This is a genomic window from Fusobacterium perfoetens (assembly GCF_021531595.1).
Taxonomy (GTDB): Bacteria; Fusobacteriota; Fusobacteriia; order Fusobacteriales; family Fusobacteriaceae; genus Fusobacterium_B.
On record NZ_JADYUD010000007.1, the window covers coordinates 1 to 57,671 of the forward strand.

At 29.7% G+C, this 57,671-nt stretch carries 54 protein-coding genes and 1 pseudogene (1 of these 55 running past the window's edge); 10 read left to right on the forward strand and 45 right to left on the reverse strand.

Features of this window, described 5'->3' with window-relative positions:
- Positions 1-112 precede the first annotated feature (112 nt).
- The 6 genes from spoVG to I6E17_RS05265 form a co-directional block, all read right to left on the reverse strand.
- Positions 113-415: a septation regulator SpoVG gene (spoVG, locus tag I6E17_RS05240; RefSeq protein ID WP_176829325.1), complete on the reverse strand. Its 303-nt coding sequence runs from the start codon at positions 413-415 to the stop codon at positions 113-115.
- Between the two features lie 40 nt (positions 416-455).
- Entirely contained in the window at positions 456-1,316 is an 861-nt protein-coding gene (gene ispE, locus I6E17_RS05245; protein WP_235236014.1) for a 4-(cytidine 5'-diphospho)-2-C-methyl-D-erythritol kinase, read from the reverse strand.
- A 2-nt stretch (positions 1,317-1,318) separates the two neighbouring features.
- Positions 1,319-1,612, reverse strand: a complete 294-nt coding sequence (locus tag I6E17_RS05250) for an RNA-binding S4 domain-containing protein (RefSeq protein WP_176829327.1) — start codon at positions 1,610-1,612, stop codon at positions 1,319-1,321.
- 71 nt (positions 1,613-1,683) lie between these two features.
- A complete protein-coding gene (gene mazG / locus I6E17_RS05255; RefSeq protein WP_235236016.1) occupies positions 1,684-2,457 on the reverse strand; it encodes a nucleoside triphosphate pyrophosphohydrolase in 774 nt (257 codons plus the stop codon).
- Positions 2,441-5,437 (reverse strand): transcription-repair coupling factor, encoded by a 2,997-nt coding sequence (gene mfd, locus I6E17_RS05260; protein WP_235236017.1) that lies wholly within the window; start codon positions 5,435-5,437, stop codon positions 2,441-2,443. The genes mazG and mfd overlap by 17 nt, the downstream gene beginning before the upstream one ends.
- A gap of 41 nt (positions 5,438-5,478) precedes the next feature.
- Positions 5,479-5,802 carry a winged helix-turn-helix transcriptional regulator gene (locus I6E17_RS05265; RefSeq protein ID WP_235236018.1) on the reverse strand — a complete coding sequence of 108 codons (324 nt, stop codon included), beginning with the start codon at positions 5,800-5,802 and terminating at the stop codon, positions 5,479-5,481.
- A 140-nt stretch (positions 5,803-5,942) separates the two neighbouring features.
- Here I6E17_RS05265 and I6E17_RS05270 point away from each other — a divergent pair, with 140 nt between their 5' ends.
- The 6 genes and pseudogenes from I6E17_RS05270 (at position 5,943) to folP (ending at position 10,173) form a co-directional block, all read left to right on the forward strand.
- Positions 5,943-6,347, forward strand: coding sequence for a pyridoxamine 5'-phosphate oxidase family protein (locus I6E17_RS05270; protein WP_235236019.1), 405 nt, complete (start codon positions 5,943-5,945; stop codon positions 6,345-6,347).
- A gap of 147 nt (positions 6,348-6,494) precedes the next feature.
- Positions 6,495-7,026, forward strand: a pseudogene (locus I6E17_RS05280) (AAA family ATPase).
- A 59-nt stretch (positions 7,027-7,085) separates the two neighbouring features.
- The gene (locus I6E17_RS05285) at positions 7,086-7,787 is read left to right on the forward strand and encodes an alpha/beta hydrolase (protein ID WP_235236022.1); all 702 of its coding nucleotides are present in this window, start codon (positions 7,086-7,088) and stop codon (positions 7,785-7,787) included.
- Between the two features lie 123 nt (positions 7,788-7,910).
- Positions 7,911-8,486: a GTP cyclohydrolase I FolE gene (gene folE / locus I6E17_RS05290; protein ID WP_235236024.1), complete on the forward strand. Its 576-nt coding sequence runs from the start codon at positions 7,911-7,913 to the stop codon at positions 8,484-8,486.
- Complete coding sequence (gene folK / locus I6E17_RS05295; RefSeq protein WP_176829331.1) at positions 8,479-9,306, forward strand: 2-amino-4-hydroxy-6-hydroxymethyldihydropteridine diphosphokinase; 828 nt, start codon at positions 8,479-8,481, stop codon at positions 9,304-9,306. Before folE ends, folK begins: the two co-directional genes overlap by 8 nt.
- A 48-nt stretch (positions 9,307-9,354) precedes the next feature.
- Entirely contained in the window at positions 9,355-10,173 is an 819-nt protein-coding gene (folP, locus tag I6E17_RS05300; protein ID WP_235236026.1) for a dihydropteroate synthase, read from the forward strand.
- 50 nt (positions 10,174-10,223) lie between these two features.
- Here folP and I6E17_RS05305 read toward each other — a convergent pair whose 3' ends face one another.
- The 5 genes from I6E17_RS05305 to I6E17_RS05325 form a co-directional block, all read right to left on the reverse strand.
- Complete coding sequence (locus I6E17_RS05305; protein ID WP_235236028.1) at positions 10,224-10,898, reverse strand: N-acetylmannosamine-6-phosphate 2-epimerase; 675 nt, start codon at positions 10,896-10,898, stop codon at positions 10,224-10,226.
- Positions 10,899-10,949: 51 nt separating this feature from the next.
- Positions 10,950-11,405: a YhcH/YjgK/YiaL family protein gene (locus tag I6E17_RS05310; protein WP_235236029.1), complete on the reverse strand. Its 456-nt coding sequence runs from the start codon at positions 11,403-11,405 to the stop codon at positions 10,950-10,952.
- Between the two features lie 94 nt (positions 11,406-11,499).
- Positions 11,500-12,408 (reverse strand): ROK family protein, encoded by a 909-nt coding sequence (locus I6E17_RS05315; RefSeq protein ID WP_235236031.1) that lies wholly within the window; start codon positions 12,406-12,408, stop codon positions 11,500-11,502.
- 18 nt (positions 12,409-12,426) lie between these two features.
- On the reverse strand, positions 12,427-13,431 hold the full coding sequence (locus I6E17_RS05320; RefSeq protein WP_235236033.1) for a LacI family DNA-binding transcriptional regulator: 1,005 nt from the start codon (positions 13,429-13,431) through the stop codon (positions 12,427-12,429).
- Between the two features lie 235 nt (positions 13,432-13,666).
- A complete protein-coding gene (locus tag I6E17_RS05325) occupies positions 13,667-14,800 on the reverse strand; it encodes a cyclically-permuted mutarotase family protein (RefSeq protein ID WP_235236035.1) in 1,134 nt (377 codons plus the stop codon).
- 561 nt (positions 14,801-15,361) lie between these two features.
- On the opposite strand from I6E17_RS05325, the gene I6E17_RS05330 reads away from it, so the two are divergent.
- Entirely contained in the window at positions 15,362-16,897 is a 1,536-nt protein-coding gene (locus tag I6E17_RS05330; RefSeq protein ID WP_235236037.1) for a sodium:solute symporter, read from the forward strand.
- Between the two features lie 286 nt (positions 16,898-17,183).
- Here the strand turns inward: I6E17_RS05330 and I6E17_RS05335 are convergent, their stop codons facing one another.
- The 13 genes from I6E17_RS05335 to garR all read right to left on the reverse strand — a co-directional run bounded on the left by I6E17_RS05335 (position 17,184) and on the right by garR (position 31,395).
- Positions 17,184-18,023, reverse strand: coding sequence for a 3-hydroxyacyl-CoA dehydrogenase NAD-binding domain-containing protein (locus tag I6E17_RS05335; RefSeq protein ID WP_235236040.1), 840 nt, complete (start codon positions 18,021-18,023; stop codon positions 17,184-17,186).
- Between the two features lie 82 nt (positions 18,024-18,105).
- Positions 18,106-18,882, reverse strand: coding sequence for an enoyl-CoA hydratase-related protein (locus I6E17_RS05340; RefSeq protein WP_235236043.1), 777 nt, complete (start codon positions 18,880-18,882; stop codon positions 18,106-18,108).
- A gap of 526 nt (positions 18,883-19,408) precedes the next feature.
- Positions 19,409-19,804 carry a DUF6672 family protein gene (locus I6E17_RS05345; protein ID WP_235236045.1) on the reverse strand — a complete coding sequence of 132 codons (396 nt, stop codon included), beginning with the start codon at positions 19,802-19,804 and terminating at the stop codon, positions 19,409-19,411.
- Complete coding sequence (locus tag I6E17_RS05350) at positions 19,804-20,916, reverse strand: ABC transporter permease (RefSeq protein ID WP_235236047.1); 1,113 nt, start codon at positions 20,914-20,916, stop codon at positions 19,804-19,806. Before I6E17_RS05350 ends, I6E17_RS05345 begins: the two co-directional genes overlap by 1 nt.
- A gap of 1 nt (position 20,917) precedes the next feature.
- A complete protein-coding gene (locus I6E17_RS05355; protein WP_235236049.1) occupies positions 20,918-21,934 on the reverse strand; it encodes an ABC transporter permease subunit in 1,017 nt (338 codons plus the stop codon).
- Positions 21,927-23,522: a sugar ABC transporter ATP-binding protein gene (locus I6E17_RS05360; protein WP_235236051.1), complete on the reverse strand. Its 1,596-nt coding sequence runs from the start codon at positions 23,520-23,522 to the stop codon at positions 21,927-21,929. Before I6E17_RS05360 ends, I6E17_RS05355 begins: the two co-directional genes overlap by 8 nt.
- Positions 23,523-23,582: 60 nt before the next feature.
- The gene (locus tag I6E17_RS05365; protein ID WP_235236053.1) at positions 23,583-24,758 is read right to left on the reverse strand and encodes a DUF3798 domain-containing protein; all 1,176 of its coding nucleotides are present in this window, start codon (positions 24,756-24,758) and stop codon (positions 23,583-23,585) included.
- Positions 24,759-25,079: 321 nt separating this feature from the next.
- On the reverse strand, positions 25,080-26,249 hold the full coding sequence (locus I6E17_RS05370) for a DUF3798 domain-containing protein (protein ID WP_235236055.1): 1,170 nt from the start codon (positions 26,247-26,249) through the stop codon (positions 25,080-25,082).
- 223 nt (positions 26,250-26,472) lie between these two features.
- Positions 26,473-27,327 carry an aldo/keto reductase gene (locus tag I6E17_RS05375; RefSeq protein WP_235236057.1) on the reverse strand — a complete coding sequence of 285 codons (855 nt, stop codon included), beginning with the start codon at positions 27,325-27,327 and terminating at the stop codon, positions 26,473-26,475.
- Between the two features lie 28 nt (positions 27,328-27,355).
- Positions 27,356-28,321: a D-2-hydroxyacid dehydrogenase gene (locus tag I6E17_RS05380; protein WP_235236059.1), complete on the reverse strand. Its 966-nt coding sequence runs from the start codon at positions 28,319-28,321 to the stop codon at positions 27,356-27,358.
- A 96-nt stretch (positions 28,322-28,417) separates the two neighbouring features.
- The gene (locus tag I6E17_RS05385; RefSeq protein ID WP_235236060.1) at positions 28,418-29,557 is read right to left on the reverse strand and encodes a glycerate kinase; all 1,140 of its coding nucleotides are present in this window, start codon (positions 29,555-29,557) and stop codon (positions 28,418-28,420) included.
- A gap of 4 nt (positions 29,558-29,561) precedes the next feature.
- Positions 29,562-30,461 (reverse strand): dihydrodipicolinate synthase family protein, encoded by a 900-nt coding sequence (locus tag I6E17_RS05390; protein ID WP_235236062.1) that lies wholly within the window; start codon positions 30,459-30,461, stop codon positions 29,562-29,564.
- A 43-nt stretch (positions 30,462-30,504) separates the two neighbouring features.
- Positions 30,505-31,395, reverse strand: a complete 891-nt coding sequence (gene garR, locus I6E17_RS05395) for a 2-hydroxy-3-oxopropionate reductase (RefSeq protein WP_328225725.1) — start codon at positions 31,393-31,395, stop codon at positions 30,505-30,507.
- A 224-nt stretch (positions 31,396-31,619) separates the two neighbouring features.
- On the opposite strand from garR, the gene I6E17_RS05400 reads away from it, so the two are divergent.
- Positions 31,620-32,729: a CdaR family transcriptional regulator gene (locus I6E17_RS05400; RefSeq protein ID WP_235236066.1), complete on the forward strand. Its 1,110-nt coding sequence runs from the start codon at positions 31,620-31,622 to the stop codon at positions 32,727-32,729.
- Positions 32,730-32,795: 66 nt separating this feature from the next.
- On the opposite strand, the gene I6E17_RS05405 is transcribed toward I6E17_RS05400, so the two are convergent.
- The 3 genes from I6E17_RS05405 to garD form a co-directional block, all read right to left on the reverse strand.
- On the reverse strand, positions 32,796-34,121 hold the full coding sequence (locus I6E17_RS05405; RefSeq protein WP_235236068.1) for an enolase C-terminal domain-like protein: 1,326 nt from the start codon (positions 34,119-34,121) through the stop codon (positions 32,796-32,798).
- Positions 34,122-34,316: 195 nt separating this feature from the next.
- Positions 34,317-35,228: an AEC family transporter gene (locus I6E17_RS05410; protein WP_235236069.1), complete on the reverse strand. Its 912-nt coding sequence runs from the start codon at positions 35,226-35,228 to the stop codon at positions 34,317-34,319.
- Between the two features lie 18 nt (positions 35,229-35,246).
- Positions 35,247-36,764, reverse strand: a complete 1,518-nt coding sequence (gene garD, locus I6E17_RS05415; protein ID WP_235236071.1) for a galactarate dehydratase — start codon at positions 36,762-36,764, stop codon at positions 35,247-35,249.
- Between the two features lie 303 nt (positions 36,765-37,067).
- Between garD and I6E17_RS05420 the strand changes: the two genes are divergently transcribed.
- Positions 37,068-37,970 (forward strand): LysR family transcriptional regulator, encoded by a 903-nt coding sequence (locus tag I6E17_RS05420; RefSeq protein ID WP_235236073.1) that lies wholly within the window; start codon positions 37,068-37,070, stop codon positions 37,968-37,970.
- A 114-nt stretch (positions 37,971-38,084) separates the two neighbouring features.
- Positions 38,085-38,510, forward strand: coding sequence for a PPC domain-containing DNA-binding protein (locus I6E17_RS05425; protein ID WP_235236075.1), 426 nt, complete (start codon positions 38,085-38,087; stop codon positions 38,508-38,510).
- 248 nt (positions 38,511-38,758) lie between these two features.
- Here I6E17_RS05425 and I6E17_RS05430 read toward each other — a convergent pair whose 3' ends face one another.
- The 18 genes from I6E17_RS05430 to I6E17_RS10000 all read right to left on the reverse strand — a co-directional run.
- On the reverse strand, positions 38,759-39,754 hold the full coding sequence (locus tag I6E17_RS05430; RefSeq protein WP_235236077.1) for a tripartite tricarboxylate transporter substrate binding protein: 996 nt from the start codon (positions 39,752-39,754) through the stop codon (positions 38,759-38,761).
- A gap of 43 nt (positions 39,755-39,797) precedes the next feature.
- Positions 39,798-41,303: a tripartite tricarboxylate transporter permease gene (locus I6E17_RS05435; RefSeq protein ID WP_235236079.1), complete on the reverse strand. Its 1,506-nt coding sequence runs from the start codon at positions 41,301-41,303 to the stop codon at positions 39,798-39,800.
- A gap of 12 nt (positions 41,304-41,315) precedes the next feature.
- The gene (locus I6E17_RS05440; RefSeq protein ID WP_235236081.1) at positions 41,316-41,801 is read right to left on the reverse strand and encodes a tripartite tricarboxylate transporter TctB family protein; all 486 of its coding nucleotides are present in this window, start codon (positions 41,799-41,801) and stop codon (positions 41,316-41,318) included.
- Positions 41,802-41,815: 14 nt separating this feature from the next.
- Entirely contained in the window at positions 41,816-43,168 is a 1,353-nt protein-coding gene (locus I6E17_RS05445) for a glucarate dehydratase family protein (RefSeq protein ID WP_235236083.1), read from the reverse strand.
- A 369-nt stretch (positions 43,169-43,537) separates the two neighbouring features.
- On the reverse strand, positions 43,538-44,740 hold the full coding sequence (locus tag I6E17_RS05450) for an FprA family A-type flavoprotein (protein ID WP_176828819.1): 1,203 nt from the start codon (positions 44,738-44,740) through the stop codon (positions 43,538-43,540).
- A 28-nt stretch (positions 44,741-44,768) separates the two neighbouring features.
- The gene (locus I6E17_RS05455) at positions 44,769-46,670 is read right to left on the reverse strand and encodes an acyl-CoA dehydrogenase family protein (protein WP_235236085.1); all 1,902 of its coding nucleotides are present in this window, start codon (positions 46,668-46,670) and stop codon (positions 44,769-44,771) included.
- Positions 46,671-46,965: 295 nt separating this feature from the next.
- Positions 46,966-48,588, reverse strand: coding sequence for a sensor histidine kinase (locus I6E17_RS05460; protein ID WP_235236087.1), 1,623 nt, complete (start codon positions 48,586-48,588; stop codon positions 46,966-46,968).
- Positions 48,589-48,638: 50 nt separating this feature from the next.
- Positions 48,639-49,316 carry a response regulator transcription factor gene (locus tag I6E17_RS05465; RefSeq protein WP_176828822.1) on the reverse strand — a complete coding sequence of 226 codons (678 nt, stop codon included), beginning with the start codon at positions 49,314-49,316 and terminating at the stop codon, positions 48,639-48,641.
- Positions 49,317-49,334: 18 nt separating this feature from the next.
- On the reverse strand, positions 49,335-50,048 hold the full coding sequence (locus I6E17_RS05470; protein ID WP_176828823.1) for a PhoU domain-containing protein: 714 nt from the start codon (positions 50,046-50,048) through the stop codon (positions 49,335-49,337).
- A 52-nt stretch (positions 50,049-50,100) separates the two neighbouring features.
- Positions 50,101-50,862: a phosphate ABC transporter ATP-binding protein PstB gene (gene pstB / locus I6E17_RS05475; RefSeq protein ID WP_176828824.1), complete on the reverse strand. Its 762-nt coding sequence runs from the start codon at positions 50,860-50,862 to the stop codon at positions 50,101-50,103.
- A 39-nt stretch (positions 50,863-50,901) separates the two neighbouring features.
- Entirely contained in the window at positions 50,902-51,744 is an 843-nt protein-coding gene (gene pstA / locus I6E17_RS05480) for a phosphate ABC transporter permease PstA (RefSeq protein ID WP_235236089.1), read from the reverse strand.
- Between the two features lie 11 nt (positions 51,745-51,755).
- Positions 51,756-52,634: a phosphate ABC transporter permease subunit PstC gene (gene pstC / locus I6E17_RS05485; RefSeq protein ID WP_235236090.1), complete on the reverse strand. Its 879-nt coding sequence runs from the start codon at positions 52,632-52,634 to the stop codon at positions 51,756-51,758.
- Between the two features lie 195 nt (positions 52,635-52,829).
- On the reverse strand, positions 52,830-53,198 hold the full coding sequence (locus I6E17_RS05490) for a hypothetical protein (RefSeq protein WP_235236091.1): 369 nt from the start codon (positions 53,196-53,198) through the stop codon (positions 52,830-52,832).
- Between the two features lie 54 nt (positions 53,199-53,252).
- On the reverse strand, positions 53,253-54,566 hold the full coding sequence (locus I6E17_RS05495; RefSeq protein WP_176828827.1) for a sensor histidine kinase: 1,314 nt from the start codon (positions 54,564-54,566) through the stop codon (positions 53,253-53,255).
- A complete protein-coding gene (locus tag I6E17_RS05500; protein WP_176828828.1) occupies positions 54,550-55,212 on the reverse strand; it encodes a response regulator transcription factor in 663 nt (220 codons plus the stop codon). Before I6E17_RS05500 ends, I6E17_RS05495 begins: the two co-directional genes overlap by 17 nt.
- 77 nt (positions 55,213-55,289) lie before the next feature.
- Positions 55,290-55,766, reverse strand: a complete 477-nt coding sequence (gene ispF / locus I6E17_RS05505; protein WP_235236130.1) for a 2-C-methyl-D-erythritol 2,4-cyclodiphosphate synthase — start codon at positions 55,764-55,766, stop codon at positions 55,290-55,292.
- A gap of 1 nt (position 55,767) precedes the next feature.
- A complete protein-coding gene (rfaE1, locus tag I6E17_RS05510) occupies positions 55,768-56,754 on the reverse strand; it encodes a D-glycero-beta-D-manno-heptose-7-phosphate kinase (protein ID WP_176828829.1) in 987 nt (328 codons plus the stop codon).
- Between the two features lie 84 nt (positions 56,755-56,838).
- A protein-coding gene (locus I6E17_RS10000) for a general secretion pathway protein GspD (protein WP_235236092.1) crosses the window boundary here: on the reverse strand, positions 56,839-57,671 show its 3' portion. Its footprint extends 784 nt past the window's final position; 833 of the gene's 1,617 nt are visible here — the last part of the coding sequence; its start codon lies beyond the right edge, outside the window; it ends in the stop codon at positions 56,839-56,841.

The window sequence follows — 57,671 nt, forward strand, 5'->3', positions numbered from 1 at the left end:
TTATTTTTGTCTATTTTCATATAAAAAATTAAAAAATTTTTATATAAAATCAATTTATAATTTCCTTAGAAATAAAAAAAGACTGCTTAAAATTAAGCAGCCTCATATTTTTTTATTCTTCAACAGCTTCCTCTTCAGGAAGTGCTCCTTCACTTTCCATAACTTCAGTATATCTTGCAATAACTGTATCTGTTATTTCTTTTCTAAGCTCAGGAGTAATTGGGTGGGCAATGTCCTTATATTCTCCGTCAGGCATTTTTCTTGACGGCATAGCTACAAACATTCCCTTTTGTCCGTCAATAATTTTAAGTCCGTGAACTACAAAACTTCCGTCAAAAGTAACATCAGCATATGCTTTTAGTTTAACCTCGTTTTCGCTTTTTACCGCTCTCAATCTTATGTCTGTAATTTTCATGTCTCAATGCACCGTCCTTTAATTTAGTAATTGATGTTCCTTATAAAAAACTGCAGCTGTAAATCTGACAGTTACTTATCTTGGTTTTCAATAAGCTGGCATACTTCTCTCCCTCTCCCTTTGGACAGAAAGTATAGTAACAGCTCCCGCTTCCTGACATAAAAAATCTGGTACTGCATTTTTCTTCTAACTCTTTTCTGAATAATTTTATATTTTCATTTAAAGAAAGAAGCCCCTGTTCAAGAATATTTTCTGAAAATTTTTCAACTTTTTCCTGATTGTTCTCTTTAAGCCCTTCTTTTATTTTATCTATATCTGCATCTTTTTTATTTTTTAAAATACTATAATATGAATAAGCCTCTTTTGTTGATACGCCAAAAGATGGTTTTACAAGAACTATATCTAAATTAAGATTATTTTCTATTTTTTCAAGCTGTTCTCCTATACCTTTTACTCTGCATGGATAATTTTTTATAAAAAAGGGAATATCTGCTCCTACACTTTTTCCTATTTTTATAAGTTCCTCATCACTTAAAATATTTCCACTATATTTATTAAGTTCCCTCAGAAAAAAAGCTCCATTTGAACTTCCTCCCCCAAGACCTGCTTCATGAGGGATAATTTTATGAAGATATACTTCTACTTCATCTGTATCTTTTTTTATAAAATCATAAAAAGCATTATAAACCTTCCAAAGAATATTTCTTTCATCTGTCGGAATGTCTTTTATATTAGAAGTAATACAAAGTTTTCCTTTTTTTCCTGTAAAATTAATATTAAGAGTATCACTTAAAGATATAGGAACCATTACCATATCAAGACTATGATAACCATTAGGAAGTTTTTCAACTATATTAAGACCTATATTTATTTTTGCATTGCTTTTTACAGACACTTTCATAATTATTCCAAAATCTCCTTATCTGAGCTTAAATCCACTTCTATTCCACGGCTATCCAAAACTTTAACAAGATCATTACTTTTTTCTTTTGGAACATTTCCTTCTGGAACTTCAAGAATTTCAAATTTAAAGTATTTGTCATAATATTCAAGTTCTAAAATATCTCCTGTTTTTAAAGCTGTACTGGCTTTTGCAGTTTTACCGTTTATTTTAGCTTTTCCTCCATCAACTACAATTTTTGCCACAGGTCTTCTTTTTATAATTCTGCTTACCTTCAAAAATTTATCTAATCTCATATGTTCTCCTTTATATTATATATACCTCATTTTTTCTATAAGTCAATAACCTTTTTGATTTTTTAATGAATTTATTTTTCTTTTTTCTCTTTTTCATATTTTTTAGCTTCTTCCCAAAAATAATCCATTTCCGTAAGATCTGAATTTTTCATATCACATCTCTCTTCAACATATCTGAATCTTCTTTCAAATTTTTCATTGCATTTTCTTAGTGCTTCTGAAGGGCTTATTCCAAGATGTCTTGCATAATTTGTTACAGCAAAAAGAAGATCTCCTATTTCTTCTTCAATATGTTCATGATTATTTTCTTTTACAGCATCTTTTACTTCTCTTATTTCTTCTTCAACTTTTTTAAATACATCTTCAGGATTATCCCAGTCAAATCCACATGAAGCAGCTTTTTTTTGTATTTTTTCAGCTTTTAAAAGAGGCGGAAGAATTTTTGGAATTCCATCAAGAACAGATTTTCTGTTCTTATGAAGTTTTTCTTCTCTTTTTATTTTTTCCCAGTTTTCTGCAACTTCTTCACTTGTCTCTGCCTGAACATCTGAGAAAATATGAGGATGTCTTCTTATAAGTTTTTCACATATTTCATGTGCTACATCTTCTATATCAAATTCTCCTTTTTCCTTACATATTTTTGCCTGAAAAACTACATGAAGAAGAACATCTCCAAGTTCTCCTTTAAGTTCCTCTCCACCTATATCCATAGCTTCTATCGTTTCATAAACTTCCTCTAAAAAAGAAGGTTTAAGGCTTTCAAGAGTTTGCTTTTTATCCCATGGACATCCATTTTCTCCTCTTAAAATATCCATTATTTCTACTAATCTATAAAATTCCTTCAATTTTTTCCTCCTCGTACTCTTTAAAAAACTCTGTAATATCTTTAGAATACTCTATCCCATCTTTTCCTCTTAATCTGCATTTTCCTGTTGTTATCATACTAATAATTTTTTCAGGAATTATTCTATCTTTGTTGAATTTCATATAATAAGATCCATTTGTTTCTTTTTTTATTTCTGACACTCCACAATTAAAAGCCTGTGCTTTTATTTCTAAAAATCTAAAAAGATTTTTTACTTCCTGAGGAGCTTTTCCGAATCTATCCTCTATTTCATCAAAAAGATTTCTTATATCTTGAAGTTCTGTCATTTCAACTGCTCTTTTATATATAGTAATTTTTTCAAATTCTTCAATATATTCTTTTGGAATATATGCAGGTTCATTTAAATCAATTTTTATATCATATTTAGGTCTATACTCACCTTTTATTCTTTCTACCTCCTCTTGAAGAAGTTTCATATAAAGATTATACCCAAAAGTCTCCAATGCTCCATGCTGTTTTTCTCCTAATATTTCTCCTGCACCTCTTATATTCATATCCTCAAGAGAAAGGTTAAATCCTCCTCCAAGACCTTCAAGATTTTCTATACTTTCTTTTCTTAAAATAGTTTTCTTATTATATTTTCTGTCATTCTCTGTCACAAGATAGCAATAAGCTTTTTTCTTTCCTCTTCCTACTCTGCCTCTTAACTGATAAATTTGCGAAAGACCTAATTTTTCAATTCCTTCTATTATTATAGTGTTTGCATTTTCTATATCAATTCCATTTTCTATAATAGTTGTTGTAACTAAAACATCTGTATCTCCATTTTCAAACTGATGAAGTACCTCTTTTATTTGTTTTGCAGGCATTCTTCCATGAGCATACCCTATTTTTATATATGGAGGAAGAATTTTAGAAAGTTCTTTTACCTTATACTCCATTCCATAAACAGAATTATAAATATAAAATACCTGCCCCTCTCTTCCTATCTCTTTCATTATCACATCTCTTATTGTATCTTTATTATTGTCTATAAGTACATTTTCAACAGGAAGTCTATTTGGTGGTGCTGTTTTTATTACTGAGATATCTCTTATACCTAAAAGAGCTAGATTTAAAGTTCTTGGAATAGGAGTAGCTGTAAGAGTTAAAAGATCAACATTATCTTTCATTTTCTTTAATTTTTCTTTAGCTTTTACACCAAATTTTTGCTCTTCATCTACTATTATTAAACCTAGATTTAAAAAATTTATATCATTTGAAAGAAGTCTGTGTGTTCCTATTACAATATCAATTCCTCCACCAGAAAGTCTCTTTATTATTTCTTCTTGTTCCTTTCCAGAATTCATTCTGCTTAAAAGAGCTATATTTATTCCATAATTTTTAAATCTCTCTTCAAATCTTTCATAATGCTGATCAGCAAGAACAGTTGTAGGGGTTATTATAAGAACCTGTTTCCCATCCATAACTGCTTTGAAAGCTGCTCTCATTGCAACCTCTGTTTTTCCAAATCCAACATCTCCACAGATAATTCTATCCATAACCATATCAGATTCCATATCTTTCTTTACCATTCTTATTGCTTCAAGCTGATCTTTGGTTTCTGTATAAGGAAATCCTTCTTCAAATTCTTCCTGCCATACAGTATCCTTTGAAAAAGCATAGCCTACAGCTGATTTTCTCCTTGCTTGAACAGCAATAAGCTCTTTTGCAAACTCTCTCATTTCATTTTCAAGTTTTTCTCTTTTTCGCTTAAATCCTCTTCTTCCAAGATTGTATATTTCAGGAACATTTCCAGGATCACAAATATATTTTTCTATTCTATTAAGATTTTCTGTAGGAACATACAATTTATCTTCCCCTGCATATTGAATCTTAAGATAATCGCTTCCATCTATAATCTCTATTCCTAAATATTTTCCTACACCAAAATTTTCATGAATAATATAATCTCCTTCTCTTATTTGAGATACATTTTCATATTTAATTCCACCTCTTGTTTTTACTTCTTTTTTTACTCTTATCCCTTTTATCTCTCTGTCAGTAAGAACAAGAACATCTCCAGCATAAAATCCTTCATAATGAGGATATTTTTTTACTTCTATATTTTTATATTCTCCAAAAATTTCATCATATCTTTTTTTCTCTTCTGAAAGAATTAAAATTTTTCGTTTCTTACTTTCTTTTTTTATAACCTCAAGATCTTCAAATTTTCTTATTTCATCAAAATCAAGCCTTTTAGTTTCAATAGGAGTAAAAAGAGAGACTGCTTTATTAAAAATATTTCTATACTCTTCTTCTTCCTCTCTATTTTTTAAAATTTGTTCTTCCAGCTTATATCTTAAAATTTCTGTATTTTCTATATATAACTTATCTATTGACCTTTCAAAATCCTTTATAATTTCAAAAAAAGAAAATTTTTCATTTTTATTTTTGTTTATATACATATAAATATTTTCTTTTTCTTCAATGCTTTTTTGAGTATAAAAATCAAACTCTGTTATTCTTTCTACCTCTGTATCAAAAAATTCTATTCTATAAGGGAATTCGCTGCTTATTGGAAAAATATCTAAAATATCTCCTCTTAGAGAATACTCCATTCTTTCTTCTACAAGATAATTTTTTCTATATCCACTATTTAAAAGTTTTTCTTCCAATTCTTTTCTACTTATCTCTTTTCCTTTTTCAAAAAAAAGTTTCTCTCCATCTTTTACATATTTTTTCATTATTCCTTGAAGAGACACAAGAATTATAAATTTCTTTTTATTTTTAAGACAATCTAAAAGAGCATAATTTTTTTTATATTCATCATTTTCATCTTCAAAATCATCTATTTTTATAATTTCTCCATTATAAAAATCTTTAAGAGTATAATAATAATCCTCTATATTTTTATTTGAAGATGCTAACAGGATAACTCCTTTTTTTTCATCAGAGAGAAAGAAAGGCAGAGACCCTCTGTATAAATTATCTGATGAAAAGGTATTCTGCTTAAACATAACCCCTCCTGTATTTTTTATGTATATCATCAATAATAATTTTATTTTTCCAATTTTTCTTTATACTCTGTTCCCCATTTTATCATGGCATCTGTTACAATTTTTAAACTGTATCCTACTTCTGTCAAAGTATATTCAACTCTTGGCGGAACTTCTGCATAAACAGTTCTTGTTAAAAGCCCACTTTCTTCCATAGAACGAAGATTTGCTGTAAGAACTTTTTGTGTAATATTTCCTATTGATTTTTTTAATTCTCCAAACCGTTTTGTCCCTTCCATCAAATCTCTTAAAATTAAAACTTTCCATTTATCACTTATAAGCATAAGAGTAACTTCAACAGGACACATAGGCAAATCTTTTTTCATCTTTTCCTCCATATTTTTACAATAGTATCTTTTTAGTACCTACAGCACAAAATAGTGCCTACTTTACTTTTTTTCCTTATAGATATATTATATTCTTAATAAGAGAGCATTGCAAATAAAATATTTTGGAGGTAATTTTTATGATTGAAAAAGCTGTAAAATTTTTAAGAGAAAATCCTGTTCAATATCTTGCAACAGTAGGAACTGAAGGAAAAGCAAAATGCCGTCCATTTATGTTCCTTTTAGAAAAAGAAGGAAAATTATTTTTCTGTACAAATAATAAAAAAGAAGTTTATAAAGAAATGAAAAAAAATCCATATATTGAAATCTCTACATCTGCAAAAGATTTTACATGGATAAGAATAAGCGGAAAAGCTGTTTTTACACAAGATAGAAAAATGAGAGAAGAATGTGTAAACATTCCTATGATTAAAAATATTTATCACAGTGCTGACAATCCTATATTTGAAGTTTTCTATATTGATGATGCAAAAATAAAACTTCTTGATGTAACAGGAACTGTTAAAGAAGAACTTTCTCTATAATAAAAAAAGCAGAGTGTTTATTTGATTAACATTCTGCTTTTTTTATTATAGATTACAAATTATGTGTCAGAAAAAACTTTTTTAAAAGAGATTAAATTTACTATAAATTTTCTATATGATAGAATAAATAAAAAAGGGAGAATAAATATGAAAGAAGGAAGAATAGTCATAATTACAGGAACTTCAGGAACAGGAAAAACAACGACAGCACAAATTATATCTCAAAAGTCAGATTTAGAAAAATCTATACATCTTCATACAGATGATTTTTATCATTATTTGGTAAACTCCATATTTGCCAGAAGCAGCAGAACAAAATCTTATTGTTATTGAGGCTTTTTTAGAAAGTGCAAAAAGATTTGTCTGTGGAGGCTATGATGTGATTGTAGATGGAATTATAGGACCTTGGTTTTTAGAGCCGTGGATAAAAACTGCAAAAGAAAATTACGAAGTTCATTATATAATATTAAGAGCGGATAAAAAAGAAACTCTTAAACGGGCTGTTGAAAGAAAAAAATTAAATCGTAAAATAAATATTCAATTAGTAGAAATCATGTGGGAGCAGTTTAACAATTTAGGAATTTACGAAACCCATATTATAGACATAACAAATCTTTCTGTTGAAGAAACTGTTTCTGCAATAAAGGAAAAAATTAATAAAAAATTATGTCTGCTTTGATTTAAAATAATAAAATACATATTATCAATAATAAATTTACTGATATAAAAGAGGTAAAAATGAAAAAAGAATTTTTTAAAATAAATAATATACCTGCTGTTTTATGGGGAGAAGATTCAGAAAAAATAATAATAGCTATTCATGGAAATATGTCACACAAAGAAGATGTACCAATAGAAATCTTAGCTGAAACAGGAAATCAAAAAAATTATCAGATTTTAAGTTTTGACCTTCCTGAACATGGAGAAAGAAAAAATGAAAAAACTCTCTGTAAAGTTCAAGAATGTGTAAAAGAACTTTCTTTAATTATAGAATATGCTAAACTTCACTGGAAAAATATTTCTATTTTTGGGAACAGTATTGGAGCATATTTCTCTCTTCTTGCTTTTAAAAATGAAAATATTTCAAATGCTTTCTTTTTGTCTCCTGTTGTTGATATGGAAAAAATTATAAAAAATATGATGTTGTGGTTTGATGTTTCAGAAGAAAGACTTGAAAAAGAAAAAATTATATCAACACCAATAGGACAGAATTTATATTGGGACTATTACTGCTATGTAAAAGAAAATCCAATTACAATTTGGAATATTTCTACTCATATTTTATATGGCGAAAAAGATAATCTCTGTGAAAAAAATATTATTATGAATTTTGCTGAAAAATTTAACTGTAACATTTTAATCTCAAATGAAAGTGAACATTGGTTTCATACAGAAAGTGATTTAAAAATTTTAAAAAATTGGTTTGAGAAAGTATTATAATATTATTTTTATCTATAAGTACATTGAGTTTATTGAAAAAATTTTTTCTTTTCAGTAAACTCTTTTTATATTCCGTTTCTTATTGTATAATAAATTATTGAATAATTTTTTAAGGAGATATGTATGAGTATAAAAAAATCTTTTCAGGATATTTTAGAAAATCTTGATAAAGAAAAAAAATATATAAATAAAGAAGTTTTTGAAAACACACCTCAAAGAATAGAGGATTTTTATAAAGAATTCTTTTCAGGAATGTATGTAAATCCCTATGAGTTTTTACAGAATACTTTTGATGTTCCAAACAACGATTTAATAATAGAAAAAAATATCAACTTTTATTCTATGTGTGAACATCATTTTCTTCCTTTCTTTGGAAAAGTAACCATTGCATATATACCTAATGGAAAAATTGTAGGTTTTGGAGATATTGTAAAAGTTATTGAAACATATGCAAAAAGACCTCAGCTTCAAGAAAGAATGACAGAACAGATAGCTTTGACAATTTATAAAGGACTTAAATGTAAAGGTGTCTATGTTCTTATTGAAGCAGAGCATACATGTATGACTATGAGAGGAGTTAAAAAGCCAGGAGCAAAAATTATCACTACTGGAACAAAAGGAATTTTTGCAGAAGATTCTCTTAAAAGAATGGAAGTTTTAACTCTTATTAAAAATAACTCAGGAGATATTAATGGATAAAATTATTATAGAAAATCTGGAAATAATAGCAGAACATGGAGTTTTTAAAGAAGAAAAATTTCTAGGACAAAAATTTATAATCTCTGTTGAAATGATAACAGATACAAGAGAAGCTGGAAAAACAGGGAATCTTAATGCCTCAACACACTATGGATTTGTTGCTGATGATATTGAAAAGGTTTTTACAAGTCGGTCTTTTGATTTAATTGAAACTTGTGCAGAAAAAATTGCTGAAATGATACTTACAAAATATCCTCTTATTTCACAAGTAAAAATTACAGTAAAAAAACCATGGGCACCAATAAGAAAGCATTTTGATTTTGTAGCTGTTGAAATCACTAGAAAATGGCATACAGCTTATCTTTCTTTAGGAACAAATATGGGAGACAAGAAAAAAAATCTTCTTGAAGCTATTGAAAAAATAGGAAATCTTGAAAATACAAAAGTAACTGCACAAAGTACAATAGTTGAAACAGAACCTTTCGGGTATACTGATCAAGATATGTTTTTAAATGCCTGCCTTGAAGTAAAAACTCTTTTTACTCCTCAGGAACTTTTAGAAAAACTTTTAGACATTGAACTTCAAATGGGAAGAAAAAGAATTATAAAATGGGGACCAAGAATAATTGACCTTGATATCCTTTTCTTTGATGATGAAATTATTCAAGATAAAAATCTTGCTGTTCCTCATCCATGGATTTGTGAAAGGATGTTTGTTCTTGAGCCTCTTTGTGAAATAGCTCCCAATCTTGTGCACCCTCTTGAAAGAAAAACTGTGGGAACACTTAAAAGACTTCTTGAAAAAGAAATTAATAAATAATTCTTATGTATATGAACAATAATATTTTTAAAGGGGAACTGATTACTTATGATACTTCACTCACAAAATAAAACAATAGAAATAGGAAAAAGAACTCTTATTATGGGAATTTTAAATGTTACAACAGATTCATTTTCAGATGGAGGAGATTATACTGACATTGATACTGCTGTTGCAAGAGCTAAAGAAATGATTGAGCAAGGAGCTGATATCATTGATATAGGAGGAATGTCAACAAGACCTGGACATGAAGAAATCTCAATTGAACTTGAAATGGAAAGAGTTATTCCTGTAATAAAAAGAATTTCTTCTGAACTTGATGCTATTATCTCCATTGATACATACAGATATGAAGTTGCTGAAGAAGCTATGAAAAATGGTGCTCATATAATAAATGATGTGTGGGGACTTCAATGGGACAATGGTGAAATGGCAGCTGTTGCTGCAAAATATGATGCTGTTGTTGTTGCAATGCATAACCAAAATGGAACTCATTATGAAAAAGATATTATGATTTCTATGAGGGAATTTTTTGAAAAAACTTTTAATATAGCTGAAGAAAATGGTCTTTCAAGAAATAAAATCATAATTGATCCTGGAATAGGATTTGGAAAAGATATAAACCTAAATCTTGAGGTTCTTCATAGAATGAGTGAAATAAGAGATATCGCTCCTATTCTCCTTGGAACATCTAGAAAAAGATTTATAGGAACTCTTCTTAATGGTCTTCCTCCAAAAGAAAGAGCTGAAGGAACAGTTGCTACTACTGTTGCTGGTATTGAAAGAGGAGCTGATATTGTAAGAGTTCATGATGTTCTTCAAAATAAAAGAGCTGCTCTTGTAGCTGATGCTATTATAAGAAGATAATATTTTATAAAAAACGGACTGCTTAAAATTTAACAGTCCGTTTTTTTATTTTATTTTTCCATTTCAGTTACAAATTTTCTTGTAATTTGCTGAGGTCTTGTTATAGCTCCTCCTACAACAACAGCATAAGCACCTATTTCTAAAGCTTTTTTAGCTTTTACAGGAGTATCTATATTTCCTTCTCCTATCACAGGAATTTTTACTGCTTTCACAACTTTTGCAAGTTCAGTTAAAGGATCATTTCCTTTTGTATATTCTGTATACCCTACAAGAGTTGTTCCAACAATATCAAATCCTAATCTTTCACATTCAACAGCTTCTTCTGCACAAGAAATATCTGCCATAAATAATTGGTTAGGATATTTAGTTCTTATTTCTTTCATAAGTTCTTCAAGAGTTTTTCCATCAGGTCTTTCTCTCTTAGTTCCGTCTATTGCTATAATATCTACACCTTCTGCCATAAGAGCATCAACCTCTTTCATTGTAGGTGTAATATATACATTATTATCTCCATATTGTTCTTTTATAATTCCTATTATTGGAAGATTAACAGTTGTCTTTATCTCCTTTATATCTGCAACTGTATTTGCTCTTATACCTGATGCTCCTCCTGTATAAGCTGCATAAGCCATTCTTCCCATTATATATGAACTATGTAAAGGTTCATCAGGAAGTGCCTGACAAGAAACTATTAATTTACCTTTAACTTTTTCTAATCTGTTCATTAAATATCCCCTCTTTTTTAAAAATAATTAATAATAATTTTTTTCTCTTAACTACACTAAAACTTTAAAAATTACTTTTGTAATTTGCTTTACTTCTCCTACTTTTAAAAGAGCTGCATGAGGCTCTTCAGGGAAAAACATTATAAATCTTTCAGGTGTTAAGTGAAAAATATTTTTTATTTCTCCTTCATAAAGTTCATAATCTCCTGCTTCATCATATTCCTGTTTTATAACTACTTCAGGACGAGGAACAAATCCTAAGTTTTCTTCTCCATCTATAACAACATGTATATCTATATATTGTTTATGTCCTTCTAAAAATCCATCTTTAAGTTCTTTTGTCATTGCACATTGAGGATAATTAAAATAAAGAGTATCACCATCAATAACATTTTTTCCTGGAGTTCCTTTTTTATATTCTCCTTTTAAAATGTAATCAATTGCTTTATCTAAGTTTGCAGATATTCCTCTGTACTGGTTTAAATCTTTAATTTCACCGTATATCATTTTCCATCTCCTTATATGTTTTTTGACATTTTTTGTTCTCGTGAACATTTATGTTTTTAAAATAACTCTTTTATCTTCTTTTGTCAACCATTTTTTAATTTATTCTTCCTGTCTTTCTAAGAAGAAGATATTCTGCTCCCAGCATTCCTGCATTATTTCCAAGTTCAGCAAATCTTATTGAAAGATTTTTTTTGAAATTTACTCCTAACTTTTCTGAAAGACTTTCATTTATTTTATCAAGAAGGTAATCTCCTTGCTTTGTGACTCCTCCTCCAATTACTACAAGTGAAGGATTAAAAATATATATAATAGTGCTAAGCCCATCTGTAAAATAATCAACCCAGTCTTTTATAAGTTGGACAAAAACAGCTTCTCCTGCTTTTTCTCTGTCAAAAATTTCTTTTCCGTTTAATTTTTCTCCAGTTCTTTCTTCTGCCATTCTTACAAGAGCTGTAGCAGAAGCATATCTCTCATAGCACCCTTTTTTTCCGCATAAACACTGTACACCATTTTTTTCTACTTGAATATGACCAAACTCTCCTGCAACACAAGTATCTCCTCTGAAGATATCTCCATTTAAAACAATACCTCCTCCTATACCTGTTCCTATTGTAAGACAAACAAAATTATTCTGCCCTTTTCCTGCTCCAAGCCATTTTTCTCCAAGAGCTGCACAGTTTACATCATTTTCTAAAACTGCTGGAAGATTAAATTTTTTCTCTATTCTTTCCACAAGATTTGTTCCTATCCATCCAGGAATAATTTCGTTTCCTCCAACAACTTTTCCGATACTTCCGTCTATCTGACCAGTACCTGACACTGCTATTCCAAGAATTTCTTCTCCAGAATATTTTTCCACAATACTGCATATTTTGTCAAAAAGCACTTCAACTCCTCTTTCTGCTTCTGTTGCAGTTTCTCCACTTTCTAAAATCTGTCCTTCAAGAGAAAGCAGACCGTATTTTATCATTGTACCGCCAATATCTATACCTACTATTTTCAATTTTTTCTCCTTGATACTCTAATCATTTAAATTTTCAGGAAAAATTATATGAGATTTTGAAATTTCCCACTTTTCTTTTCCTGCTGCACCTTTATATAGAAGTTCAAACATTCTTTTCCCTGAAATATATCCTTCAGCAGAAATTTCTTCCATTACAGTTGCTGTTATTATGCCATTTCTTATCATTTTTTTAACTTGCTCACTTATTCCAGAAGCTACAATTCTTTTATCTTTTAAAAACTTTTTAGGTATTTTAGAATATATATCCTGAGCATATCTATTTATATAAATACCATCTATCTCCTGTTCAGAAGAAAGTTTTTTTATAATTTCTATACTGTTTTCAAGTCCTCCACCTTTTACAGGACCAACTATATCAGCTTTTCCTTCTCCTGCTTTCTCAAGAAAACCTTCTAGATACATCTTAGAAGAAATTTTATCATCTCCATTATCTATTATAAGAAGCTTTTCTCCTTTTCTTAGCATAATATTCATTATGCTAGCTGCTATTCTTCCTTGTTTTACATGATCAGGACCGACATGATATATGTCATCATTTAATCTTATTCCTAAAGATACAACTTTAATTTTTTCAAGATAAGGCTCTATCATTGAATATGCTTTCTCTTTTTCAAGAGGTGTTATTATAAGACCATCTATATCGTCATACTCAAGTACCTTTTTTAATGTGTCCAACTGGCTTTGAGAATCATTAATATCAGTTGTTATTATTTCCATTCTATAACTATATGATTTATACTCTCTTGCTGCTTCATTAAGACCACGAATTATTTCCTGAGTATAAAATTCATTTTTAGATTTTATAACAAGACAATAAACTTTTTTATTTTTCTTTATAGCCAGTGAACTTCCAATGATATTTTTTTCATACTTCATCTCTTTTATAAGTTTCATTACTTTTTCTTTTGTCTCTTCTTTGATTAAGGGACTTCCATTTATTGCCCTTGCAACTGTAGTCCTGCTTATTCCCAGTTGTTTTGCTATCTCTTTTTGAGTAATCATTTTCGTTCACCTTTTTTAAAATATTTACAAACCCTACGAGTAAACTATACCTTGTCTTTTGTTATTTGTCAATGGTTTTAAGAGCTTACAAGGAATTTTAAGGTGTATAATATTATCAAAATCCAACTGGAAATCCAAAAAATAATCTGTATTTTTAAAAAGAAATACAGCTGAAAACATAAGTTACTACCTAAAATTATGCTTTCAGCTTCTGTGTTTCTTTTTTAGTTACTTATTATTTTTTTAATAAAGTACCAGTATACATTCTGTCTGTTCTTACACCAGGTTTTATTTCTCCATTTATTGAAAAGACTTTATTTCCTATTACAGAAAGGCCTGCACCACAAGGAGCATCAAATGTAATTTCTCCCATTGTTGACCAAGTATTTGTTTCAGCATTATATACTAATATATTTCTATTCCAGTTAAATTCAGCAGGATCTGCACCAAAATAAGCTGCCTTATATTCATCTAATTTTTTACCTTTAAGGCTTCCAAGATTTTTATTTGCATCATCCCATACTGCCTTATTAAATCCTCCGATTACCATCATTTCTTTATCATTTAATTTAACAGAATTTGCTCCAATAAGAGAAATTCCTTCTCCGTCTAACTCTACAGAAGCTACTTCTGTCCATGTATTTGTTTTAAAATTATATTTATATCCATCTGTATAAGCTATTGAAGTTCCTCCACTGAATACATATAATTCTCCATTAAGAATTTGTCCTACAGCTTGAGTTCTTGGACCTCCTGGCACAGATGCTAATTCTTTTGTCTCTCCTGTTGCTAAATTATAAGAATACATTTTATCACTAGCTGCACCATTTTGTTTTCCTGTTAAAATATATAATTTTCCATCTTTTTCAACTGCTACACCATTTTGTAGTGTAAATGGAAGATCTCCTACTTTTTTAACAGTTAATTTTCCTTCATTCATGTTAAAGAAAAGAATGTCATTGTCTGCTTCAGGATTAGATGAACCTCCTACATAATAAACTCCATCTTTTACTGTTACAGAAGAACCATATCCTATTTCATTATCAAGATTCATACGCTGTACAACTTCAAGTTTATCTCCTTTTTCTTGTAATAAATAAACATCAGAATATAGTTTCTTTGCTCCTCCTTGAGCTGTTGGTGCATAAGGGAAGTTTGCCCCTCCACCTACCAATACATATTTTCCTTCAAGAACACCAGATAAAACTCCAGCAACTCCTATATTTTTTTCAAATCCTTTCTGTGCTGGAAGATTTCCTGCATGTTCCCATGTAATTTTTCTTTCTACTCCTGGATTTTTTACACCTGTTGAAGAACATCCTCCTAAAACTAATGCAGATACTATTGCAGCAAAAACAAATTTTTTCATAGCTCCTCCTGACTTTTCCATTGTTTTAATAAAAGATTTTAATTTTTTGAAAATGTGCTCGCGTTCATTAATGATAATATATATATTTTTTTACTCTTTGTCAACATTTTTTATTTTTTTTGAACACTTAATTTTAAATACAAACTAAATATATGATGTAATTATTGATGGTTTCTTAGTCAGCTTATATTTTTTATAAAAAAATTTTCAAAAAATTTAAAAATTCTTTCATGAAAAACTAGTGAATAATTTTTTATACTTTATTTTTTTATATTTTAATTACATATGTATGTTTAAATTTTTTCATATTGTAAAACTATAGAAATAAAAAAATTTTTTTAATACATAAAAAAGATTTCATATATTTTTTTCGTCATTAAAATCCTTATTTTTCTATATTCTTATAATTTTTTTAAACCATTATTTCTAATTTCAGTACATATGTTTTAAAATAGTTTATTGACAAATCATGAAAAATAATTTATTATTAATTAGAAAATAAATGTTCTCGCGAACAAAACAAATTTTAAAATTTATAAATTTATTCTTAGGAGGTTTCAAATGGCTTGGCATTGGTTTAACTGGGTTGTAATTTTACTTTATTTCTTCGGAATGTTTATGGTTGGAGTTTATTTTTCAAAAAGAGCTAATTCTACAGAGGATTATTTCAAAGCTGGTGGAAGAGTTCCTTCATGGGTAACTGCATGTAGTATTTATGCAACTGCACTTTCTTCTATATCTTTCATAGCTATACCTGCTTCTGTTTTCAGTAAAGGTTGGCTTCTTGGTATGGCTCCTTTAGGAATCATTCCTATAGTATGGGTTGCTGCTGTTGTATTCGTTCCTTTCTTCAGAAGAGTTAATGTTACAACAGCCTACGAATATCTTGGAAAAAGATTTGATAACAAATTTAGATTAATAGGAAGTTTAGCTTTTATTCTTTTCCATATTGTAAGAATGGCTATAGTTCTTTATTTACCAACACTTGCTTTACAGCATGCTCTTCCATCACTTAACCCTGTTGTTTTAACAGTAGGAGTTGCTGTATTCTGTGTTGCTTATACATCTATGGGAGGTATTGAAGCAGTTCTTTGGTCTGATGCTATACAAACAATCGTTCTTCTTGTTGGAGCTTTCCTTATCATAATAACTGGATTTACTTCAGCTCCTGAAGGAATTGGTCAAGGATTCCAAGCTCTTTCTGAAGGAGGACTTCTTCTTAATAAAGATTTCTTCAGTATGGATCTTGCTAAAATTAGTATTTGGACAATGCTTATAGGTGGATTTGTAAACTCTATATACTCATATGTTGGAAGCCAAGATATTGTTCAAAGATATAATACAACTAAAAATGAACAAGAAGCTAAGAAAAGTTTATTTATGAATATCCCTCTTCTTTTAACAAGTATATTTATCTTTGTTGGAATGGGTTCTGCATTATATATCTTCTTTAAATATAAAGCTCAGCTTCCTTCAAATATAAACGGAAATGCAATATTACCATATTTCGTTATCCAATATATCCCTACAGGAGTTTCAGGATTAGTTCTTGCTGCAATATTTGCTGCTGCTCAGTCTACAGTTTCTTCAAGCTTAAACTCTGTTTCTACTTGTATGACTGCTGATATATTAGAACAATTAAGACCTGATATGACAGATAAACAAAAACTAAACTTTGCAAAAGGATCAAGCTGGATAGTTGGAATCTTAAGTACAATTCTTGCTGTTCATTTCTTATATGCTGGTCAAGGAGATATGTTCTTATATTTCCAAGCTATCACTGGATTACTTGGAGGACCTATAGCAGGGGTATTCTTAGTTGGTATTTTCTTTGATAAAGTTAACACTAAAGCTGTATGGTTTGGATTCATCGCTTCTATCTTAATAGCTGTATACTTAACTAATCCAATGGGAATGGCTGCTGCTGTAATTCCTGGATATGTTCAACCAAAAGTATTTGAATTTATGATTTCTTTCTTAATCATAGGAGGAAGTGTTCTAGTTTCTTTAATAGCTTCATTTGTAACTGGAAAACCAACAGAAGAACAAGTAAAAGGATTAACTCTTTCTTCTGTAAAAAACATGCAAGAAAGATAATTAAAAGTTACCTAACCAACCTTTCAATAATAAAATGAAATGAAACAAAAAGAGAGATTTAAGATCTCTCTTTTTGTTTATATTAAATTTTAAACTGCATTCTTACTAAATCATCATACCACTTTTATAATCATAATTACTTCTATATTAAAATATCATATTAATATCTTTATTCTATTTTTTCTTTATGAATTTCTCATAAGTCTTTTTATCTATAACAAAAAGCCTGTGATTTCTCACAGGCTTTAATTTTCAATCTATTAATCTTTGATTTTCAGATTTATTCTTATTTAGAATAATCGTAGAATCCTTTACCAGTTTTCATTCCTAGTTGTTTTCCTCTAACCATTTTTCTTAATAATGGATGAGGTCTGTATTTGCTGTCTCCCATTTCAGCATATAGAACTTCCATAATAGCAAGACATACATCTAGTCCTATTAAGTCTCCTAATGCTAATGGTCCCATTGGATGGTTAGCTCCAAGTTTCATTGCAGCATCAATACCTTCAACTGATGCAACACCGTCAGCGTAGATTCCTACAGCTTCGTTGATCATAGGGATTAAGATTCTATTTACTACGAATCCAGCAGCTTCTTCTACTTGAACAGGAACTTTTCCTATTTCTTCAGATATAGCTTTTATTTTTTCAACCATTTCAGCTGGAGTATTAAGTCCTGCGATAACTTCTACAAGTTTCATAACTGGAGCTGGGTTGAAGAAGTGCATTCCGATAACTGGTCTGTCAAGTCCTGCACCGATTTCAGTTATTGAAAGAGATGAAGTGTTTGTTGCAAACATTGCTTCAGGTTTACAAATATCTTGTAATTCTTTGAATGTTTGTTTTTTAATTTCCATATTTTCTATTGCAGCTTCAATTATTAAGTCGCAGTCTCCACAGATTTCTTTAGTTCCTGTAGTGATTTTTGCTAATATTTCATCAGCTGCAGCTTGTTCCATTTTTCCTTTAGCTATTCTTTTTTCAAATCCTTTAGCTATTTTAGCTTTTCCGTTTGCTGCGAATTGCTCATTGATGTCACATAAACATACTTCATATCCAGCTGTTTGTGCGAACGCTTGTGCAATTCCTGATCCCATTGTACCTGCTCCGATAATACCTACTTTCATTTTCATTCCTCCTGAAATTTTTAGTTATTAAATTCTCTTTGAGATTTTTTATTTTGTTTATAATTTATTATTATAAAATTTATTATCTATTTTTGAATCCTTCAACTTTTCTTTTTTCTAAGAAAGCTCCCATACCTTCTCTTTGGTCTTCTGTTTCAAAACAGCTTCCAAATAATTTTTCTTCTATTACTATTGCTTCATCCATTGGAGCATCTAATCCATCATTTATAGCTTTTTTACATGCTTTTACTGCGATAGGGGCATTTTTAGCTATTTTTCCTGCTAATTTTTTAGCAGCTGGAAGTAATTCTTCTTGAGTGTAAACAGCATTTACTAATCCTAGTGCTTTAGCTTCTTCAGCTTTTACATTAGTACATGCATAAATCATTTCTTTAGCTTTTCCTGCTCCGATAAGTCTTGCAAGTCTTTGAGTTCCTCCAAATCCTGGAGTGATTCCTAAACCTACTTCAGGTTGTCCAAAAAGAGCATTGTCAGAACATATTCTTATGTCACAGCTCATAGCTATTTCGCATCCTCCACCAAGAGCAAATCCATTTACTGCTGCGATAACTGGAATAGGGAAAGTTTCTAGTTTTCTGAAAACATCATTTCCTTTTTTTCCGAAAGCTTCTCCTTCAGCTTTAGTTAATGTACTCATTTCTGCAATGTCAGCACCTGCAACAAATGATTTTTCACCTGCTCCTGTTAAAACAAGTGCTCTAGTTGTTTCTAAATCAATTGCATCTAAACAAGCATTTAATTCATCAAGAACTCCGCTGTTAAGAGCGTTAAGAGCTTTTGGTCTGTTTATAGTAATTACTCCTACAAATCCTTCTTGCTCATATGTTATAAAATCCATAATAACCTCCTTTGAGATACTATGAAAAAGCTTTCTGATTCCGCTTTGCCTCTCATAGTTATTTTTATTTTAAAAGATTTTTTAATACACTCATAATATAGTTATACTTTTACAGAGCTATTAAGTCAAGCCCTTACTTACAATTTACAAAATTATGATTAATTATTTATCACTTTAAGGTTAATCTTTGTTATTTTTATTTTATTAATCTTCCAAAAAAATTTTTTTCACATTATTATATTCTAATTATAATCCAAAATTTAATATTTTTAAAATATATTTTATATATATTCCATGTTTTTTATGCTATTTTAAGTTATAATGTTTATTTTTTTATCACTTAATGTTAAATATTTAAAATAAAGATTTTCTGATAATTGATCAATTTTTTACAGATTATTTTTTTACCATTTCTATACATTTTATATACTTCTTTATAAACAAAAAAGAGAGTGATTATTAAAAGAATAAACTTATTTTTTCAGCTCTTCTTTTAATCACTCTCATATTTTTATTTGTTTATTTTTTATTCTTCTTCTGCAGTTTCAGCCTCACTATCTTTATAAATAATCCAATTTTCTGCTCCACTAATAATTCCTGCAAAATCTATTATTTCTTCCTGAGATAATTTTGTTTTAAAATTTTTAGTTATTTCTTGATTTTGTCCATTAGCATCTTTAAATCTAATTGTTATTTTATGATTTATACCTTTTACATAAACAACACCTTTTTTATTTGCCCTTATACTTTTTGGTTTATCTGCATTCTGTCCATCAACTATATAAGCTACTCTTGCAGGAACTTCTGCTCCGTTTTCACCATTTATAAGCATAACTTTGTGCTGTTTTCCTGTAACAAAAAGAATTACAGACAATACTATTACAGCTGCCATTACCACTACCCAGCTTAAAATTCTTTTCATTACTTATCACCACCCTCTGTTTGAGCTGTTCTCTCTGCCATAAGTCTTCTTCTTTGTTCTTCTTTTTCTTTCTCTCTTCTCCATTGATGAAGAACAAGAGTAAGAGCTATTACTCCATAAGAAACAAATACTCTAAAGTATTCACCTATCTGTGCAGAACCCATAAGCTCTTTACCTGCCATAGGTGAAACAATAAATAGCATATGGAAAAGGAAAATACCACTTATAGCATTTAATATAGTTGCTTTTGATGCACTTGCTCCACCTACAAGAAGAGCTGCTATAGAGAACATTCCTATCTGTTCGTGGCTGTTATAAGTATTCATTGTTCCTATATTTTGAAGATAAATTATTTGACCAAATCCAGCAAGCACAGTTGAAATAACAATAGCAATTATTCTTGTTTTCTCAACATCAATTCCTGCCGTTTTAGAAACTTCCATATCCTGACCTATAGCTTTCATATCCTGACCTAATTTTGTTTTTCTAAACCACACAGTAAACCATGCAAGTGCTGCAACTATTAAGAAAACAAATACAGGTATTTCAATTTCACCTATTTTTATAGCAAAAACTGAATCTAAAACTTTTCTTACATCTTTAAGGTCTATGGCATTTCTTATTCCATATCCTCTTGAAAGAACAAGTTTATTATTTGTTATTGGAATTACTTTTCCCATTCCGTAAAGGACAACTAATTGATAAACACCATTTATGAAGAATCCTAATATCATAGATGTTATCATTTCTCTTCCTTTAGCTCTGTTAAGTATCATACCACTCATTATTCCAAGAAGAATAGAAACAGGTACAGAAATTATTGCTGCAAGAAGAACTCCTTGCATTCCTACAATCTGCCAGTCTGTTATAAGCACAAGAGCAATTTGACCTGCCATAGCTCCAAGAACTATACCAAAATTAAGTCCCATTCCTGCAATAATAGGAATAAGAAGTGAAAGAACAAGAAATAGGTTTCTTGAAAGTCTAAGTATCATTTCCTGAATTGTATATGTTACACTAAGCCCTGACAATGGGAAACAAAAAGCTATTATTATTAATATTAATATAGGTACTATATTATTTATTAATGTGTTTTTTAAATTGTTGTTCATTTTATAGTTCCCCCTTTCTAGTAAGAGCATAAAGTATCATTCCATTTGATACAATTATTCTTATTGTTTCTGACATATCTGTTTTAATAATTCCATTAACAACACTTGGAGTCATTGTAAGTATTCCTTGGAAAAGGAATGTTCCTATTATTACATTTACAATAGTTGCTTTATTAACTGAAGCTCCTCCTATAAGTATTGCTGCAATAGCAGGGAATGCCATGTAGAAAGGTGCTAAATAAAGCTGAATAAATCCGAAGCTCTGTTGATAAATTATAATTCCAACAGCAGCAAGAACACTTGATAATACAACTGATTTTATTCTTACTTTATCTATATCTATTCCTGTAGCTCTTGCAAACTTTTCATTTGCACCTACAGCTTTCATTGCAAGTCCACCTTTTGTTCTAAAAAATACCCAGATTATAAATCCAAGAACAGCAAACATCACTATTTCCCCAAAAGGAAGTCCTGTATTTCCAACTTCTAATATTTTATGCCAATAATTTTCAACACTAATTGTTGTACGAAGTCCTTCTCCTCCATAAGCCCATATCATATCTTGACTTTTAAACGGAAGTATAAGCCACATTATACACATAATAGCAACTGATGAGAATCCTATATATGTTGCTATCATCATTTCTCCACCTTTTACTTTATTAAGAATTGCTCCATAAAGCCATCCAAAAATAACTGCAAAAGGTATTGAAATTAAAATTGCTCCAAAGAATCCTGCCAAACCTGTAAGTCCTAATTCTATACTTATTACTGCTCCAAGAAGGCCTGCTTCAACTCCTAAAGGCATACCAAAGTTCAGTCCTGTCCCAGCCTGAATCATAGGCACAAGAGATAAAACTAAAACAACATTCATTCCAAATCTTATAATTGTATCACTTATTGCCGCTTTTAAATTAAGACCAATAAAAGGGCAAGAAATATACATTAGTAAAAGGAAAAGTCCTATTATAATTCTAGGCCAACCCATATTTTGTATTGTCTTTTTTATACTAGTCATTGCTGTTTCCTCCTACTCCTACCATATATTTACCGAATTCAAGTATGTCAGCCTGTGGAGGTAATATTCCGGCTACTTTTCCTTCATTTATAATAGCTATTCTATCACATACAGATCTTAATTCTTCTACTTCTGAAGAAGTAATAACTATTGTTACTCCTTTTTCTTTATTATATTGTTTTAAGAAATCAAGAACTAATTTTTTTGCTCCAACATCTATACCTCTTGTAGGTTCAGATACAAATAAAAGTTCTGGTTCCATTGTAAAGGCTTTTGCAAGACATACTTTCTGCTGATTTCCTCCACTTAACTCCTGTACTCTTTGCTCTTCTCCCATACATTTTATTTCAAGAGTTTTTATATATTTTTTAGCATTTTCTTTTATAGCTTCATTATCCTGATATTTTACAAAACCTGCAAAAGATTTTAAAAACTGCTCTTTAATCTGAATTGCAGGATAAGCTATATTCATTTCTATTGACTTATCAAGAAGAAGACCTACTCCTTTTCTATCTTCTGACATAAAAAATAATCCTTTTTTTAGTGGATCTGCAGGATCATTTATTTTTATAGGATTTCCATTAAATAAAACTTCTCCTGTTGTAAGATAAAGTCCCATTACACCATTGGCCACTCCTATTTTACCTTGCCCTGCCATACCTCCAAGACCAAGTATTTCCCCTCTTCTTACTTTTAGATTAAGATTTTTTACTGCCTCTCCAGGCATATCTACAGAAAGATTTTTTATGTCAAGGATAATATCTTTATCATCTGCTTTATTTTCTTTAATATTTTCTGATTCACTGCTTTCTATTTTTCTTCCTATCATCCATTGAGTAATTTCATCTACATTTGTATCTTTTGTAGGAACTGCATTTATCATTACTCCATCTCTAAGAACAACTACTTTATCACAAGCAGCTATTATTTCATCAAGTCTGTGAGTAATAAAGATTACTGCTATCCCTTTTTCTGATAGTCTTTTTATTGTCTGAACAAGAACTTCTGCTTCACTTTCTGTAAGAACAGCTGTAGGTTCATCAAGAACAAGAAGTTTTGTATGTTCTCTTTCTATTTCTCTTGCTATTTCTGTAAACTGCATATGAGCAACTGGCATCTGTTCAACATATTGCTCTTCATCTATTGTTACACCTAAATGTCCAATTGCATCTTTTGATCTTTGTTTTATTGTTTTTCCATCAATAACTCTTATTCTTTCACCAAAAAGAAGTTCTAAAAGACTTGCTTTTGTTGTTTCTCTATTAAGTACTATATTTTCACTAGCTTTAAATCCAGGTATAAGAGAAAATTCTTGGTGAACCATTCCTATTCCTGCTGCAAGAGCATCAAAAGGACTGTTAAAATTTACAACCTTACCATTTACTTTGACTTCTCCGTTGTAGCCACCTGTTTCTTTTATAACAGGCATTCCGAAAATAATCTTCATAAGAGTAGACTTTCCGGCACCATTTTCTCCTACTAACCCTATTACTTCACCCTCTTTTATTTCAAGGTTTATATCTTTCAGAACTGTATTCTCTCCGAAAGATTTTGATAGGTTTCTTATTTCTAACAATATATTTTCCATCAATTCCCACCTTTCATATTAATAAAAAGGGTAGTTTAAAAACTACCCTCTTTTACATTACTATTGAATGTCAAGATATTTCTTAGGTACCTCTAAGTCTGTCATATGTAAATATCCTTTACCAAACACATAAGTATCTTGATAAATAAGGATATAGTTCTCTCTCTCAACACCATCTGCATCTACTAAGTAGTTTCCGTTCCAACCAGCTCCTGATGTACTGTTTTGTAAAGCAGACATTATTGCATCAAAGTCAAGAATGTCGCATTTTCCTTCTATAACATTAACTGCATGATCTCCAAGAGCTGTTGCAGTACTAAAGTTATATGAATAAGCCCATGTTCCCATTCTTCCTGCTGCGCCTTTATCAACAACTGCTTTTTCTACTTTTTTAAGGATTGCTGGCCAGTTTCCTTTTTCAGAATCATCAAATTTTATTCCTAAAGCACCTGGATATCCAATTGTTGGAGAAGGCATATCTGCCTCAACAAAATATCCTCCTTCTTCAGCTATTCTTTTTAATAGTGGTTCAGTATGAGCATCATTTGTTGCAAAGAATGCTATATCTTTACCATATTTTTCAAGCCAGTTAGGTACTTGTTCTAATATATATTGTTGAGCTCCTGCTACTCCAACATCACTTACTGGATCTGGTGCAGAAGTGTCTATAAATTCCATTCCTAAATCTTTTGCCACTGCAGCCATTATATTTCTTCTTCTTGAAAGAAGTTCATAGCTTAAGTGTCTTGGGAATGATATATGCATAAATTTAGTAGCTCCCATCATATTTGCAGCTTTTACTATTGTATATCCTCTGATAATATCATCTGGATAAAGTGCTAAATCTGCAACATCTGCTATCATATCAGGATCTTCATGAGCTGTATTTGCAATAAGAAGAATATCTGGTCTTTGAGCTCTTATTCTTCTAAATGCTTCTACTGTACCAGGAATAGCTTCTGTCATAACAACAGCTTTCATCTTAGGATCATCTGCAAGAGATGCTATTTGAGAAATTGTTGTTTCCATTTCCTGCATAAAGTTATCAGGATATGTAACATGAACAACCATTCCACCTTTATCTGCTGCTCCATATTTAGCCATTACAGCCTCTGCTCCTCTTAAAGAATCTTCTGACTGTGATACTGTTCCACTTACTATACCTATGTGATAGTCAGCTGCGAAAGTTAATGCTGAAAGCATAAACATTAAAATTCCAACAAATATTTTTTTCATAAAAAATGCCCTCCCGAAAAATACCTTAGAAATGTCCTTTACTTCCTGACATCATTCTTATCATAAATGTATAACACTTCCAGTATTTATTTTGTATAATGTTTTGATTATACTCCTAAGAAACATTAGTGTCAATAAATTTTGTCAGGGTTTTCAACAACTTTTTTAATAAAAAATTGTTTTATTTTTAGGATAATTTTGGGGAGGCACAAAGTGCATATATTTATGCACTTTGTGACTATTTATGAAATTTATTCTAAAGAATAAAATATTCATAACCTCTTTTTATTAACTATTCAAATTTTAAATACTTCCTATTTATTATCTGATATCAAAATATTTTTCAGGAACCTTTACATCTGTCATATGTAAATATCCTTTTCCAAATACATAAGTATCTTGATAAATAAGAATATAGTTATCTCTTTCAACACCATTTACATCTACTAAATAACTTCCGTTCCATCCTGCACCAGGAGTATTTGATTTTAATGTTTCCATTACTGCATCAAAATCTAATACATCGCATTTTCCTTCTATTACATTAACTGCATGATCTCCCATTGCCTGAGCAACACTAAAGTTATATGAATAAGCCCATGTTCCCATTCTTCCTGCTGCACCTTTATCTGATACAACTTTTTCAACTTTTTTAAGAATTGCTGGCCAATTTCCTTTTTCACTGTCACTGAAATCAATTCCTAAAGCACCTGGATATCCCATTGTTGGAGAAGGTAAATCAGCTTCTACAAAATATCCTCCATCTTCAGCTACTCTTTTTAATAATGGTTCAGTATGAGCATCATTTGTTGCAAAGAATGCTGTATTTTTACCATATTTTGCAAGCCAGTTAGGTACTTGTTCTAATATATATTGTTGAGCTCCTGCTACTCCAACATCACTTACTGGATCTGGTGCAGAAACATCTATAAATTCCATTCCTAAATCTTTTGCTGTTTCAGCCATTATATTTCTTCTTCTTGATAACATTTCATAACTTAAATGTCTTGGGAATGATACATGAACAAATTTATCTGCTCCCATTTCTTTTGCTGCTTTAACAATTAAATATCCTCTTGCTATAGCATCTGGATAAAGTGCTAAGTCTGATACATCTGCTATCATTTCAGGATCTTCATGAGCTGTATTTGCCATAAGAATTATGTCAGGTCTTTTATCTCTTATTCTTCTAAATGCTTCAACAGTTCCTGGAACTGCTTCTGTCATTATTACTGCTTTCATTTCAGGGTCATCTGCAAGGGAAACTATTTGAGAAATAGTAGTTTCCATTTCCTGCATAAAGTTATCAGGATATGTTATATGAACTACTTTTCCACCTTTATCTGCTGCTCCGTATTTAGCCATTACAGCTTCTGCTCCTCTTAAAGAATCTTCTGACTGTGATACTGTTCCACTAACAACTCCAATATGATACGCAAAACTTACTGCTGATATTGCAGTCATAAACATCGCCATTAATGCCTTCTTCATAAACATGCCTCCCATTTTATATAATCTTTAAAAATTAAAAGCTCATAAACACACAGTTCATTTATTTAGTACTAATGTTACTGTACTACAAGCAACTAATTTTAGAAAGATTATACTCCTAATTTATTTCAATGTCAATATAAGTAGTATATATATTTTTCCTAGTTATTATTCATTTTCTAAATTATTTTATAGTATGATTTTTTCATTTTTTAACATATTCTTATTCTATATCTAAAGGCATTTTTCTTGTAGGAGAAGGAAATTCTTTATTTAATATTTCTATATCCTCTTTTGAAAATTCAATTTCAAGACATTTTATATTGTCTTTCATATGATCTAAAGTAGCTGCTTTTGGTATTGCTATCATATTATCCTGTTGTAAAACAAAAGAAAGAAGAACTTGTATTGGTGTAATATTATATTTTTCAGCTATTTCTTTCACTGCAGAAGAATCTAAAATTTTCTTTCTTAATCTTCCTCCCTGAGCAATAGGACAATATGCTATTGTAGGAATATTATTTCTATCTGTAAAAGGTTTTAATGAATATTCTATCCCTCTTGAACCTAAATGATATAGTACTTGATTTACACAGCAATTTTCTCCATCTCTACATTCTAAAATTTCTTCCATATCATCTATATCCATATTTGAAACTCCCCATCTACGGATTTTTCCTCTTCTTTTTAGCTCTTCCATACACTCTATAGTTTCTTCAAAAGGTATCATCCCTCTCCAATGAAGAAGATATAAATCAAGATAATCTGTTCCAAGCCTTTTTAAAGTTCTTTCACACGCTTGAAATATTCTCCCTCTTCCTGCATTACTTGGAAGAACTTTTGAAATTATAAATAACTTCTCTCTGTTATATCCTTTTATAGCTTCCCCTATAAGAATTTCACTGTTCCCATTTCCATACATCTCTGCTGTATCTATTGTTGTAACTCCATTTTCAATAGCATATCTTATACTTGCTATTTCTTCAGCTTTTGTTTTCTGAGCATCTCCTAGATACCATGTTCCTATTCCCATATTTCCAATTTCTGTTCCATCAGGTAATATTATTTTTTTATACATATTTTTCCCCTTTCTATTTATTAACCATTTATTCTATAAATTTTTTATATCCTGTTTTAAAATCAACTATATTTTTCATAGGTTCATTTTTATAATAAGCCTCTAAATTACTTATCGCTATATTTCTTACTCTTTTAAGAGTTTCTTTCAGATGATATCCTCCTGAAACATGAGGAGTTATTAATATATTTTTAGCATTCCATAAAGGACTCTCTTTTGGAAGAGGCTCTATATCTACAACATCTATTCCTGCTCCTTTTATTATCCCTTCATTTAATGCCTCACATAAATCTTTTGTATTTACTGTACTTCCTCTTCCTGCATTTAAAAAAAATACACTATTTTTCATAATTATAAATTTTGATTTATCAAAAAGATTTATAGTTTCCTTTGTTTCTGGCAAGAAAACAGCTACTATATCAAATTCAGAAAGGATTTTTTCTAATTCTTCTATCTCATACATTTTTTCTATATAGAAAGGTTTCTCTGCTTTATGTTTTCTTATTCCATATACTTTACTTCCAAGAGCATTCATTCTTAATGCAAATTCACTTCCTATATCTCCAAGTCCTACAACTAAAGTTTTAGATCCATATATTGAAACTACTTCTCCTTCATCTTTCCATAAATGTTCTTTTTGATTTTCTGTATAAATATATATTTTTTTCTGCAACGATAGCAAAACTGCAAACATATGCTCTGCAATAGCTAAACCATATGCTCCTGTTGAATTCGTAAGAATAGTTCCTTCTTTTAATATATCTTTTTCTGTATAATTATTTGCCCCTGCACTATTTAAATGTAGCCACTTTAAATTTATACTTTCCTTTATAAAGTTTACAGGAACATTTCCTAAAATTATTTCTGCATCACATACATCTTTTTTTGTAATTTTTTCTACAGAACAATATTTTATTTCTGCATCAAATGCTATTTCATTTATTCTCTTTTTGTGTTCTTCTTCCATAGGTATTGTAATTAATATTTTTTTCACAACAGCTCCTTTCAAAAATATATTTTTCCTCTAAAAATTCTATAGAAAAAAGGAACTGTATAATACAGTTCCTTTTTTACTAAAGCTGTCTAAAGTTTATTTACCAATTAAAAATGCCCGAATTGCCTTTTCTCCTACAAATTCAAGAAGCTCTCCTACATCTTTTATTGCTTTATCAAGGCTCATAGGTTCATTAATAATATCTAGAACTAAATCTATTCCATTTTTATAAATCTCTTCAAGATTTCTTGCTGAACTCCCTACAACAGCAATAACTGGAATATTATATTTTTTAGCAAGCTTTGCTATTCCTACAGGAGCTTTTCCATATACAGATTGATTGTCTATTCTTCCTTCCCCTGTAATAACTAAATCTGCATCTTTTATTGTATCTTCCAGATTTATTAAATTCATTATTTCAACTATTCCCTCTTTAAATTCAGCTTTACAAATACTTAAAAGTGCAAAACCAAGTCCTCCTGCTGCTCCACTTCCAGGCTGAGATGAATAATTCTTGTCAGATATTTTATCTATTATATCTCCATAATTTCTTAAAATACTGTCAAGTTCTTTGACATCTTCTGAACTTGCTCCTTTTTGAGGTCCAAATATATATGATGCTCCATTTTCTCCACATAAAGGATTACGAACATCAGATAGAACTGTAATTTTTGCTTCCTGTATTCTTTCATCAAAAGAAGATAAATCTATACTTTTTAATTTTTTCAATTCTGCAGGAGTATATCCAATCTTATTTCCTTCAGAGTCATAAAACTCAGCTCCCAAAGAAGCCAACATTCCTGCTCCTCCGTCATTAGTTGCACTTCCTCCTATTCCAATATAAATATCTCTTATCCCCTTATCAAGTATAGCTTTTAAAACTTCTCCCACACCATATGTACTGGCAGAAAAAGGATTAAGTTCTTCATGCTTTACAAGATTTATTCCTGAAGCTTCAGCCATTTCCATAACAGCAATCTTTCCATTAAGAATCCCATACTTTGCATTTACTTCTGCTCCAAGAGGCCCATGAACTCTCTCAAACATATATTGCCCATATGCTGATTCTACTATTGCTTCTACAGTACCTTCTCCTCCATCAGCAATAGATACTTTTTTAACAGAAATATCACTGAACACATTTTTTATTCCTTTTTCAATATATTCAGAAACTTCTTTTGATGTTGCGCTTCCTTTAAAAGAGTCTACAGCAACAACAACTTTCATTTTTTTCATAAGCCTACCTCTTTAACAGACCTGCTTCATCCATTTTTCCTGTCATAAATTTTACAACATTATCATTTGATGGAAGATTAGGTTTTATTGGTGCTCCTACATTCATTTTATTTATATTAGCCATATCCTTTGTAGCTACTGGAAAACTTGCCTTATCCATTGATAATCTTACAGGATTTAATTTGAACTGAAGTTCTAAAGATTCTTTCAAATCTCCTTCTGCATATTTTTTATAAATAGATGTCACTAATTCAGGGAATATATTAGCTGTTGTACATACTCCTCCAACTGCTCCTATTGTTAATGAAGAATAAATTAATGTATCTTTTCCTCCAAAAACTTTAAATCCTGTATCTCTCGTTCTTCTTATAAATTCAAGAACTTGATTTATATCTCCACTTGAATCTTTAATTCCTACTATATTTTTTACTTCTCTTGCCAGTTTTTCTACTAAATCACCTGAAAGTGTATATCCTATTCTTGGATTGTTATAAATTAATAAAGGCATTTCTCCTATTGAATCAGCTACTGTTTTGTAGTGTAAAAATAATTCTTCATCATTAGGTTTTAAAAACATAGGCTGTAATAGTGCTATTCCATCTACACCTAATTTTTTACCAAGCTGAGCTAATTTTACACATTTAGAAGTTCTTATAGCCCCTACACCCATAATTACAGGAACTCTTCCTTTAGTTTCATCTAGAATTATTCTTGTTATTTTTTCATAGTCTTCCTCATCAAACATGTAAAATTCACTGTTGCTTCCATGTGCAAGAATACCGTTTACTCCTCCGTCTATTACAAAATTAACCTGCTTTCTTAATTTTACTTCATCTACATTTTCATTTTCATCTACTGGAGTAATAATAGGAACATATATTCCCTTTAATAAGCTTAAATCCATTTATAAATCCTCCTGAACTCTTATACTTTTTATTAAATTATTATTAATCTTTTTTACCAACTGTTATATTGTTAATTTTTTCATAATAATTTAATAATGCTGAGTGGTCTTTTTTCTCTCTTCCATCTATTTTTAAAGCTTGCATCATTTCCATAACTTGAGCTGTTAATGGTAAAGATACATTGATTGAGTGAGATGTATCAAGAGCATTTTGTAAGTCTTTAATATGTAGTTCTATTCTGAATCCAGGTTCAAAGTTTCTTGAAAGCATCATTGGAGCTTTTGCATTCATTACTGTACTTCCTGCAAGTCCTCCTTTTATTGCATCAAAAACTAATTGAGGATCTACTCCTGCTTTTTCACAAAGAACAAATGCTTCACTTAAAGCTGCAATATTAACAGCAACAATCATTTGGTTAGCTAGTTTTGTAGTATTTCCTGCACCAACTGCTCCTGTTCTTACAACTGATCCTGCCATAGATTTCATTAAATCATAATATTTATCAAATAATTCTTGATCTCCTCCAACCATTACAGAAATAGTTCCGTCAATAGCTTTTGGTTCTCCTCCAGATACTGGTGCATCTAAGAATCCTATATTCATTTCTTTTAATTTAGCTGCAATATTTTGGCTTTCAACTGGGTTTATAGAACTCATATCTATTACAACTGATCCTGCCTTTAATCCTTCAGCTGCTCCATTTTCATTAAATAAAGCTGCTTTTACATGTGGTGAATTTGGAAGCATAGTAATTAATACATCACAGTTTTCTCCAACTTCTTTTCCTGATTTTGCTCCTTTAGCACCACAAGAAACTAAATCTTCAACAGCTGCTGTATTAAAATCAAAAACAGTTACTTCATATCCTGCTTTTAAAACATTTTTACACATTGGTCTTCCCATTATTCCTAATCCGATAAATCCTACTTTCATTTTTACCTCCATATATTTTTATTAGTTGTTGTGTTCTAAATTGATTTTTTCTTATGCTTTATTTTAGAATAATTTTATCTCCTATTCAATGTTACACAGACTATTATTTTTTATATTTTTTATATTTTTTTGTTCCTTGTAACATATTTTTTTGTGATTTTTAAAATTTTATGCTAAGATAACATTATTAATACCTTATCCTAGTTTATTTAAAGAGGTGAAATATGAATATTCCTACTGATCTTGCCTTAAAAATTGTAAAAGATATGAAAGATATCATAAATCAAGACTTAAACTTTATAAATATTGATGGATATATTATTGCAAGTACAGATAGAGAAAGAATAGGACAAATACATGAAGCATCTTTAAAATGTATAGCAACTAATAACGATGTAGTTATTAACAGTGATACAGAATATGCAGGAAGTAAAAAAGGAATCAATATCCCTGTCCATCTTAATAATGAAATTGTAGGAGTGATAGGAATTACTGGTGACAGAAAAGATGTTGAAAGGTTTGGAAAAATTATCAAATCTATGACAGAAATTCTTGTTAAAGAAGCTTGGCTTAAAGAACTGTTCATAAAGAAGAGAGAACAAAACAGAAACATGATTGAAACCATTCTTTTTGGGAATCACGAAAATATAGAATTTTATCCTTCTCTTGATTTTCCTTACACCGTTATTGTAGGAAATATTAACAGTGTCTTTGAAGACAATAACGATTTATATAAAATACTTGAAACTTTTCTAGCAAGAAATAAAAAAAATATTTTTTCAGTTACTTCCAATCAAATTATTATTTTTTTCAATTCAGATAACAAAAAATATATTAAAGAATTTATCTCTGCTATCCAAAAAAATTTATCTGAATCTTTAAAATTTAATTTTAAATTTGGAATAGGAAAAAGTGTAAGCTCATTAAAAGATTTTACTATTTCGTATTCTGAAGCTAAAAATGCTTTAAAATATATTGTAAATTTTGATACTGAAAAAACACATGCTTTGTATTCAGAACTTGATCTTGGAATTCTTCTCTCAAATATAAAACAAAATAAAATAAATGAATTCACAAATAAGGTAATAGGAAATCTTCAGGAAGATGAGATTAATTTCTTTTATGAAATTTTTAAATCATATAAAAATAATAATGGAAGCATTAAAGAAGCTTCTGCTGAACTTTTTATGCATAAAAACACTCTTCAATATCAACTTAACAAAATAGAAAAACTTACTGGATATAATCCTAGGTCTCTTAAAGATTTTTCAATTTTAGATTTAGCATTTACTTTAAAAAATTTTTATTATTACAAAAAGAAAGAACAGCTTTAAAAGCTGTTCTTTCTTTGTATATTTTAAAATTCAGAAAGGTATTATAACACAAAAATTTTTATTAAATTATCTTACAAGACAAGGTTTTTTATTGTCAAATTTCCAGTCTTTTATTAAATATTGCATTGCTATTGAGTCATCTCTTGCACCAAGATTTTTTTCCACATAAAGTTTATGAGCTGCCATAATCTTATCCATATCAATTTCTATTCCTAATCCAGGAATGTCTCTTGGAACTGTTATTTCTCCATTTACAATTTTATGTGCATTCTTAGTTAAATCTTGTCCATCTTGCCAAATCCAGTGAGTATCAATAGCTGTTATATTTCCAGGAACTGCTGCTGCAACATGGCTGAACATAGCAAGTGATATATCAAAGTGGTTATTTGAGTGAGATCCCCAAGTAAGTCCAAACTCATTACACATTTGTCCTACTCTTACTGAACCTTCCATTGTCCAGAAATGTGGATCTGCAAGAGGGATAGAAACACTGTTTAAAGCAACTGAGTGCTGCATTTGTCTCCAGTCTGTTGCAATCATATTTGTTGCTGTAGGAAGTCCTGTTGCTTTTCTAAATTCTGACATAACCTCTCTTCCTGAGAAACCATCTTCAGCTCCACAAGGATCTTCTGCATAAGCAAGTATTCCATGCATATCTTTGCATAAAGAAACTGCTTCTTTTAAAGACCATGCTCCATTTGGATCAAGAGTTATTCTTGCTTCTGGGAATGCTTCATGAAGGGCTTTTATAGCTTTTATTTCTTCTTTTCCTTCTAAAACTCCACCTTTTAATTTAAAATCTTCAAATCCATATCTTGCATGTGCTGCTTTTGCAAGAGCAACAATTTTTTCAGGAGTCATTGCTTCATCCCTTCTTATTCTTCCCCATTCATCTGAATTGTCATCCCCTGACAAATATGGTAAATCTGTTTTATTTCTATCAGCTATGTAGAATAAATATCCTAAAACTTTTACTTTTTCTCTTTGTTGTCCTTCACCTAAAAGAGCAGCTACAGGAACATTTAAATATTTTCCCATAAGATCTAATAGAGGAGCTTCAACTGCAGTCATTACATGAACTGTTGTTCTAAGGTCAAATGTTTGTGTTCCTCTTCCTGAAGAGTCTCTGTCAATAAAAGCATCATGAATACTTTTTACTATATTTTTGTATTCTCCTATACTTTTCCCAACAACTAATGATTTTGCATCTTCAAGAGTTTTTCTTATTTTTTCTCCTCCTGGAACTTCTCCAACTCCAATTTCTCCATTATCTGCCTTTAAAATAACAATATTTCTTGTGAAATATGGTCCATGAGCTCCACTAAGATTTAAAAGCATACTATCGTAACCAGCTACTGGTATTACATTCATCTCAATAACTTTAGGTGTCATTCTTCTCTCCTTTTTGACTTTTATATTCATCTTGTCACATTTGTATTTATTTATTCTGTTTTTAAAACATTTAAATTAGTTATAAGAACATATGTCCGTCTTTACAATATTATTTTATAAAATTTTTATTATTAAGTAAACTTCTTATTTTTAATACTTCTCTAAGTTTTTCTTATAATAGAGCTCAAAAATATTTCAAAGTACCATACACCATAAAGGTATAGTTATTATTGATAAAATTGTACTGCAAACAATACATTTTCCTGCAAAAATATAATCCCCATCGTATTTTGCAGCTAAAATAGCACTTGTACTAGCTGCAGGCATTCCACTTATAAGAACTTCTATTCCTGTACTCAAAGCATTTACTCCACATATTCTGCACATTGCAAAAACTATCAAAGGAATTAAAATAAGTCTTACAAAAGAATAATAAAGCACTGTTTTAGAAATAACTGATTTTATATCCTTTATTTCACCTAAAATACTTCCTATTAAAATCATGGAAATACTTGTTGTACAGCCACCAACACTTCTTAAAGTTTTATCTAAAAAAACAGGCAACGGAATTTGAAAAAACATCAATACTAAACCTACATATACAGCTATTATACAAGGATGAAGAGCCACTCTCTTAAAAATTTCTTTTTTACTTCCTGATGAAGTAAAACATGAAATTCCTGCAGACCACATCACTATCCTTTGAGGAATAAGACATACTGAACCATACATAAGCCCTGCTGACTCATATACTCCCTCAACTACTGCCAGTCCCATAAAACCAGCATTTGAAGAAACAGTTGCATATTTAAGAACCTTTTTTCTTCCTTCTGGTTGATTTCTATATAGAATTTCTGCTAAAAACATGCTAATAAACTGTGCTGCAAAAGCAAATGTAATTATTACCAAAAATCTTATTAATATTTCATAATCAAATTTCACTCTGAAAGAATTTGTTATCATAGCTGGTAAAAAAATATATATCAGTAAATCTGTAAGGACTGCTCTTCCAGCATCATTTAATATTCCTTTCCTTTTAGCTACTATTCCTATCATCATAAGAAGAAATAGAATTCCTTGTAAAGATAAAATTTTTGTTATTTCCATTTTCCTGCCTCTTTTTTATTAAGTAATAGGTGCTGGATTAAAAATGCAGAAGTCGTTGTAAAGCTTATATTTTTCGGCAAAACTTTGTTTTCTTCCACTTGCTACATCTATGATTTCTTTAAATAATAATGTTCCAATATCTTTTATTGTTGCTTCTCCTGTAGCTATAGGTCCTGCATTAATATCAATCAAATCAAACCATTGATTTTTCATGTCATTTCTTGAACATACTTTTATTACAGGAGCTACTGCAAGTCCATAAGGAGTTCCTCTTCCTGTCATAAAAACTTGAAGACCTATTCCTGATGCAAGCTGACATGGCCCACATACAATATCACTTGCAGGAGTAGCTGCATAAATAAGTCCATGTTTTGTAGGTTTTTCTCCTGGAGACAATACCTCTACAATAGGAGATGTTCCTGATTTTGCTATAGAACCCATTGCTTTTTCAACTATATTTGCAAGTCCTCCCTTTTTATTTCCAGGAGTTGGATTAGCACTTCTGTCTACTTCTCCTTCTTCTAAATACTTATCATACCATCTCATTTCAGAAGCAAGCTTTTCCCCTACTTCTTTATTTGTACAACGCTCACCTATAATATGTATACCATCTCTTACTTCTGTCACTTCTGAAAACATTACTGTAGCTCCACCTTTAACAAGCATATCTGCAGCATATCCTGCTGATGGATTAGCAGTTACACCTGAAAAAGCATCACTTCCTCCACACTGCATTCCGATTAGCAAATCTGAAAGAGGAAGAACTTCTCTTTTTCTTTCATTAAGAATTGCTAATTTTTTATCAGCCATTTCCATAATAGAATCTATCATATCGGCAAAGCCTTTTTTCTCTTGAAGTATTATTACATTGTCAGGAGTAATATCTTTTTCATCACAAAGCATATCTACAGTGAATTTTTCACAACCTAATCCCACAACCATCATTTGTCCGCCAAAATTTGGATGCTTAGATAAATTACGAAGTATTCTTATAGGTATTTTTGCTTCAGGAGCATTTATTGCTACACCACACCCATAAGCATGATTTATTGCCACTACTCCATCAACATTAGGATATTTTGGAAGAAGTTCTTTTTTTATTTTTTCAACAGCTACATTTAAAACTCCTGTTACACATTGTACTGTTGTACTTATTCCTAAAATATTTCTTGTCCCTGCATATCCTCCATTGGGATTTCTATATCCTTCCCATGTTGTTACAGGAGGTTCTGGAAGTTCTGTTACAATATTGGTTCCAAATTCCATATTATCAACTGAAGGTGGTGTTGGAAGAATTAACATTTTTTCATTTATCCACTGACCTTTTTTAATATCTCTCATAGCATATCCTAAAACTACACCATATCTTATAATAGGTTTTCCTTCAGGAATATCACATAGAGCTATTTTATGTGCTTGAGGAATATCATCTAATGCTGTAATATCATTCATAACAACTGTACCAGCTTTTATTTCATCTACAGCAACTGCTACATTGTCTATATCTTTTATTTTTATACATGATACTGTTTTCATTTTCTCACCTTTTAATGTTAAGATTATTTTTCTTTAAATTTATGATTATCATATACAGCATAAGCTATTGATAATAATATTAATACCCAGATTCCTAATCCAATAAATCTTTGGAAGAAACATAATAAATTTTACTCAAAACTTTTTTATTTTTATAATATCATTTTATTTTAATAATTCTATTAAGTAAAATTCTTTTTTTTAATAACAGTCTTAATTTTTCTTATTTTTTTAAGAAAGATATTGATTTATAGTCTACAGATAAATTATAATTTAATAAAAAATAAAAAAAAGAGGATAAAGATGGATTTAAAACAGCTGGAATATATTGTAGAAATTGCAAAAGAAAAAAATATCACTCATGCTGCTGAAAAACTTTTCATTTCCCAATCTGCACTAAATCAGCAACTTTTAAAACTAGAAAAAGAATTAGGAACTCAACTTTTTCATCGTTCAAGAACTGACTGGCGTCTTACTGAAGTCGGGAAAATCTATATTGAAAATGCCAAAAAAATTTTAGAAATACAAAAAAATACATACAATCAAATTTATGATTGCATAGAACAACATAAAAGAAAACTCACTATAGGACTTACTGCAGAAAGAGGATTTGAACTCTTCACATCAATTTTTTCTGAATTTCAAAAACTCTATCCAAATGTCATAATTGAACCAATAGAAATGCCTGTATATGAACAACAAAAAAAAATAGAAAAAGGTGAATTAGATTTAGGCTTTATGACATTATCTAAAGGGCAAAGAACAAAAGATAATTATATAGTTCTATATTCTGAAGAAATGGTCTTAATTACTCCTAGAAAATATCCTTTTATAAACTCAAATCTTATAAAAGAACCTGTTAATCTTTTTGACTTAAAGGAAGAACCTTTTGTGTTTATAAATAAAAAGTCAACAAACAGAGATATTATTGATGAAATTTTTAAAAATGCAGGTTTTGAACCAAAAATACTTTTTGAAACGACTTATACAAGCAGTATCGTAAGAGCTGTAGAATTTAATTTATGCTGTGCTATTGTTCCACATTATTATGCAAAATCTGAAAATAAAAAGTTATCTTCTTTCAGATTAAAAGATTTTCCTTCTTGGGATGTAGTTATAAGTTATAAAAAAGACAGTTATCTTTCAAAACCTGCTAAAGCTTTTATAGAACTTGCGAAAAAATATTATAGTAATAAAATCTTATAAAAATAAAATAGTCTTAATATAACTTATACCTTTCTTAATTTTTCCAATTTTACAAATAAAGATTCTTCTTTTATACTATAGTTGATAACTTAGTTTTATATAGGAGGAATGCTTATGGAATTTCAAAGATTTGATAATTATTGTATTGTAAGACTTGATAAAGGTGAAGAAGTTCTTCAAAAATTAAAAGAAGTCTGTGAAAAAGAAGATATAAAACTTGGAAGCATAACAGGTCTTGGAGCAACTAATAAAGTTGTTTTAGGATTATTTTATACTGAAGAAAAAATATATAATAAAACTACTTTGACAGGTCCTATGGAAATCACTTCCCTTGTTGGAAATATTTCTACTTTGAATGGAAAATGTTATCTTCACTGTCATATAAATGTTTGTGATAAAAATATGAATGTCTTAGGTGGACATTTAAATGAATGTTATATATCTGCTACTGGAGAATTTATCATTTCTGTAATAGATGGAAAAATTGAAAGAGAACTTAATAAAGAAGTTGGATTAAATTTATATAAATTTTTAAAATAGTTTCATGATAAAAGTAAAAATTTTATTATAATATTCTTAGCTTTTCTAATCTGTATAAAAATTTTTCTTTACTTAATTATATAACTAAATATTTTATAGGTCTTGAATTTATTAAATTTAAGACCTATTTTTATTATTTTTTAATATAATCAAAAAAATTTTATCTTTATTCAAAAAAAAAATAACTGCTACAAATTAATAATAAAAATCATTAATTTGTAGCAGCCTCTTGATATCAATACCTAAATTTATTTAGTAGAACTTCTTAGTTGATCTTTATATTGTAAATAAGTATCTTCTACTTTTTGTAAATATGCTTTTGCATCTTCAGTTTCTAAAACTTTTGCTTCTTGGCTGAATCCATTTTTTAATTTTTCTGCATATTCTGGATTTGCTGCAACTTTAACTGCTATATCACTCATTTTCTTAACAATTTCAGGATCTGTTCCTTTAGGGAAAGCAATTATATAAGGATTATCCATTGATAATTCTACTCCTTGTTCCTTAAATGTAGGAATATCTCCTAAGTTAGGGTTTCTTTCATCATTGTACTGTGCAAGAGCTATCATATCCCCATTTTTAATATAATCTTTTACACTTCCGTAAGCAATAGAAGCTAGTGCAATTCTTCCTCCTAGAAGGTTTGTTACTTTATCTGCTGTTGATCCAATATCAGCTAATTTTAATTTTATTTGAGTTTTATCTTGAAGCATTAATACTTGAAGGTGTGAGTATCCTCCAAATTCTGTTCCGTATATAACAGTTTCTGGAGCTGCCTTACTTTTATCCATTAAATCTTTTAAAGAAGTAATTCCTGATTGTTTACTTGCTACTAATACTGTTCCTCCATCTATTGCTGGAATACAAGAAACATCAAATTCTTTAAAGTCATATTCTGCTACACCTGAAACATAGTTAACTACCATTGGTCCTGAGTGTGTAAATAGTGCTTTATATCCATTTGCAGGAGTATTTTTAATATTTTCTGTTGCTGCTAAACCAGAAGCTCCTGGCATATTAGTTACAACAAATGGTTTTCCTGTTTCTTTTTCAAAGAATTCTCCGAAAGTTCTTGCATTAAAGTCTGTATCTCCACCTGCTGAAGCATGAAGCACAACTTCCATAGGTCTTTTTGGCCAGCTGTCTTTTACACTTTCTTCTGCTTTCTTTTCTCCACCACACCCTGTAAGTATTCCTGTTAAGATAGTTCCTACTAGTAATAGTTTTCCTAATCCTTTTTTCATAAAATAACCTCCATCTATTTTAATTAAAGACTTTTATACTTATTTATATTTGAGCAACTTTTTTTGATTCTTTAAAATATTTTACTAATAAATATAGTAGATAAGCTATAGTGGCTACTAAGAAAATACATGCTATTGGTCTTCCAAAGAAATTTAAAATATTATTATTTGATAAAATTAAACCTCTTCTTAGATTTTCTTCTGTCATTTTTCCTAGAATAAATCCAATAATAAATGGTGATTGAGGTACTTTAAATTTAGCAAATATATATCCTAATATTCCAAATACTAAAATTGCAACAACATCAAATGTTCTGCTAGCAAGAGCAAAAGCACCAACAGTTGTAAATACTATTACTACTGGAAGAAGTATATGTTTAGGAACTCTTAGCACATGAGCAAAAATTCTAAGTCCGAAAAATTCTACTATCAACATTAAAAATGCACCTATAAACATTGCAGCAAATATTGCAAATACTAAAGAAGCATTATTTTTAAATAGTAATGGACCTGGAGTAATTCCATGAACCATAAATGCTCCTAAAAGAACTGCTGTTGCTCCATCTCCTGGTATTCCTAGAGTAAGTAAAGGAATCATCGCTCCTCCTACTGAAGCATTATTAGAAGTTTCTGAAGCAACTATTCCATCTGGTATACCTGTTCCATATTTTTCAGGATATTTAGATCTGCTTTTTATAACATTGTATGCTATTAAGTTTGAAGTAGAACCTCCTATTCCTGGTAAAATACCTATTAATGTACCTATAACTGCTGAAACAAATGCATTCCATTTTTGTGCAAAGAACTCATGTATAGAAAAACCAAATCCTTTTACTTTCGTATTTATTGTGATTTTTTCCTGCTGTTGAGAATATTTTATATTTTCTGCTGTTACTATAATTTCTGTAATAGCGAATAATCCAATAAGAACTGTTAAGGTATTAAACCCTCCTACTAATTGTGGGTTATCAAAAGTAAATCTTTTTACTGCATCTGTTGGTGATAATCCCACTGTTGCAAAAGCCATTCCCATAAATGTTGCAAAGAAAGCTTTTGGTAAAGTACTTCCTGATAAAGTTGTTATTAAAATTATTGCAAATATTGAAATTGCAAAATATTCATGTGGTCCAAACTGTAAAGCTATTTTAGCAAGAAGTGGTGAAACAAAAACAAGTGCTAATGTGCTGAATACTGTTCCTATAAAACTGAACACAACTCCAAGCCCTAGAGCTTTCATAGCAAATCCTTTGTTTTTCATTGGTAATCCATCAAAACAAGTTGCTATTGAAGCAGGTGTCCCAGGTATTCCAATTAAAATAGCTGAAATAAGACCTCCTGAAGTTCCCCCTATGTAAAGAGAAATTAAAAAACATATTCCGACTGCTGGAGACATTGTATAAGTAAATGGTAATCCTAAAACAAGCCCCATAACAGTTGATAATCCAGGAACAGCTCCGAAAACTATACCTACAGCTGTACCGATGAACATTAATATTAAAGTAAATGGATTTAATGCTGTCAATAATCCTGAAACAAATAATTCAATCATTTATATTCCCTCCTAAAGCATATATAATATTCCTGTTGGTAAAAAGATAGTAAATCCATAATAGAATAGATAATAGATTCCAAAAGAGAATGCAAGAGATATTATTACATATAACACCTGATTTCTCTTAGCATAATTTGGAGTCAAAACATTCATTTCCAATAACAGAAATAAAAATGTGCTTACAATAAATCCTAAAATAGAATATAAAAGGATATATAAAATAATTAATGCAAAAGTAAAAATAACTGTCTTAGTGTCAAATTCTTTTTTTGCTTTATTTTCTTCAATAGGTTTTTGTAATCCTCTTCCAAGTTCAAGTATACCTATAAGCAGTATGAATACTGTCAGAAGAACAGGAACAAATCTTGAGTCAAATAATTGTGATTTAGTTCCTGGAATTTGCAGAGTTGCTAATCCATAAAAAATTCCAAAGATTAATATTATAATTCCTAATATTGTATCATTATTATGCCAATTTAATTTTTTTTGATTCATAAATCTCCTCCTTACTATCTAACCATACAAGGTTTTTTAGAATCATATTTCCAATCTTTTATCAAATATTGCATTGCTAAAGCATCATCACGAGTTCTAAATTGTGCAGGCATTGTTTTATATAGTTCATGAGCTTTTAATAATTTTTCCATATCTATTTCCACACCTAAACCAGGTTTATCAGTTATTTCTATTACTCCATTTTTTATTACAGGAGGATTTTTTGTTATTCCCTGTCCATCTTGCCAGATGTAATGAGTATCCACTGGAGTTATATTTCCAGGAGCTGCTGCTGCAACTTGTGCAAATGTTGCTAGTGTTATATCAAAGTGATTGTTTGAATGAGATCCCCATGTTAATCCCCAGTCTTTTAATAAATAAGCCATTCTTACACTTCCATTTAATGTCCAGAAATGAGGATCTGCAAGAATTATATCAACTGATCTTTCTGAAGCTGCATGATAGAACTGTCTCCAGTTAGTAGCAATCATATTAGTTGCAACTTTTAAATTTGTAGCAGTTTTAAATTCACTCATAATTTCTCTACTTGAGAATCCAGCTTCAGGTCCACAAGGATCTTCCATATAAGCAACTACACCATGTTTATCTTTACATAATCTTATTGCTTCTTCTAAAGACCATGCTCCATTTGGATCTATATTTACCCTTGCTTCAGGAAAAGCTTTATGAAGAGCTTCTACCGCTTTCATTTCTTCTTCTCCTTTTAATACTCCACCTTTTAATTTAAAATCTTTAAATCCATATCTTTCATATAAAGCTTTAGCTTGTTCTACTATTCCTTCTGGTGTTAAAGTTTCTTGTCTTCTTATTTTTTCCCAAGAATCTTTACAATCTGTTTCAATTAAATAAGGCATATCTATTTTTTTAGGATCTGCTATATAAAATAAATATCCCAAGAAAGGAACTTCTCTTCTTTGGATTCCTCCATCACCAAGAAGAGCTGCCATAGGTTTATTTAAAAACTTTCCTAATAAATCAAGCATTGCACATTCTATTGCTGCTTCTGCTTGAACAACAAATTTTAAATTGCTTATATTTAATCCTTGTAATCCTTCTCCTGTATCTCCTTTTGCTTTTTGTCCATTTGCTCTTATATCAGTAATTACTTTTCTATAATCTGCTATTTCTGCACCTATTACCATTGGCTTATAACTTTCAAGCATTTCAGTTATAGCTTCTCCACCATGAATCTCTCCAATACCTTTATTCCCTGTTTCGTCTTCTAAAACAACTATATTTCTTGTAAAATATGGAGAATGACATCCACTTAATGTAAGCAAAGCACTGTCATAACCAGCAACAGGATATACATCCATTTTTAAAACTTTTGGTGAACCTTGTTTCATATAATTCCCTCCCAATATTATTATCTTTATAACTATTTTGTTCTATTAAAGTTCTTTTAGTTTTAATATTTATTATTTTACACCCCATGTTTCTTTTTTTATATATTACAGGTAACTATTTTTTTCTCTGTTTAAAAACAGTTTTTTGTTCTAAAATACAATTTTTCTAAATCAATTAGAATTTTTTTATTTTCTATCCTCATCTTAAAATATTATTTTACACATAAATAATAATTATAAAAATATGAACTTAAACAATTATTTTAATTATTTAAATTATATTTTATATTAAGTCCAAAAAATTGTAAACAAATATATGTTTTCAATATAAAAAAGAGGACTTTTTATAAGTCCTCTTTTTTTATATTCTTAATCTTTCATTGATTCAATAATTCCATCAACAAGAACATCCATCTCATCAATTTTCTCTTCATTTAGAGAAGATACCATTGTAAGTCTTTCATTTAAAACTGACATTTGTTTCATATCATCTAAAAACTCTGCCATTAAATCTCCAGACTTACATGCCCATGAACCATTCTCCACAATAGCCACTGTACGGTTCTGTACATTTAAAGCCTTCATATCCATTAAATAATTGTGCATTAATGGATAAATTCCAAGATTATATGTTACTGATGCCAAAACTATATGACTGTACTTGAATGTTTCTGATATAAGCTGTGATACATGAGTATTTGAAACATCATACATAACAACATTTGTAATACCTTTTTCTACAAGTTTTGAAGCAAGAACTGTTGCTGCACTCTCTGTATTTCCATACATAGAAGCATAAACTATCATTACCCCTTTTTCTTCAGGTTCATATCTACTCCATTTATCATACTTATCTATAAAATATCCAAGATTTGAACGCCATACTGGACCATGTAAAGGACAAATTATTTTAATATCTATACCTGCTGCTTTTTTAAGAAGAGCTTGTACATGTGGCCCATATTTTCCAACTATATTTGTATAGTATCTTCTTGCTTCATCTATCCAGTCTCTGTCAAAATTAACTTCATCATTAAATAGTTTTCCATCAAGAGCTCCAAAAGATCCAAAAGCATCTGCTGCAAAAAGAACTCCATTTGTAGTATCAAATGTAACCATAGCTTCAGGCCAGTGAACCATAGGTGCAGATACAAAAGTTACAGTATGTTTTCCAAAAGATTTCACATCTCCTTCTTTAACAACTTCTTTTCTCTCTTCAACATCAAATCCAAATTGATGCATAAGCATAAAAGCTTTTTCAGTGCTGATTACTTTTACCTTAGGATAACGAAGAAGTATCTCTTCTATAGATGCAGCATGATCTGGCTCCATATGATTTATTACAAGATAATCTAAATTTCTTCCGTCAAGAACTGCTTTGACATTTTCTAAGAACTGACGGCATACAGACCAGTCTACAGTATCAAATAATACTGTCTTTTTATCCATTAAAAGATAAGAGTTATATGATACCCCACGAGAAATAGGGTGTATATTTTCAAAAAGATTTAAACGATGATCATTAGCACCAACCCAGTATAAATCTTCTGTTACTTTTCTCACACAATGCATAATATTCAATCCTCCTCTGCCTTATTTATTAAACTTCAATAAATTCATCTTTTGATTCTCCACATAATGGACAAATCCATTCTTCAGGAAGTTTTTCAAAAGTTGTTCCAGGTTTAATTTCATTTTCAGGATCTCCAATTTCTTGGTCATATTCATATCCACAACCACTGCACACATGAATCTTGTAGCTTGGAGCTGATTTTTTAATGAAAGGTTTTTTCATTTTTTTCATAGGAGGTGCTTCTTTTTTAGGTTCACCATTATCAAGTGCTGCTGTTAAAACAGGAAGTACTTCCTCTATTGTTCCAACTATTCCATAATCTGCATTCTTAAATATAGGAGCATTTGCATTGCTGTTTATTGCTACTATTGTTGTTGCATCTTTTATTCCTTTTAAGTGCTGTCCTGCACCTGAAATTCCACAAGCTATATATAGGTTTCCATTAAACTTTTGTCCTGACATTCCAACATAACGGTTTAAAGGGACATATTTCCATTCTTCTGCTACAGGACGAGATGAACCTACTGCTGCTCCTGCCTGTACTGCAAGATTTTTAATAAGTTCCATATTTTCCTTTTTACCTACTCCTCTTCCAGCACTTACAACACGGTCAGCTTTTGTAATAGGAGTATCTAAATCTATTCCAACAGTAAAATCATATCCATCAGCTTTAAGAGCATCAACTAAAGTTTTTACTCTTTCTTCTACTGTTCCTTCTTTTAAAATCATTTTCTTTCTAAGACCTGCAATAGGACCTTTCTTTTTAGAACTTCCTCCTTCTTTTGCAATCTTACCTATAATATGAGCTGCTATAACCACTCTTTGAATTTCGTTTGTTCCTTCATAGATAGTACAGATTTTAGCATCTCTGTATGCTCTTTCTACTTCCATTCCTTTAAGGTATCCAGTACCACCAAAAATTTGAAGAGCATCATTTACAACTTCAAGACATATATCTGAAGCATACTGTTTTGCCATTGCTGATTCCATTCCATAAGGTTCATGATGTTCTTTAAGTTCTGCAGCACTATAAACTAAAAATCTTGCTGCTCTTAATTTTGTTGCCATATCAGCAAGTTTGAAAGATATAATTTGCTGATGTGCTATAGGTTTTCCAAACTGAATTCTTTCTTTTGCATATTCAAGAGCATGTTCATAAGCTCCCTGAGCAATTCCTAAAGCCTGAGAAGCAATTCCTATTCTTCCTCCATCAAGAGTTGCCATAGCAATTTTAAATCCTTCTCCCTCTTTTCCAAGAAGATTTTCTTTAGGAACTTTTACATCATTGAATAAAAGCTGTGCTGTTGATGATGAACGGATTCCAAGTTTGTCATAATGATCTCCAAATGTAAATCCTTCCCATCCTTTTTCAACTATGAAAGCACTTATTCCTTTTGTTCCTATATCTGGTGTTGTTACTGCAAATATAATATATGTATCTGCCTTAGGGGCATTTGTTATAAATATTTTTTCTCCATTAAGAATATAGTGATCTCCCTGAAGAACTGCTGTTGTCTCTGTTCCTCCTGCATCACTTCCTGCATTTGGTTCTGTAAGTCCAAATGCTCCTATTTTTTCTCCTTTAGCTAAAGGTACAAGATATTTTTTCTTTTGTTCTTCTGTTCCAAAAGCCATTATAGGATATGATCCAAGAGATACATGAGCTGATAAAATAACTCCTGTTCCTCCATCTACTCTTGAAAGTTCTTCAACTGCTATTGCATAACTTAAAGCATCAAGTCCTGCTCCTCCATACTCTTTAGGATATGGAATTCCCATTAAATCCATTTCTCCAAGTTTTTTTATTGCCTCTGAAGGAAATTCATTATTTTGATCAAGCATAAACGCAATCGGTTTTACCTCATTTTCTGCAAATTCTCTTACTCTTGCACGAAGAGCCTCATGGGCCTCAGTAGTTTTAAAAAGCATGTTCCTACCTCCTATTCATTCAACCATATTCTAAATTTAAAAAAATAATTGCTGTTTTATTTTTAATAAAATAGTATTTTTATCTTTAAATATAGCATACCAAAAAAATATTTTTCTGTCAATTTATATTTTTTTATTTTTGTATTTTTTTTATAATATTTTTTCATATATATTACATTTTATATTTTTATAAAACTTTTTATTTTTGAGCATAGACATTAAATATATTTTTTAAAATAAAAAAATGCCGAAAAGATTAACTTTCCGACACTTTATAATTCTTTTATATAATTTTTTATTTAAGAAGTGTAAAAATAAATTCTGAACCCTCATTTTCAGATGAAAATACTTCTATTTTTCCACCACAAATATCCACAGTTTCTTTTACTATTGAAAGTCCTAAACCTGTTCCAGCAACATTGCTTGTTCTAGCTTTATCAATTCTATAGAATCTTTCAAAGATATTATCTTTTTCCTGTTCTGGAAAACCTATTCCATTATCTTTAACAGATACTCTGTATCTATCATCTTCTTCCTTTATTGAAACAGTAATATGAGGAACTTTGTTATTATATATTATTCCATTTTCAATAAGATTTTTTAAAACTGTCACTGTTTTTTCAAAATCTATATTCATATAGTTATTTTCATCTTTTAAATCAAGATTATATTCTATAACAGCTCCTGATTTTTTTACTTTGCCATTAAGAATTTTTTCAACTTCATCTTTTACTCTTTCAAAAGGAACTGGAGCAAGGTTTATTATTTTAGAACTTTCTATTTTAGATATATTTAAGAAATCCATTGTTATATTTTCTAGTTTTTCAACATTACTTCTTATTATATCAAGAAAGTTTTTCTGAAGTTCCTGAGGTGCATCTTCAAGAGCAATTAAATATCCCTTTATATTTGTAAGAGGTGTTTTTAATTCATGACTTACATTTGCTATAAAGTTTTTCTGTATTTCTCCAAGCTCTCTGCTTCTTGTAATATCTTTTATTGTAATCAAAAATTCTTTTTTAAATTCAAGATATTTAACTGTTACAAGAAGATATTTTTTAAGTTTTGAAATAAATATTTCTTCTTTTATATTTTCTTTTGTTTTCATTCCTTTATTTATAACATTAAGTATCTCAATGTATTTAACTTTTTTATAAATAGAATCCAATTTTCCATTTACATAAAGATAACCAAGAGCATTGTTCTTCATAATTATTTTAGATTCTTCATCTGCAAGAATTATTGAAAGATCTACAGCTGATATAACTCTTTTAAGTCTTGTTTTTTCTTCATTAAGTTTTCTTATATTTTTAAGATTTTCTTTCTGCCAATCTCTTACAACTTTCCAGAATTTTACAAGCCAGACATCTCCTTTAGCATAGATTGTTTTTATTTCATCTCCACTTTCAAGAGCTTCTCTCATACTTTCAATTTTTTTAAACAAATCTCTTTTTAAATAATTTTTATAGCATATATAAATTGCAATATTTAAAATTATAAAGAAAAATATCTGTGTTACAAGAAGAGTTCTTAAATCTTTTATCTCTTCATCATAACTTATTGATGTTCTGATTACAGTTTTTTCTCCTTCGCTATTTTCATTAAGAAGACCATAATAAGCCATATTTTGTCTTAATGTCTTACTTTTTCTTATAGCAAATCCTTCACCTGTTTCAAAAGCTTCCTTTACTTCCTCTCTGTTTCTGTGATTTGCCATTTCATCTTCTTTTGTATATCTTTCAGAGTCATAAAGAATATTTCCCTGTGCATCTATAAGAGTAAATCTTTTCTTTACATTACCAAACATATCCTGAAAGTTTGATTTAGTATATCCATTTGTAAGCTCTTTAACCATAAGAGCATCTTCTTTAAGTGTTCTTTTTGCAGCATCACCATATAATTCTGATATTTTGCCCATGTATGTATTTACAAAAAGAACTTCCAGGAACAAAATAAAAATCAGGGCAATTATCTCTTTTCTTCTAATTTGTACCCGACCCCCTTCACTGTTTTAATGTTTTCAGCAATACTTTTAACTTTTTCTCTTAATTTTGAAATATAAATATCAACTGATCTGTCTCCAGTGTAATAATTTGACTCCCATACTCTGTCAAGGATTTTCTCTCTTGATAAGACTATTCCCTGATTTTTTATAAGCAAAAGAAGAAGATCAAATTCTTTTTTAGAAAGTTCTACCTCTTCCTCTCCATCTTTTACAATACGCCTTTTTTCATCTACAACAACCTGTTTAAAACTATATCTTCCAGATTTTCCAACATTTTTTCCTTCTAAGAATTTTCTTGCACGAAGAACAAGTTCTCTTGGATCAAAAGGCTTTTTCATATAGTCATCTGCTCCTAACTGAAGACCTTCAAGAACATCTTCTATTTCTGTTTTTGCTGTAAGCATTATTATTACAGGATCTCCATATTCAGCAGACATATCTCTTACTATACTTGTAAAATTTTTTCCATCAAGACTTGGGAGCATAATATCTAATACAATAAGATCAGGTTTAAAGCTTTTCACTGCTTTTAATCCTTCAAGTCCGTCACCAGCTGTCTGAACTTCATAATTTTCTTTTTTAAAAAAATAACTTACCAGCTGTTGTATTTCCATATCATCTTCTACTATTAAAACTCTCATTGTATCCTCCCAGTTTTTCTATTCTTCTGCCTCTTCCTTTTCCTCACTTTTATGTTTTTCTCTCTCAAGAAGTTCAACTACTCTCATATTTTCTCCACTGAAATTATAAATTGAACTCATAGCAAGTTGTGTTATTTTATCTGAAACTCTTTCATACTTTTTGTTAATAAGAAGCATAAGAATTCCTGCATCAATATTTTTTGATTCTTCTTTCATTTGGCTTCCGATAATAGAATCTATCTCTCCTCTTATTTCATTAATTTCTTCATCCATTCCAAGAAGAACATAAGCTTTTTTCTCATCTTTTTCTATAAAAGCTTCCATATATTTTTGGAATATATCATCTATTTTTATAAGAAAATTTTCAAGAATTCCAAAATCTCTTTCCATATTTCCTTCTTTTTTTTCTATTTTTCTCATTAAGACTAGAGTATCAAGAAGAAGATCTCCCATTCTTTCAAGCATTTTACTTGATTCTATAAATGTTATAAGAGCTCTTAAATCTCCTGCAGCAGGTTGAAATCTTGCTATTGACATTATTGATGTTTCTTTTATTTTTACATCAAAAGCATTTATCATATCTTCAACAAGCTTTGCTTCCCCATAAAGAGATCTGTCAAAACTATCTTTTTTTAACATTTCCATATTTATTCTAAAAAGTCTATCTACATTTTTACAAAGTTCTATATAATGTTCTGTTATTCCATTGATACTTTCGTGAAGATTTCTCATTTTATCACTCCTCATTTTTATTCTATCATATTTTTTCAAAACTTTTTATATTCTATCCAAATTTACCTGTTATATAATCTTCTGTTTTTTTCTTGTTAGGCTTAGTAAAAATTATATCTGTTTTATCAAACTCTTCTAGTTTTCCTTGATAGAAAAATCCTGTAAAATCTGAAATTCTTGCAGCTTGCTGCATATTATGTGTAACTATTATTATAGTATAATCTTTCTGAAGTTCTCTTATAAGTTCTTCTATTTTTAAAGTTGAAATAGGATCAAGAGCTGATGTAGGTTCGTCCATAAGAAGTATTTCTGGTTTTACTGCTATTGCCCTTGCAATGCAAAGTCTTTGTTGCTGTCCTCCTGAAAGTCCAAGTGCTGACTGATGAAGTTTATCCTTTACTTCATCCCATAAAGCTACTGCCTTTAAACTATTTATTACTATTTCATCAAGAACTTTTTTATCTTTTTCTCCGTGAAGTTTAGGACCATAAACAATATTTTCATATATTGTTTTAGGGAATGGATTTGGCTTTTGGAAAACCATTCCTATTTTTTTTCTCAATTCAACTATATCATTATCTGGATTAAAAATATTTTTTCCATCAAACTCTATTACACCTTCATATCTTACACCTTCAATAAGGTCATTCATCCTGTTTATAGATCTTAAGAATGTTGATTTCCCACATCCTGAAGGACCTATAAGAGCCGTTACTTTATTTTCTTGTATCTCCATGTTTATATCCTTAAGAGCCTGAAACTTATCATAATAAAAGTTAAAGTTATTGACCTTAAGTCTTATTGTATTTTCCATTTATCCTCCTTAAAAAACTTAAATATATATTTACTCAAATTATTTACTGCTGAATTTTTTTCTTAAAACTGCACCAAGCAAGTTAAATCCTACTGTAAGAACAACTATTACAAGAACTGTTCCATTCATTATCTTATCAGGCATATTAGGAACTTGTGTTGCAATTACATAAAGATGATATGGAAGAGCCATTACCTGATCCCATACAGATTCTGGAAGGAAAGGCAGATAAAATGCTACTACTGTAAACATTATAGGTGCTGTTTCTCCAGCAGCTCTTGATATACTTAAAATAATTCCTGTAAGAATTCCTGGAAGAGCTGTTGGAAGAATTATTTTCCATGTTGTTTCCCATTTTGTTGCCCCTAAAGCTAAAGAAGCTTCCCTTAAATCTTTAGGTATTGCAAGAAGTGCTTCCCTTGTTGCTGTTATTATTACAGGAAGACACATTATTCCAAGGGTAAGAGCCCCTGAAAGAATTGATGAACCAAATTGTAAGAAAATTACAAACAATGACATTCCAAAAAGTCCATATATGATACTTGGTATTCCTGCCAGATTTACTATTGTAAGATTTATTACTCTTCTTATTATATTATCTTTAGAATATTCAACTAGAAATATTCCTGTAAGAATACCAAAAGGAACTGAAACTGCTATTGTTCCTATTGTAAGATAAATACTTCCAATTATTGCAGGAAGTATTCCTCCTGCTCTCATTCCATCAGTAGGGTTTGTTGCTAAAAATTCCCACGATATTGAAGGAACTCCTTTAAATATTATATAAATCACTATGCAGACAACAGGTAAAACTGAAAGATACCCAACACCTTTAATAATTCCCTCTATTACTTTTGCTCCTGTTCCTTTTAATAAACTCATTTTCATGCTCCTTATTTTCTCATTATCTTTCTTGATTTATTTATAAAATAATCTGCTATTGTATTTGTTATAAAACTTATTCCGAAAAGTACAAGTCCAACTGCAAAAAGTACATAATAATGTGTGCTGCCATTTACAACTTCCCCCATTTCTGCAGCTATTGTTGCTGTAAGAGTTCTTACTGGAGAAAGAATTCCTCCTCCTAAAATAGGAGCATTTCCTGTTACCATTAAAACCGTTATTGTTTCACCTATTATTCTTCCAAACCCAAGCATTATCCCTGCAAAAATTCCAGGAAACGCTGCTGGAAGTATTATTTTTACAACTGTTTCCAATTTATTCGCTCCCATTGCAAGAGAAGCTTCTTTATATGAAGGATCAAGTGCCCTTATAGCATCATCTGATATACTTACCATAGTTGGAATAGCCATAAAAGAAAGAAGTATTCCTCCTGTAAGAGCTGTAAGCCCTGTATTAAGATTAAATATATTTTTTACTAATGCTGATAATACATAAAGCCCTATATATCCAAGTACAACTGAAGGAAGTGCAGACATTGTTTCTATAAGAAGTTTAAAAATATCTCTTGTTTTTTTATTTGCATATTCTGCCATGTATACTGCACTCATAATACTTATAGGAACAGATATTCCAAGTGCTACTAAAGTTACACGGAAAGAACCTGATAGCAAAGGAAGAAGTCCATATTTTTCTGAAAGAGAAATCCATTCTCTTCCTAAGAAAAACTTTGATAACGATACATCTTCAAAAGCTTTCATGCTATTTGTCAATATAAATAAAAATATAAGAAAAACTATTACAACATTAAATCCGCCGATTAAAAATATACAATATTTCATACATTTATCTACGATTTTTCTTAAATTCATTTTCTACCCCTTATTTTTTCATTCTTTTTATTTTTTTCAATTTTACTCTCAGTTTGTAAGATAAATATTAATTTAATGTAAAAAATATGTAAAAAAATAATTTCAAAAAATATAAAAAAGGAGCTGTTGCATTTTCTAATCTATAAAAATAAAATTTTATTTTTATAAATCTGCAACAACCCCTTTTAATTATTTTTATCTTATAAGAGCTTCTGAGTTTAGTGGAGATTCCATTCTTCTTGTCTGTCTTTCAAATCTTTCTCTCATTAAATCTGTTTTATATTTAGATCTTTCCAAAGCTATGTCATCATTAAGCTTCTGAACTTTATTCCAGTCAGGTTTATCATTTAAAAGTTCTTTTCTTATTTCAAGTCTTTTTTCATCAATAGAAATTTCCATCTTTCTAAATTCAAAACTTCTTCTGCAGTTATCAGCTCTTTCTATATTCTTTGAATAATGATGTCTATGCCATTCCCTTGGTTCTTCTCTTCTATGATGTATCCCTGCAAAAGCTGTTGTTCCTACTGCAAGTAACATTAAACTTCCTATTAATAATCTTTTCATATTAATCACTCCTTTACTCTCTTCCTTTTGTAAAGAAATTATACTGCTAATTTGTTACCTGAATATGTCAAAATAAAAAATAAATTTATTATTTTTTATTTTTATTCCATACTCAAATGAATGAAGAGATAAAATTCTTTTAATAAGAGAAAGTCCTAAACCACTTCCTTCTATTCCTTTCTCAGTTCCATTATTTCCTCTGAAAAAAGGCTCAAATAATTTATCTGTCTTTTCTATTTCTTTAATATACATTGGATTTTCTATTACAATGTTATTCCCTTCTCTATAAATTTTTATTTTTGAATTTTCAGGAGAATATTTTAGAGCATTTTGTATAATGTTATTAAAAACTATTTCTATAAGTTTTTTATTTGCTGTCACTTCTTTTTCATCAATATCTATTTCCCATTCTATATCTTTTTTAAGTTCCAAAAATTCAAATTGCTCAATGCTTTTTCTTATAACTTCATGCAATTCAAATTTTTCTTCAGAAAGTTTTGTATCAGCTGAAGAAAGCTTTGAAATAAGCAGAAGATCTTTTACAAGAGTATTCATATATCTGCTTTCTTTTAAAATTACCCTGTAATAATTTTTTCTTTCTTGCTCCTCTGTAATTTTTCCAGTAAGAAGAAGCTGAGCATGTGTATCAATTACAGCAATTGGAGTTTTTAACTCATGAGAAGCATTGGAAACAAAATTATTAAGCCCCTCTATAGAGGACGATATACTGTCAGCCATTATATTTATACTTCTACTTAAATCTTTAAGCTCATCACTTGTATTAATGTTAGATTTCTCAGAAAAATCTAACTCTGCTATTTTTTTGGCTGCTCTGTTAAGAGCCCCTATATTATCAGTTATTCTCTTAGCAAAAATTCTGCTTATAAAAGCACTTATTCCAAGTGCAACAACAAGAGTTATTAAATTAAGAAGATATACTTCATGTCTATGACTGCTCATTACAGAAAGGGATGTTGTAATAAAAACTATTTCATTTTTTGAAATATTTTCTTTATAGACTAAAAGAATTATATTATTTTGCATTGAAATTATATGAAATCCATTTTCTACTTTTCTGTATCTGCTTCTGCTTTTTTTATGATGAGACTCTGGTTTCATTGAATTCTCAATATATATATTTATTCCCTCTTTATCTTTTACATTTTCTATATATTCTTCAAGGGCATATTCATTATCTGAAAAATTTTTTATATTATCTTTTATTTTTATAATCTCACTTTTTCTTCTGTTTATATAAAAAGAATCTGCTGCAAATATGCTTAGAATATAACTTACAGATATTGTAAAAATAATAAGAAATATAGAGAATAAAAAGATTTTTCTGAAAAGATTAATTTTTATTTTCATCTAACACATACCCCATTCCTCTTACTGTTTTTAAAAGAAATTCATAGCTTCCCATCTTTTTACGAACTCTTCTTACAAGAGTATCTACAGCTCTATCATCTCCATCAAAATCAAATCCCCATACTTCATTTAAAAGTTGTTCCCTTGAAAAAATTATTCCTTTATTCTTAAACATATATTCTAAAAATTGTATCTCTCTTCTTGTAAGCTCAATGCTTTTATTTTCTAAAATAAGTTCTCCTTTTTTTGAATCAAAAGAAAACTTATCATATTTATATATACTATTGTTATCTATCTTCAAAAGCTTTTTTATTTTAAGAGTAAGAATCTTAAGATTAAAAGGTTTTGTTATATAATCATCTGCTCCTATACTTAAACCATTGTATTCATCTGCATCTGAATCTCTTGCAGTCATTATAATAACAGGAATATTTGAATTTTTTCTTATTTCTTTACATATATCCCAGCCTGTAACTTTAGGAAGATTTATATCTAAGAGAACAAGATCTGCTCCTGCATTATAAAATTTTTCAATTCCTTCTTCTCCGTCAAAAGCTTTTATTATTTCAAACTCATCTGAAAGTGAATCATATAATACCTGCATTAAATTTTTTTCATCTTCTATTATTAACAATCTTTTTTTCACAAATTACCTCTTAAAAATTATTTTATAAAAAAGACTGCTGCAAATTTTATGTTAATATGCACCAGTCCTTATTTTAATTAAATCTTATTAAGCAAAACCACACAATATGATTTTATTCCTTCTTCATTTCCTGTAAATCCTAATTTTTCTTCTGTTGTAGCTTTAACACTTACATTTTCAATATCTGTGTGAAGAATTTTAGCCATTTTTTTTCTCATCTCTTCAATGTAATCTTTAAGCTTTGGTTTCTGAGCTACAATTATTGAATCAAGATTTCCTATTTTATATCCTTTTTCTCTCATAAGTTCATAAACTTTTTTTAAAAGAATTTTGCTGTCTATTCCTTCATATTTCATATCTGTATCTGGAAAATGTTTTCCTATATCTCCAAGAGCAAGAGCTCCTAAAATTGCATCCATAACAGCATGAATAAGAACATCTCCATCTGAATGTCCAAGAACTCCCTTTATATGAGGAATTTCCACTCCTCCTAAAACAAGTTTTCTTCCCTCTACAAGTTTATGAACATCATAACCATTTCCTATTCTTATCATCTTAGTTCCATTCCTTATATATATCATTATAGAAATCTACTATTTCTTCTTTTGTTGCTGTTGATGTTCCTATTTTTCCAACTACAACTCCTGCTGCTGTATTTGCTATTCTTGCTGCTTCTGTCCAGCTTGCTCCAGCTGCTTTTGCAAGAGTATAAACAGATATTACAGTATCCCCTGCACCTGTAACATCATAAACTTCTTTGGCAAAAGTTGGAATATTTGCAACTCCATTTTCATCGTAAAGACTTACTCCCTCTTCACTTCTTGTTAAAAGAAGATTATCAAGCTGTAATTTTTCTCTTATTGTTGTTCCTACAACATCTATATCTGTTCCTTTAGGAAGTTTTGCACATTCAAGAGCTTCTTTTTTATTAGGAGTCATTGAAGAAGCTTTTACATAGTTCATAATATTTGAAGGCTTTGGATCTACTGTTACTATTTTTCCATATTTTCTTGCTATTTTTATAGCTTCTTTAGCCACTCTTTCTGTAAGAACTCCTTTATCATAATCAGAAAGAATTATGGCATCTATATTATCTATATTTTTTCTTAAATTACTTAAAATAGTTTCTTCAAGAATTCCATTTATATTTGTAGGATCTTCCCAGTCTATTCTAAGAAGCTGTTGATTTCCACCAAGTATTCTTCTTTTTACTATTGTAGGTCTGTCTTCACTTCTTATAAGTCCGTCTGTATTTACTCCTAAAAGTTTTAAAGATTTTTTAAGTCTGTCTCCATCAATATCATCACCAATTACTCCATAACAATAAGTTTTTACACCTAAAGTAGCTAGGTTATTGATTACATTTCCTGCTCCTCCTAAAACAAATCTTTCTTCTTTTACAGAAACAACAGGCACTGGAGCTTCAGGAGATATTCTTTCTACACTTCCTATTATATAGTCATCAATCATCAAATCTCCGATAACAGCCACATTTACTTTTCTAAAATTTGAAATTATTTCCAACAGTCTCTCTTTATTCATTTTTCCTCCAGAAATACTCTACGAATTAATACATTTTCTTTCATTTTATATTTTACTAATAAATTTTAATAATAGCAAGAAATATTAAATATGCTGAAAAGTTTCCATTCCTGCATCATTAAATCCACTATCTTTTACAACATCAACCTTTAATCTTATATAAAGGTCTGTAACTTCTTTTCTTTCAGAACTATTTTTAAAAAGAGCTCCTACAACAGGAACTGCAGATATAAAAGGAATTCTACTTTCACCCTTTTGGATTATTCCCTTTTTAAGTCCTCCTATAAAAACTGTATCTCCATCTTTCATTCTCACTGTTGTTTCTATATTTCTTGAAATTTTTGAACCTCCCTTCATATCAGAATCCGTACTGCTGTCATCATCTTCTATATAATTCTGCATTTTAAAATCACTTGTTTCAAGATTTATTTTTAAGACAATTGAATCATCTTTCATAATTTCTGGAGTAACATTCAAAATTATTCCCGCTTCTCTAAAAATTGGAGTATAAGTTGTTTTTCCATTTTCATCGTTTTCTGTTTTTTCCTGCCCTATTATTCTTTCCTCAGTTATTTTAAAAACTCCCTCTTTTCCGCTTGTTGTTACTATTGAAGGCACTGCACTAATTGTAAGATCTTGTGTTCCTTGAAGAAGATTAAAACTCATTCTTAAAATATCTTCATCATTGTTAAAATTTCTTACAAGAGTGAAAACAGAAGAAAAAAGAGAACCTATTCCTGTTACTGACGAGTCAGTTAAGATTCCTGTACTTATACTATTTTCTGCTTTTTCTGTATTTCCACCATAAAGCCATGAAAATCCTAAATCTTCAAAAAGATTTTCTGTCACATCTAAAATTTGAGCTGTAATTCTTACTTGTTTATTATGACTGTCTAACTCTTCAAGATATTTTTTTA

Coding starts and splice junctions, on each gene's coding strand:
- ispE (WP_235236014.1), bottom strand. CDS start 1,316: ATGAAAGTGTCTGTAAAAAGCAATGCAAAAATAAATATAGGTCTTAAT.
- I6E17_RS05305 (WP_235236028.1), bottom strand. CDS start 10,898: ATGAACAGATTAGAAAAAGTTAAAGGTAAATTAATAGTTTCTTGTCAG.
- I6E17_RS05420 (WP_235236073.1), top strand. CDS start 37,068: ATGGATTTAAAACAGCTGGAATATATTGTAGAAATTGCAAAAGAAAAA.
- I6E17_RS05355 (WP_235236049.1), bottom strand. CDS start 21,934: ATGACTAGTATAAAAAAGACAATACAAAATATGGGTTGGCCTAGAATT.
- I6E17_RS05455 (WP_235236085.1), bottom strand. CDS start 46,670: ATGCTTTTTAAAACTACTGAGGCCCATGAGGCTCTTCGTGCAAGAGTA.
- I6E17_RS05310 (WP_235236029.1), bottom strand. CDS start 11,405: ATGATATACGGTGAAATTAAAGATTTAAACCAGTACAGAGGAATATCT.
- I6E17_RS05360 (WP_235236051.1), bottom strand. CDS start 23,522: ATGGAAAATATATTGTTAGAAATAAGAAACCTATCAAAATCTTTCGGA.
- I6E17_RS05325 (WP_235236035.1), bottom strand. CDS start 14,800: ATGAAAAAATTTGTTTTTGCTGCAATAGTATCTGCATTAGTTTTAGGA.
- I6E17_RS05265 (WP_235236018.1), bottom strand. CDS start 5,802: ATGAAAAAAGATTTGCCTATGTGTCCTGTTGAAGTTACTCTTATGCTT.
- I6E17_RS05400 (WP_235236066.1), top strand. CDS start 31,620: ATGAATATTCCTACTGATCTTGCCTTAAAAATTGTAAAAGATATGAAA.
- garR (WP_328225725.1), bottom strand. CDS start 31,395: ATGAAAGTAGGATTTATCGGATTAGGAATAATGGGAAGACCAATGTGT.
- I6E17_RS05350 (WP_235236047.1), bottom strand. CDS start 20,916: ATGAACAACAATTTAAAAAACACATTAATAAATAATATAGTACCTATA.
- I6E17_RS05440 (WP_235236081.1), bottom strand. CDS start 41,801: ATGAATCAAAAAAAATTAAATTGGCATAATAATGATACAATATTAGGA.
- I6E17_RS05330 (WP_235236037.1), top strand. CDS start 15,362: ATGGCTTGGCATTGGTTTAACTGGGTTGTAATTTTACTTTATTTCTTC.
- I6E17_RS05340 (WP_235236043.1), bottom strand. CDS start 18,882: ATGGATTTTATAACATATGAGCAAGAAGGATTTGTAGGAGTAATTACT.
- I6E17_RS05320 (WP_235236033.1), bottom strand. CDS start 13,431: ATGATTACTCAAAAAGAGATAGCAAAACAACTGGGAATAAGCAGGACT.
- pstA (WP_235236089.1), bottom strand. CDS start 51,744: ATGAGTTTATTAAAAGGAACAGGAGCAAAAGTAATAGAGGGAATTATT.
- I6E17_RS05370 (WP_235236055.1), bottom strand. CDS start 26,249: ATGAAGAAGGCATTAATGGCGATGTTTATGACTGCAATATCAGCAGTA.
- I6E17_RS05495 (WP_176828827.1), bottom strand. CDS start 54,566: ATGAAAATAAAAATTAATCTTTTCAGAAAAATCTTTTTATTCTCTATA.
- garD (WP_235236071.1), bottom strand. CDS start 36,764: ATGAAAACAGTATCATGTATAAAAATAAAAGATATAGACAATGTAGCA.
- pstC (WP_235236090.1), bottom strand. CDS start 52,634: ATGAATTTAAGAAAAATCGTAGATAAATGTATGAAATATTGTATATTT.
- I6E17_RS05460 (WP_235236087.1), bottom strand. CDS start 48,588: ATGGGCAAAATATCAGAATTATATGGTGATGCTGCAAAAAGAACACTT.
- I6E17_RS05435 (WP_235236079.1), bottom strand. CDS start 41,303: ATGATTGAATTATTTGTTTCAGGATTATTGACAGCATTAAATCCATTT.
- I6E17_RS05250 (WP_176829327.1), bottom strand. CDS start 1,612: ATGAGATTAGATAAATTTTTGAAGGTAAGCAGAATTATAAAAAGAAGA.
- I6E17_RS05385 (WP_235236060.1), bottom strand. CDS start 29,557: ATGAAAAAAATGAAAGTTGTTGTTGCTGTAGACTCTTTTAAAGGAAGC.
- folK (WP_176829331.1), top strand. CDS start 8,479: ATGGATAAAATTATTATAGAAAATCTGGAAATAATAGCAGAACATGGA.
- I6E17_RS05410 (WP_235236069.1), bottom strand. CDS start 35,228: ATGGAAATAACAAAAATTTTATCTTTACAAGGAATTCTATTTCTTCTT.
- I6E17_RS05390 (WP_235236062.1), bottom strand. CDS start 30,461: ATGGATTTAAGCTTATTAAAGGGAATATATGTTCCTATTATTACTCCA.
- I6E17_RS05365 (WP_235236053.1), bottom strand. CDS start 24,758: ATGAAAAAAATATTTGTTGGAATTTTAATGTTTATGCTTTCAGCATTA.
- I6E17_RS05465 (WP_176828822.1), bottom strand. CDS start 49,316: ATGAGAGTTTTAATAGTAGAAGATGATATGGAAATACAACAGCTGGTA.
- I6E17_RS05470 (WP_176828823.1), bottom strand. CDS start 50,048: ATGAGAAATCTTCACGAAAGTATCAATGGAATAACAGAACATTATATA.
- I6E17_RS05375 (WP_235236057.1), bottom strand. CDS start 27,327: ATGTATAAAAAAATAATATTACCTGATGGAACAGAAATTGGAAATATG.
- I6E17_RS05335 (WP_235236040.1), bottom strand. CDS start 18,023: ATGAAAGTAGGTATTATCGGAGCAGGTACAATGGGATCAGGAATTGCA.
- spoVG (WP_176829325.1), bottom strand. CDS start 415: ATGAAAATTACAGACATAAGATTGAGAGCGGTAAAAAGCGAAAACGAG.
- I6E17_RS05345 (WP_235236045.1), bottom strand. CDS start 19,804: ATGAAAAGAATTTTAAGCTGGGTAGTGGTAATGGCAGCTGTAATAGTA.
- I6E17_RS05285 (WP_235236022.1), top strand. CDS start 7,086: ATGAAAAAAGAATTTTTTAAAATAAATAATATACCTGCTGTTTTATGG.
- I6E17_RS05445 (WP_235236083.1), bottom strand. CDS start 43,168: ATGAAACAAGGTTCACCAAAAGTTTTAAAAATGGATGTATATCCTGTT.
- I6E17_RS05270 (WP_235236019.1), top strand. CDS start 5,943: ATGATTGAAAAAGCTGTAAAATTTTTAAGAGAAAATCCTGTTCAATAT.
- I6E17_RS05425 (WP_235236075.1), top strand. CDS start 38,085: ATGGAATTTCAAAGATTTGATAATTATTGTATTGTAAGACTTGATAAA.
- folP (WP_235236026.1), top strand. CDS start 9,355: ATGATACTTCACTCACAAAATAAAACAATAGAAATAGGAAAAAGAACT.
- ispF (WP_235236130.1), bottom strand. CDS start 55,766: ATGATAAGAATAGGAAATGGTTATGATGTTCATAAACTTGTAGAGGGA.
- I6E17_RS05450 (WP_176828819.1), bottom strand. CDS start 44,740: ATGCATTGTGTGAGAAAAGTAACAGAAGATTTATACTGGGTTGGTGCT.
- mfd (WP_235236017.1), bottom strand. CDS start 5,437: ATGTTTAAGCAGAATACCTTTTCATCAGATAATTTATACAGAGGGTCT.
- I6E17_RS05430 (WP_235236077.1), bottom strand. CDS start 39,754: ATGAAAAAAGGATTAGGAAAACTATTACTAGTAGGAACTATCTTAACA.
- I6E17_RS05405 (WP_235236068.1), bottom strand. CDS start 34,121: ATGACACCTAAAGTTATTGAGATGAATGTAATACCAGTAGCTGGTTAC.
- folE (WP_235236024.1), top strand. CDS start 7,911: ATGAGTATAAAAAAATCTTTTCAGGATATTTTAGAAAATCTTGATAAA.
- pstB (WP_176828824.1), bottom strand. CDS start 50,862: ATGGAAAATACAATAAGACTTAAGGTCAATAACTTTAACTTTTATTAT.
- rfaE1 (WP_176828829.1), bottom strand. CDS start 56,754: ATGAATAAAGAGAGACTGTTGGAAATAATTTCAAATTTTAGAAAAGTA.
- I6E17_RS05490 (WP_235236091.1), bottom strand. CDS start 53,198: ATGAAAAGATTATTAATAGGAAGTTTAATGTTACTTGCAGTAGGAACA.